A 46,602-nucleotide genomic window follows, 5' to 3' on the forward strand; every position below is an offset into this window, starting at 1 on the left:
GCGCTCGCCCGCTTCCGGTTCAAGTTCCGCACCGCGGTGCTGCTCATGATCCTCGTCGTGCAGATGGTGCCGCTCGAGGCGCTCGTGATCCCGCTGTTCGTGCAGATCCGCGACCTGCAGCTGCTCAACACGCTGCTCGGGCTCATCATCGTGTACGTCGCGCTCGCACTGCCGTTCGGCATCTGGATGCTGCGCGGCTTCGTCGCGGCGGTACCAGTGGAGCTCGAAGAGGCGGCGTTCCTCGACGGCGCCAGCTGGTGGCGGATGTTCCGCTCGATCATGCTCCCGCTCGTGGCCCCCGGCCTCGTCGCGACGAGCGTGTTCAGCTTCATCACGGCCTGGAACGAGTTCATCTTCGCGATGACCCTGCTCGGCGGCTCGACGGAGAACTACACGGTGGCCATCGGCCTCAAGCAGTTCTTCGGCCTGAACTCCAACGACTGGGGTTCGGTCATGGCAGCGTCGACCATCATCACGATCCCGGTCATGATCTTCTTCATCCTCGTGCAGCGTCGCCTCTCCGGCGGACTGGTGTCCGGAGCGGTGAAGGGATGATCGACCCCGACGTCGCGCGGCTCGTCCGGGGCGTCCTCTGGCCGGGCTTCCTCGGCCGGACCGCCCCGGACTGGCTGCTGCGCGAGCTGGACGGCGGCCTCGCGGGCGTCGTGTACTTCGGGCAGAACCTCTCCTCGGACCCGGCGGAGGTCGCGGCGCTGTCGGCCGAACTCCGCGACCACCGGCCCGAGATCCTCATCGGCGTCGACGAGGAGGGCGGCAACGTCTCGCGCCTCGAGGCGCTGACGGGCTCGACCCTGCCCGGGCATGCGCAGCTCGGTGCACTCGACGACGTCGAGACGACGCGCGCGGTGGGTGCGGCACTCGCCGAGCGGCTCCACGCCGCCGGGGCGAACGTCGCCCTCGCGCCCGTCGCCGACGTGAACACCAACCCCGCGAACCCGGTGATCGGGGTGCGCTCGTTCGGCCCCACCGCCGACCTCGTCTCCCGCCACGTCGCCGCGATGGTCGACGGATTACAGGCCGGCGGAGTCGCCGCGTGCGTCAAGCACTACCCCGGCCACGGCGACACGGCGAGCGACTCGCACCTGGATCTGCCCCGCATCGACCTGGACCTGGCGGAGCTCGAAGCCGAGCACCTGCCACCGTTCGACGCAGCGATCGCCGCCGGCGTCGCGAGTGTCATGACCGCCCACATCGTCGTCCCGGCGTTCGGCGACGCCCCGGCCACGCTCAACCCGATCCCCCTCCGCCGGCTGCGCGAGAGCGGCTTCGACGGCGTCATCATCTCCGACGCGCTCGACATGGCCGCCATCCGGTCCACCACCGGCTCAGGACGCGGGGCGGTCCTCGCCCTCGAGGCCGGGGTCGACCTGCTCTGCATCGGCAACCCGTCCAACCTCGGGCCGAAGCAGGGCGCGACGACCGACGAGGACGACTACCTCGAGGTGTTCGAGGCGGTCTGCGCCGCCGTCGCCGACGGTGAGCTCGATCGAGCGATCGTCGAGCGCGCGGCCGCCCGCGTGGCGTGGCTCGCACGGTCCGTCAGCCCTTCGACCGGCTCAGGGACCGGGGCATCAGTCCCCGAGCCCTCCGCGGTCCCTGAGCGGTCCACGGTCCCTGAGCTTGTCGAAGGGCGCTTCTCCGACGCCATCCGCCGGGTCGTCCGCGTCCGGGGCGAGGTCGCGATCGACGCGTCGGCGATCACCCTCGTCGACCTCCGCGACCGACCGACGTTCGCCGTCGCCTCGGCCCACGATCCGTTCGCCGAGTCGCTCGCCGAACGGTTCGACGTCACCCGGCTCGCTGCCGGCCCGAGCCTCCGGACACCGGGCCCAGACGCCGAGGCCCCCGCCTCCGACGAGCTGACCCTCCTGCTCGAGACGATCCCCGCCGACGACGGGGTCGTCCTCCTCGCGGACCGCCTCGGCGACGACACCCCGCAGCGGCTCGCGGTGGACCGCGTCGCGCTGGTCCGCCCGGACGCCGTCGTCGTGAGCGTCGGACTACCGCTCTCCGAGGACGCCGTCCTCCCCCTGCCGGTGATCGACACGCTCGCGGCCTCCCTGGCATCCGCCGACCGGGTCACCGAACTCCTCGCCGCGGCCTCCTCCGCGGCGCCGACGCACCATCTGCACGACCAGCACCACCGGAACGGATCATGAACCACCTCGCAGCACCCGTCCTCGCCATCGATCTCGGGAAGACCTCCTGTCGCGCCCGCATCACGAGCGGATCCGGCGACGACCTGACCATCCTCGCGGAGGCCCGCGGCCACGGTGCACCGGGCCTCGCCGACCACGAGGGTGCGGAGCTGTCCGCCCGCGCGGTCCTCGAGACGGTCGCGCACCTCCCGGCCGACCTCCTCGCCGAGGTGCAGCACGTCGGGATCGGCGCCGCCGGGGTGGAGGCGGCACCGCACGAGGTCGCCGCGTTCACCGCCGAACTGCGTCTGGCGCTCGGAGCGACGATCGCCGTGGTCAACGACGCTCTGGCAGCCCACGCCGGTGCGTTCGCCGGTGGCCCCGGCACGGTGCTCATCGCCGGCACCGGATCCGTCGTGTTCGACGTCGACGCCGACGGCTCCGTGAAGCAGATCGACGGTTGGGGTCCCTGGCTCGGAGACGAGGGCAGTGGTCGGTGGATCGGGCAGCAGGGCCTCGAGGCCTGCATGCGCGCCTTCGACGGCCGCGGCCCCGCCACCACTTTGCTCGCCGACGCCGAGGCACTCATCGGGTCCATCCCCTCGCTCCCCCGCTGGGTCTCCAGCACCGGAGCCCCGGCCCGCCAACTCGGCACCTTCGCGCCCACGGTCATCACGCGCGCCGAGGAGGGCGACGCCGTCGCCGCAGACATCGTCGACGCCGCCTGCGCCCATCTCGCCGTGAGCGCCGCCGCTGCCGGCACGGGTGCCGTGTGCGTCGTCGGCGGGATCGCCTCCCACCCCTACGTCGCCGCACATCTCGCGACGGCCATGCACGAGGTCGGCGTCGACCTCGTCGCACCCCGCGGTGACGCGCTCGACGGAGCCAGACTCGTCGCACTCGACACCGCGATCTCCTACGACGGAAGGGTCGTGCGCGACGATGTCCACGCAGCCTGAGAGCGCCTCGACCGGGGCCGCTGAACCCGAGCGGGAGCGCATCCGCGCGGAGCTCGCCACCCTCTCGACGGAGCAGGTGAACGAGCGACACCCCGACCTCGACGCCCTCTCCACGCGGGAACTCGTCGCCGCGATGAACGAGGACAACCGTTCCGTCCCCGACGCCATCGCGGCCGTCGAACCCGAGATCGCCGAGGCCGTCGAAGCGATCGTCGAGCGCCTCCGCAGGGGCGGACGACTCGTCTACCTGGGCGCCGGGACCGCTGGACGGATGGGCATCCTCGACGCGAGTGAGGCCCCACCCACGTTCGGGACCGACCCCGGCCTCATCGTCGGACTCATCGCGGGTGGTCCGGGCGCCATCCAGCAGGCGGTGGAGAACGCCGAGGACCGCGACGACCTCGGTCGGGCGGATCTGGAATCGCTGTCGATCACCGCGGACGACGCCGTCGTGGGTGTCTCCGCATCCGGTCGCACGCCCTACGTCCTGGGCGCCCTCGAGTACGCGCGCTCGATCGGTGCGATCACCATCGGCCTGTCGTGCAACGCCGGCTCCCCACTCGCCCGGGACGCGGACATCGGCATCGAGGCGGTCGTCGGTCCGGAGCTCCTCACGGGATCGACCCGACTGAAGGCGGGGACGGCACAGAAGCTCGTGCTCAACATGCTGTCGACGATCACGATGGTGCGGCTCGGGAAGACGTACCGGAACCTCATGGTCGACCTCCTCACCACGAACGAGAAGCTCCGGGCGCGGGCGGAACGCACGGTGATGTTGGCGACCGACGTCGACGCCGCCACGGCCGCGAAGACGCTCGCATCCGTGGACGGCTGGGTGAAGGCCGCTATCCTCGTCCTCGTGACCGGCATCGCCGCAGATGAAGCAGTCGCCCGCCTCCGTGGTGGCGACGGCTCCCTCAGCGCGGCCATCGCAGCGCACGCCGTCGAAGACCCGACGGGGGCCGCACCGGATGTCCACTGACGCGCTGCTCGTGCTCCGCCAGGCGATCCCTCGCCTGAGCGCCGCCGAGACGCGCGTCGCCGAGACCATCATCGGCACCCCCTCGCTCGTCGTCGAGTTGACCATCACCGAACTCGCGAAGGCGTGCGGCACCTCGCAGGCGACCGTCGCGCGGTTCTGTCAGACCATCGGGTACACCGGCTACCGGGAGTTCCGGGTGGCCGTCGCGACCTCGACGAGTCGCGAGCAGGCGGAGCGTGACCGGTTCGAGGTCGACGACGCCGACATCGACCCGGACGACTCGGTCGAAACGGTCGTCGCGAAGGTCGCCTACCAGGAGGTGCAGGCGATCGAGCTCACCGCCCGCTCGCTCGACCGCGACGCCCTGGACGCGGTCGTCGACGCACTGCTCACCGCCCCACGGATCGACATCATCGGCTTCGGGTCCTCGAACCTCACGGCACAGGACCTCCACCAGAAGCTCTACCGGATCGGCATGCCGGCCAACACCTTCGTCGACGCCCACCTCGCACTGCCCTCGGCCGCCCTCCTCGGGCCGGGTGGCGTCGCCATCGGCATCTCGCACTCCGGGCTCACGGTCGAGACCGAGCAGGCGATGCAGCTCGCGCGGGCCGCCGGCGCGACGACCGTGTGCATCACCAACTTCCCCGACTCCCCCATCGCCGGCCGCTGCGACCTCGTCCTCGCGACGCAGGCGAGGGAGAGCCGATACCGCTCGGGTGCGATGTCGTCGCGCATCGCCCAGCTCGCGCTCGTCGACCTGCTGTTCATCCGCGTCGCGCAGCGTCGCTACGACGCCGCGGCCGAATCCCTCCGCGTCACCTATGAGTCGATCCAGGACCACCGCATCGACACCTGAGTGCTGAGATCAGGGCAGCAGCGAGACGCCCGTGTGCTCGGCGAGGGCGAGCAGCAGCTCGTCCTGGAACGCCTCGTCGCGGACCGCGCGATGCGGCTCCTCTCGTCGCTGATGGTGCCAGTAGCCGGAGGTGTCCGCGCCACGCCCTTCGGCGAGCGCCACCTGGGTCCGGTGCCCGAGTTCCAGGTCGTCGGGCGCGTTCGGCCCGCCCATCCGCGTCGGCACCCACCCCGGGTCGACCGCATTGCTGAACACCCCGGGACGCACTCGCGCGATGGCCGCCGCGAGGACGGTCACGAGGAGCTTGCTGTCGGAGTAGCTCGCCGTCCTCGTGGAACCCGACCAGTCGAGACCGTCGAGCGTCGCGGTACCGCCGCGGTGCATGCTGCTGCTGAGGAACACGAGTCGCCGCGCGGGGACGAGGGCGCTCAGCAGATAGGGCGCGACCACGTTGACCGGCAGGACGGCCGTTCCGTCGAGGACGCCGGCGTTGTGGATGATCGCGTCCACGGGACCGGCTGCGGCGACCTGCTCCGCGAGCTCCCGGACGCCGTCGAGGGTGGCGAGGTCACCGGTGACGAGGTGCGCGGAAGGTTCGTCGAGCAACCGGACCCCGTCGGCTCGGGCGAGGCTCCGGGCATGGACGAGCACCTCGTGCCCGTGGTCGACCAGCTCGGTCGCGGCGCCGAGCCCCAGGCCGACGGCGGCACCGGTCACCAGGATGCGCGGCATCAGCGACCCCCTGCCCGTCCGGCCTCGCTGGTGTCGGGCTGGTTCGTGACCGCCGCAGCGTCACGCTGCTCCGCCTCCCGCTGGGACGCCGCCCAGTTCGCGAGCAACTGCAGACGCTCGGCGGACGGTGAGCCGGGCTCCGCCGTGTAGACGAGGACCACGTGACCGGGGTCGGCCGTGATCGCGAGCTCCTCGTAGGCGAAGGTCATCTCGCCGACGATCGGATGGTTGAACCGCTTCGTGCCCGTGCCGTGCGTGCGCACGTTGTGCGCTCCCCAGAGCGTGCGGAAGGCGTCGCTCCGGGTCGACAGCTCACCGACGAGGTCGTGCAGTCCCTTGTCGTGCGGGTCCCGGCCGGCCTCGGCACGCATGACCGAGACGCACATCTCGGCGAAGACGTCCCAGTCGGGGTAGAAGTCCCGGGAGGCCGGGTCGAGGAACTGGAACCGTGCGAGGTTCGGGGTGCGCCCGCCGTCGCCGATGACCGGTGAGTAGAACGCGCGCCCGAGCTCGTTGGTCGCGAGCAGGTCCTGGTGGGTGTTGCGGACGAAGGCGATGCCGTCGGTGATCGCGTCGAGCATCCAGTGCAGACTTGGCCGGGTCACGGGGTTCTTGGCCGCCCGGCGACGCGGCCGACCGGAGAGCGGGACACCGTCGGCCGCGCGGGCGAGGTCGAACAGGTGGGTGCGTTCCGCCTCGTCGAGCTGCAGCGCACGGGCGATGGCGTCGAGGACGGTCGACGACGCTCCGGCGATGGACCCGCGCTCCAGTTTCGCGTAGTACTCGACACTGACCCCGGCGAGCGCCGCCACCTCGGAACGTCGCAACCCGGCCACCCGCCGGTTGGGGCCCGCGGTCAAGCCGGCGAGTTCCGGGGTCAGCCGTGCCCGACGCGTCATGAGGAACTCGCGTACGTCTGCTCGATCGTCCATGCCTCCGACGATACGTCCTCGAGGCGAGCCGACAGGTGCTCTCTCGGTACACCTCTCAGGCGGGACTCCCTCCCGCGTCGCCCGGGGCGTTGACTGGTCGCCTGCACCACCCGACAGAAGGAGCACACATGCGCGCAGTCGTCATGCATTCGCCCGGCGACGTCCGGGTCGAGGACCGTCCGGACCCCACCATCGTCGACCCGACCGACGCCGTCATCCGGCTCACGGCGACCTGCATCTGCGGGTCCGACCTGTGGCCGTATCGCGGGGTCGAGCCCGTCGACCACACGAACATGGGGCACGAGTACGTCGGTGTCGTCGAGCAGGTCGGCGAGGACGTGCGGACGATCGCCGTCGGCGACTTCGTCGTGGGCTCCTTCGTGACCTCCGACAACACCTGTGAGATCTGTCAGGCGGGGTACCAGTCGAAGTGCGTGCACGCTGAGTTCGTGTCGGTCGCCGCAGGCACGCAGGCGCAGCTCGCACGCATCCCCCATGCCGACGGCACGCTCGTGGCGACGCCCGGGCAGCCGGACGCGGAGCTCATCCCCTCGCTGCTCGCCGCGTCCGACGTGCTCGGGACGGGCTGGTTCGCCGCGGTCGCCGCCGAGGTGGGGCCGGGGAAGACGGTCGTGGTCGTCGGTGACGGAGCCGTCGGACTCATGGGCGTCCTCGCGGCCCGGGAGCTCGGGGCGGAACGCATCATCGCGATGTCGCGTCACGCCGACCGGCAGGCGCTCGCCCGTGAGTTCGGCGCGACCGACATCGTCGAGGAGCGCGGTGCGGCGGGGGTCGCACGGATCAAGGAACTGACCGGCGGTCTCGGCGCGCACAGCGTCATCGAGGCGGTCGGCACCGAAGAGTCCATGCTGCAGGCGATCCGCTCCACTCGCGGTGGCGGCCACGTCGGCTTCGTCGGCGTCGCCCACGAGGGTGTCTCGCTGCCGCTCGACGAGCTCTTCTTCGCCGAGGTGCACCTGCACGGTGGGCCGGCGCCGGTGCGACGGTTCCTCCCCGAGCTCATCCGGATGATCTGGGAGCGGAGGATCGACCCGGGGAAGGTCTTCGACCTCACGCTGCCACTCGAGGACGCGGCCGAGGGCTACCGAGCCATGGACGAGCGCCGTGCGATCAAGGTGCTGCTGACGCTGTGAGCCCCGCGGCACCGACCACCTCGACGCCGGACGCGTCGGCCGGTTCGTCGACCCTCCCCGCAGCCGGGACGCCCACCCGGATGCCCTGGTTCGCACTGGCGACCCTCGCCGCGATGGGGTTCGTCCTCGTGGCCGCGGAGACGATGCCGGCCGGACTCCTCCCGGTCATCGCCCGGGATCTCGACACGAGCGAGGGCCTGATCGGTCAGTTCATCAGCGTGTGGGCGCTCGGGACCGTGATCCTGACGATCCCGGCGCTCGCGCTCACCCGTGGGCTGCGTCGCGAGCCGCTCCTCCTCGGCGCGATCGTCGGGCTCATCCTCGCGAACACCGCGACCGCGGTCTCGGGGGACGTCGCCGTCGCGCTGGTGTCGCGGTTCGTCGCCGGTGCGTTCTGCGGGGTGATCTGGGGCATGCTCGCCGCCTACGGGCGTCGCATCAGCCCGCCCGACCGGGGAGGCCTCGCACTGTCGATCGTGTCCGTCGGAGCGCCCGCCGGACTGGCGCTCGGGACACCGCTCGGGGCGTGGCTCGGCACCGCGTTCGACTGGCGCTGGGCGTTCGGAGGACTCTCGGCGCTCGCGCTCGTCGTGCTCGTGTCCATCGCGGTGGTGGTGCCCGACGCGCCCGGGCAGCCTCGCTCGGCACGGCTCCCGCTTCGACGGGTGCTCGTCCTGCCCGGTGTCGCGGTGGTCCTCGCGGTGATCGTCGTCTGGATGCTGGCTCACAACACCGTCTACACCTACATCTCGCCGTTCCTTCGGGCCTCAGGGACGGGACTCGGAGCCGATCTCGTGCTGCTCGTCTGCGGCGTCGCGTCCATCGCGGGCATCGGTCTCACGGCGGCGCTCATCGACCGGGCTCCGCGCGCGCTGCTCCACGGGAGCGTCGCGATGTTCGTCGCAGCGGGCGCGCTGCTCCTGATCGGCCACGCGTCGATCGTCGCCGTCCTTATTGCGACTGTCCTGTGGGGCCTGGCGTTCGGCGGCTCCTCCGCCCAGCTGCAGTCAGCGCTCACCCGATCGGGACGCGAGCACTCGGACGTCGCGAACTCCTTCCTGCCCGTCGCGTTCAACCTCGCGATCTTCGCGGGCGGTGTCCTCGGGGCGCTCCTCCTCGGCACCTTCGACGGCCTGATCCTCCCGGTCGTCATGGTCGCCCTCGGGCTCGCTGCGCTGCTGCTCACGATCGTGGGACGCCGGTCGGCCTTCGCCGCGGGGTGACGACGAGGCCGGATGGCCCTGAGCGACCGCGGATTGATCGTGACATGCGCGACGTTGAGAGGACGGTGTCCGCCGGCGCCTAGACTCCCGCGCATGGGTTATGTCGGAAGCGATCTCTGGGAGCTGCGGCAGCTCGTGGGGCATCGGCTCCTCGCGCTCCCGGGTGCGCAGGTGCTCGTGCTGGACAGCGAGGAGAACGCACTCTTCCAGCGGCGGGTCGACACCGGCCTGTGGGAGATCCCGGCCGGTAGCTGCGAGCCCGGCAGCAGCTTCGCGCAGACCGCAGTCATCGAACTCGCCGAAGAGACCGGTCTGTCAGTGGACGAGCGCGACCTCGAGCCGTTCGCCTGTCTCTCAGCTGCCGAGCACCACGTCCTCGACTACCCGAACGGCGATCGAGTCCATGCGTTCGCGATGTGCTTCGTCGCGCGCACGTGGACTGGTTCGCTGCGCGCCGAGGCGGACGAGGTCGTCGAGTTCCGCTGGGCTCCGCTCATTGCCCCGCCCACCCCGATGCACGGTCCTACCGTGGAGGTCCTGCGCCTGTTCGACGCCTACGCCGCGTCGGGAGCATTCCAGGCGGGATGACCTCGGCAGCCCACCGAGAGTGCAGAAGATGTCCGCCCAAGCCGCGTTTGAGAGCGTCTTGTGCGCTCTCGGTGACCGCATCATCGCTCGCGCTCGCTCAGCCGGGCCGGATACGCTGGCGGGCGGGACGAGACGACCGCTCGACCCACGAGGGGATGCCGGATGCTGACTGACGCACTCACCATCGTCCTGGCGGTCGTGTCGGCGCTGCTCCTCGGATTCGCCGCGCGGCGGGTGCTCGACGCCCCGGTCGGATGGCCGCGCAGCATCCTGGTCGGGCTCGTCGTGTTCGTCACCGGCCCACCGTTCGTGAACTGGCTGCTGCAACAGACCGGCCTGGTCCAGCCGGGTGAGTCCGGGGACGCCCGAGCGGCCTTCGCGGCGATCGCCGTCGCCCTCCTCGCGATCGGTTGGATCTTCGCGCTCGGGCTCGGTGTCCTCGTCGCCATCGAGGTCATCATCCCGACCCGGCCGTTGATGAACCCGATCGACGTCGTCCGCTCCGCGATCAAACGGCGGCGACGGACGAGGCGTTACCTGCAGATCCTCGCCATCGCATCACGACACGGTGCCGGCTGGCTCGTGCACGGCCGGTCCCGCGTCCAGCTCGAACTCACCACGAGCGAGCAGCGCGCCAACGCGATCATCGCCACGATCAACGACTCCGGCGTCACCTTCGTGAAGCTCGGACAGGTGCTCTCGACGAGACGCGACCTGGTGCCCGAGCCGTACCTCAGCGCCCTCGCGTCGCTGCAGTCCGAAGCGACCACGCTGCCCTGGCACGAGGTCCAGGTCGTCATCGAGACGGAACTCGGTGCTCCCATCGACACCGTGTTCGCGTCGATCGACTCCGAGCCGCTCGCTGCGGCGTCCGTCGCGCAGGTGCACACCGCCGAGCTGCTCGACGGCACCCCCGTGGTCGTGAAGGTCCAGCGACCGGCCGCGCGGGTGCAGGTCGAGGCCGACGCCGACATCGTCGTCCGCCTCGCCGAGCGCGCTGAGACGCACACCAAGTTCGGGCAGGACCTCCGCCTCGCTTCGGTCGCGCGCGCCTTCACCTCGACGCTGCTCGAGGAGCTCGACTACCGGATCGAAGCCCGCAACGTGGAGATGATCCGCAGCACCTTGAAGCGTCGCGAGGAGCGCGACGAGGGCGTCCGGATCACGGTGCCACGCGTCTACCCGGCGGCCTCGGGTGCCCGCCTGCTCACCATGGACCTCGTGGACGGCTTGCCGCTCAGTCGAGCGCGGGAGCGCATCGCGACCATCCCCAAGGAGGAACGCGAGACCCTCGCGACCGGCCTCATGGAGGTCGTGCTCGAACAGATCCTCGTGCACGGCGTCTTCCACGCCGACCTCCACCCGGGCAACGTCATCCTCCGCGAGGACGGATCGCTCGGGCTGATCGACTTCGGGGCCGTCGGCGTCATCGAGCGCAGCCAGCGGCAGCGGCTCACCGCGGTGATGCTCGCGACCGTCAGCGAGGACGACATCGCGGCGACCGACGCCCTCCTCCTCATCGTCGACCTGCCTGAGGACGCCGACCTCGACGCCCTGCGCCACGACGTGGGCATCGTCATCACGACCGAGCGTCACCGCCCGGGTGGCGACGGCTCGATCTTCAGCCGGCTCCTCGACGTCATCCGGCAGCACCACATCGCGCTCCCCGGCGACCTCGCCGCCGCGTTCCGGAGCTTCGCGACCCTCGAAGGGTGCCTCAAGGCGCTCGACCCCGACTTCGACATGTTCGAACAGGCCCTCCCGATGGTCCCGCGCCTCCTCCGCCGCTCGCAGTCCATCCGGCAAACGGCGGTCACCCTGCAGGCGCAGGCCGCCGTCACCGCCGCGTTGGCCCGTAACCTCCCGCGTCGACTCGACTCGCTGCTGTCCGGACTCGAGGACGGGACGGTCGGCGTGACGCTGAAGGGCTTCGCCGACGAACCGGCGAAGGGACTCGTGGAGGGCGTGACCGCTGAGATCGTCGGAACCCTGATCTCGATCGCCGCCCTCGTGATCGCCGTGGTCCTCGTCGTCACCGGTGCCGGCCCGGTCCTCCCCGGCGGCCTGCGGGTGTTCGATCTCATCGCGGCTTTCATCGGGTTCCTCGGCTTCCTGGGGCTGCTGCGCGTCCTGCGACAGACCGTCGTCCGTCGGGGTCGGTGACCGGAGCACCCCGCTGTTCACCTGACGGCACTACCGTGATCGGGTGAGCGATCCCCGACTGCAGCGACGCCTGGGCACGAGCGCCGCGGTGTTCATCGGCCTGGGCTCGATGATGGGCGCCGGCGTCTTCGCGGTGTTCCAGCCGGCGGCGGAGGTCGCCGGCGCGGGACTCCTCATCGGGCTCGTCATCGCCGCGGTCGTCGCCTGCTGCAACGCGATGTCCTCCGCGCAGCTCGCCGCGCAACTCCCCTCGGCCGGCGGCACCTACCTCTACGGCCGCGAACTCATCGGGCCGTGGTGGGGCTTCGCCGCCGGATGGAGCTTCGTGGTGGGCAAGACGGCGAGCGCCGCAGCCATGGCGGTCGCGTTCGCCGCGTATGCGGCACCGCCCGAGTGGAGTCGTCCGGTCGCCGCGCTCGCGGTCGCCCTCGTGGTCGTGACCAACTGCCTCGGGGTCACCCGCACCGCGACCGCGACCCGGGTGATCGTGGTGGCCGTCCTGCTGGTCCTCGCCGTGGTCGTCGGTTCAGGCGTCGTCGGGCCAGACGCCGGTTGGACGGGACTCGCGTCGCTCGGGTTCGACGCCAGCCCGCTCACCGTGCTGCAGTCGGCGGGGCTGCTGTTCTTCGCCTTCGCCGGGTACGCGCGGATCGCGACCCTGGGCGAGGAGGTCCGCGATCCGGCCAAGACGATCCCGCGCGCCATCGGGATCGCGTTCGCCGTCGCCGTGGTCGTCTACGCGGCCGTCGCGGTCGTGTCGCTCCTCACGCTCGGCCCGGACGGGCTCGCGAACAGTGCGCGACCCCTGGCCGCGGTGGTGGAGACGAACGGGTGGCCGTGGGCTGCGACCCTGGTGCGGCTCGGCGCGGCGGCGGCCTGTCTGGGAGCGTTGCTCGCGGTGTTCGCGGGCATCGGACGCACCGCCTTCGCGATGGCGAGGACCGGCGACCTGCCACGAGCGCTCGACGCGGTTCACCCGCGGTTCGCGACCCCCTACCGTGCGGAGCTGCTCGTCGGCGCGGTCGTCATCGTGCTCGTCCTGCTCGTCGACCTCCGGAGCGCGATCGGGTTCTCCTCGTTCGGCGTCCTGCTCTACTACGTGGTCGCCAACGTCGCGGCGTTCCGCCAGACGCTCGAGCACCGACGGTACCCGCGCGCGGTGAGTGTGTTCGGCGCCGTCGGTTGCGTCGTGCTCATGTTCACGCTGCCGCCGACGTCGGTCATCGTGGGCACGGTGGTCGTGCTCCTCGGGTTCGCCGGGCGGGCGGTGCTGGCACCTCGACAAGCTCGGTGACCGGGGTTGGGCTCGGTGACCGGACCCCGGTCCCTGCCCTTCGACAAGCTCAGGATTCGCTTGTCGAAGGGCCGACCGGCTACAGCTGCGCGGAGAGGCGGAAGATGTTCTCGACGGCCAGTTCGGCGGCGATCGCGTCGCCGGCCTCGACCGCCTCGCGGAGTGCCGGGTAGCCCTGCTCCTTGGCAGCCCAGTCGGTGTTCTCCTCGGTGCGCGTCGCAGAGGACCGGTAGGTGAGGCCGTCGATGATGTCCTTCGTCGCCGCGACGAGTGTGGCGTTCGGGCACGCGGCGATGAACGCGTCGAAGAGCTCCCAGCTGAGTCGCCCGTGCTCGGCGATGTCGCGCTGCTCGACGACCACGATCACCTGGTTGATCGCGCGGACGAGCGCCTTCTTCTGCGTCGCGCCGAGGCCGGGGACGGTGACGCGGACGACACCGCCGAGCATCGCACCCAGCGTCTGCATGACCTCGGTGCGCTGTGCCGGGTCGGGCAGGGCGACGCGGGTGTACCGCTGTGCGGCCATCTCGATGAGGCCGACGCGGGCGAGGTCGTTGAGGGCCTCGCGGATCGGCGTGCGGGAGATCCCGAGCCAGGACTGGAGTTCGCCGTCGTTGAGGTGCTCACCGGGCTCGAGGGTGCCGTCGAAGATGGCCGTGCGGATGCGTTCGACCGCGACCTCGCGGAGTGAACGACGCTCGACGGGCGGGTTGGCTGAGGGCACGGGCATGCGGGATCTCCTTCGTCGGCGAATGCTATGCCATCAGCGTACCGAATATCAGCGGATCCACCCGGGGTTGACGGGAGATTCGACGACACCTGAGGGGCGGGATCGCCGCTCGGACCTCACCGGGTCGCCCTCGATCGGCGGCTAGTCCTGCGGGATGAGCGGGATGATGTCACGGCTCGGCGGCACGACCTCGCCGCTCTTGCTGCCACCGATGACCTTGCCCTCTGTGCGGTCGTAGACGAGGTCGAACTCGGTCTCATCAGTGCGCACCCAGGCGCCGATCCAGCCCGTCGCCGTCTCACCGGCGGGCGTCGCCTGCAGGAGCGAGTAGCCGGCCGCGGCCATCGGCGCCTTCAGCTCCTCGGGCGTTCCGAGACCGAGCGTCACATAGTCGAGGTTGACGGCACGGGTGGTGACGGAGACCCGGTAGGGGAAGACACTGCCGCCGTACTCGTCGCCGGCTTCGAGCCGGACCTGGACGAGCATCGGGCGCAGGCCGTCGGTGGTGCCGGCAGGCGCCGGGAAGTCGTCGACGATCGCGAGGGCGGTCACCTTCGTACCGTCGACGTCGTCGGTGAGCGTCTGCTCCTGGAGCGGCGTGCTCGGCGGCTGCGACACCGACGGCGTCGGCGAAGCGGAGGCGCGGTCAGCGTCCGACGAGGAGCCGGTGGAGCAACCGGCGAGGGCGAGGGCGGCGACCGTGAGAGCCGCGGCCAGGGTCGTTCGACAAGAACTCATGCGCATGACTCAATCCTGTCAGAGCGGGGTGGAGCGACCGATGGGCAGCGCGAACCTTGACGGATCTCGACGATACGGTTCTCAGACCTCGGCGACGGCCGTACGCGCGTGTCGGGATGGAGCGTGTTCCCGAGCATCGAAGGACGCGCGGCATGATCGAGAACGGAACGGAGCGTGGCGTCGTCGAGGGGTTCGAACGGCTCGACGCGCTGCTCGGCCACTGAGTCGCGGAGCTGCCGCACGAAACGGCGGAGACCCGTCAGACAGCGCCACCGAAGTAGACCTCGACCTCCCGGACGGTGCCGTCGACGACGCGAGTCGCCTCCATATTGCGGTACGTCTTCCCTTGCACGACGTACTCGTAGCGGTGGAGGACGATGCCGTCGGTCTCGACGATCTGGAGCGTCACGCCGGGGGTGTCGAAATGGTCGGCGCTCGGGAAGCAGCGTTCGAGCCAGGTCGTTCGGTCGAGGTGGTCGTCCTGCGGGCTCGTGAAGACGAAGTCCGCATGCATGAGCGCCTCGGCGGCAGCCTGATCCTGCTCGCGGAACGCACGCATGAACGCCAGAACCGTGTCGATCGCCGATGAACGCATGCGGTGATCCTACGCGCGGGCCTGGCGCTGCGGTCGGGGAAGGTGTCCGCGTGGGGCCCTTCGACAAGCGCAGGGACCGATTGTCGGTGCCTCGGTCCCTGCGCCTGTCGCGGGGCCCGCGGGAATCTCCCGCTCCGCACCTCGACAACGGCGGAACCTCGTTCCCTGAGCCTGTCGAAGGGCCCACGAGCAACCTCCCCCACCGCACCTCGACAGGCTCCGCGACCGCGTCACCGCCGGTCCCTGAGCTTGTCGAAGGGCCCCCGAGCAAACATCAACTGTCGTATATATACCCAGATCAAGGGCATATTCGGTGACGGTTCGAATGTCAGTGGTCCGTGTTTGGATGGATCCATGACCAGCACCGCACCGAACCCACTCGCCGCCGCCGCGGCGGGGTTCGATGCGGTCTGGCAGGGCGCGCTCGACGCGATCCGCCCAGGCGCCGGTGTCGCGGAGCAGCTCGAGAACATGAACGACGAGGCGATCCTCCGTCTCCTCGACGAGCTCGGTGCCGTGCAGCATGCGGTCGAGGTCCTCGCCGCCCGCGTCGTCGGCGCGATCGCGTTGCGTCCGTCGCCCAGTGGCCGCGACGGCACCCTAGTGCGCGCTGCGGGTTACGCCAACGCGGGCGTCATGGTGTCGGAGCGGTGGCGGGTGGCACGCGCCCGAGGCGCAGCGATCGCGGAGGTCGGTGCCGCCATCACGCAGCCGCGCGGGCTGCTCGGCGAGCTGGAGGAATGCCCGTTCCCCGCGGTCGCCGCGGCGCTCGAACCGGCATCTGAACCCGACGACGACGCCGAACCGATCCACGATCTCGACGCCACCCCAGAACCGGCCGCCGATTTCGTCGCCACCACCGCCCTGGCCGACGGACCCGACGGGTCATCCTCGTCGGCCACCACAGATGGTGACGCGTCCGCTGCCCTCGGCAGCCCACGGGCACCCATCAGCGTCGACGGGGCCGCGGTCATCGTCCGGGAGCTCCGCAACGCGGGCCGCATCTGCAGCAGAGGCGAGCTCGAGGCGGCGTCGGTCATCGCCATCGAGCACGCCGGACACGCGCCCCTGCAGGACGTCACCCGCATCGCGAAACTCGTCCGCACCCGCCTCGACCAAGACGGCCGCGAACCCCGCGACGAACTCCTCCGCCGAGCCGAACGCTGCACCATCCACGAACTCCCCACCGGCATGACCCTCCTCCGCGCCGAACTCGCCCCCGAAAGTGCCGCCTTCATCCGCGCCGGCCTCGACGCCCTGATCACCGCAAGCATCCGCAAACCCCGCTTCATCGACCCCGAGCAGCCGTCCGACACCGACGCCCCAGACGGGTCCGGGAACCCCATGCCCGCCACCACGCTCATCCCCATCGACCGACGCCGCGCCATCGCCCTCACCGAGACCTTCCGCCACCTGGCCGGCTGCAGCAGCGCCGCCACCGAACTCACCCCCGTCACCGTCATCATCCGCACCGACCACGACACCCTCGAAACCGGTCTCGGCACCGCCACCATCGACGGCATCGACGAACCCATCGGAGCTGGCGCCCTCCGCCGCCTCGCCGCCGACGCCAACCTCATCCCCATGATCCTCAGCGGCCCCTCCCAAGTCCTCGACCTCGGCACCAGCACCCGACTGTTCTCACGCGGACAGAAACTCGCCCTCGCCGAACGCGACGGCGGCTGCGCCTGGACCGGCTGCACCCACCCACCCTCCTTCACCGAAGCCCACCACATCACCTGGTGGTCACAAGGCGGACCCACCAACCTCGACAACGGGGTACTCCTCTGCCCCTTCCACCACCACCGCATCCACGACGACCACTGGACCATCACCATCCAAAACGGTGTCCCCTGGTTCATCCCACCCAGCCACATCGACCGACACCAAACCCCCATCCGAGGCGGACGAATCCACCTCGCCGCCTGAACCCGGGGCACCCCTCTGCCTCCCCACCCACCTGCCCTTCGACAAGCTCAGGGACCGAAACGGGAACCACCCTGCCCGGCAAGCCCGGCAGTCGGGTACCCGGTCCCTGAGCCTGTCGAAGGGCCCACGACGAACCGTCATACCTGCCCTTCGACAAGCTCAGGGTCGGAAACGGGGAGCCAGCACACCCAGACAGGCCCAGGGAACGACGCCGTATTCGACAACCCAGCCATCCCGGTCCCTGAGCCTGTCGAAGGGCCCACGACGAACCGTCATACCCGCCCTTCGACAAGCTCAGGGACCGAGACGGGACACCATGACGTCTCGACACGCCCGCCAGCCGAACGCAGGCTCCGCATCCGGGGCGCCGTTCCCTGAGCCTGTCGAAGGGCACACGAACAACCTCCCCACCTGCCCTTCGACAAGCTCAGGGACCGAATCGGGAACCGCCCTGCCTCGGACACGCTCAGCGACCGACGCCGTCCTCGACAACCCGGCCACCCCGGTCCCTGAGCCTGTCGAAGGGCACACGAGCGACCATCTGCCCTTCGACAAGCTCAGGGACCGGGGCGTCAGCTCAGGGACCGGGGCGTCAGCTCGAGGAACTGGGAGCTCAGCTCAGGCGCTCGGGGCCGCCGTCGACTCCCGCACGATGAGCTGCGGCACCGAACGCACCACGCCGACGGAGTCCGCATCGCTCAGCACCTCGAGCAGCGTCGACATGATCGTCCGCCCGAGCTCCGGGAAGTCCTGCCGCATCGTCGTCAGCGGCGGCGCGAAGTGCTCAGCCTCCGGGATGTCATCGAACCCGACGACGCTCACGTCGTCCGGCACCCGCAGGCCCCGCTCCGACAGCGCGTGGATCACGCCGAGCGCCATCTGGTCGTTCGCCGCGAACACGGCCGTGAACAGCCCACCGACCCGTCCACCGGACCGCCCGTCGTCATCGTCTCCGACCCCGAGGTCCGCCACGAGCTCCCGCCCGAGCCGGAACCCGCTCGCCGGCGTCCAGTCGCCCACCAGCGGTTCGCGGGCGACGAGCCCGTGCTCGGACAGCGCATCACGCCACCCCCGCACCCGCTCCAACGCGTCCACCGAATCCGCCGGCCCCGCGAGATGGGCGATGCGGCGATGCCCCAACCCGACGAGGTGGTCGACGAGGATCCGCGCCCCCTGGTACTGGTCGATGGAGACACGGTGGAACCCGTCCCGGTGAGTCGACTCGACCGCGACGAGGGGCACCCCCAGCTCGATCCCGCGCACCGCGTCGAGCGCCCCACGATGCGCGGCGATGAGCACGATCGCCTCGACGTTCTGCCGCAGCAGCAACTCGACGGCCTGCCGCAGCGACGCCGGATCCGACTCCAGCATGCTCGCCATGCTCACGGCATACCGGGCGTCCCGTGCGGCCTCATTGAAGCCGAGCGCCGTACTCGACGGCCCGTAGTCCGGCCCACCGGTCGTGATGAGGCCGATCGTTCGTGAACGGCGGGTGACGAGCGACCGTGCGGCCTGCGAGGGCGTGTACCGCAACTGCGTGATCGCCTGCTCGACCCGCTGCCTCGTCGCCGGTCGCACGTTCGGCAGATCGTTGAGCACCCGGGACACGGTCTGATGCGAGACCCCGGCGAGGCGCGCCACATCGAAGATGGTCGCGACCCGTGCCCGCCCGTCGTCGTTACCCACCAGTGCTGCCGGCTCCCACCTGACGAGGTCCGCACGCCTCTCCCCGAGAAGCGTATCCGTCCGTTCACGGCACGGCTGCGCTCTCCGCGCCACCTCCAGCGGTTCGGCAGGTAGCCCGCATGGGCACCGCTCCCCATCGCCGGTGGACAGCCGACCTCGGTACCGTGATGGACGAGCCGCCGGTCGCGCAGGTGCCGCGTGTTCAGCTGCGCGTCGCGACCGACACCCGAAGAGGAGCACACATGATCATCTGGACCCGTTGGGGCATCGTCGTCTTCCTGATCTTCGGGCTCTCCGTCGGCGCCGGCTTCCTCATCAAGGCGATCGTCTCGCCCGACGGCGGATCGGCGCAGTCCGGGGTGTTCGTCGGCATCGGCTTCCTGCTCGGCGCCGTCGCGTGCTGGGCCTTCGGGAAGTTCGCGCTGGCGAAGCTTGATGCACCGCGGCCGGTCGTCGTGTGGCAGCAGCTCGCGCAGCCGTACGTCAACGAGCACGGCATCACCGTCAAGCAGGAGGCCGTGCCCGTGCGCCACCCGCAGACCGGCGAGCAGCTCTACAGCCGCCCGAGCTCCACGCTCTTCTTCATCCCCGTCCGCTTCTGGGCGTACGTCATCGCCGCGCTGGGCGTCGTCACGATCGTCGTGAACGTGGTGCGCGGCTGACACTCAGCCCTGGCGACCCTTCCACCGCGGGTTCTGCTTGTTGATGACGAACACCCGGCCACGGCGGCGGACGATCTGCGACCCCGGCTTGTCCTTGAGCGACTTGAGTGAAGCGCGGACCTTCATGGCGACCTCCTGGTGATCACGATGCGTGCTACCTTGTTGAGAACGATTCTCAACAGAACGCACTGTAGCACCCATCGACCAGGAGAACCCGCCGTGACCACGCCTCGCATCCCGCTGACCGTGACACTCGTCCTCGGCACCTGTCCGCCGGAGCGTCGCACCGTGGCCCGGCAGGTCGCCGGACGATCCGCGGCGCTCGTCACGATCGAACGGCAGGACGACGCCGAGAGCGTCCACCCTGACATCGACGACGCGATCGACGCCGTCGCGCGTCACCCGCTCGCTCCCCGGCACCTCGTCCTCGATTGCGGGAGCACGATCCGCCCGGTCGACGCGGTCTCCGCCGTCCTCGGGCACCGCGACACGGCCGTCCTGGACGCCGTCGTGACCGTCGTCGACGCAGCCCATCTCCTGCACGACCTCCAGGACGACGAGTACGTCACCCACGACGAGGACGGCGACACGGCGTACACCGCACGGTCGATGATCACCGTGGAGCAGCTCGAGTACGCGGACACCATCGCCGTCGCAGGCCGACGCGGCGTGACGCACGAGCGACTCGCGGTGCTCCTCGCGCTCCTCAGCCACCTGAACCCGACGGCGCTGACGCGGATGGTCGAGCCGGTCGCGGCCCGACCGCGCGCCACACCCGGCACTCCGGCGACTGCGAGCACCCGTGAGCCGCTCGCCCGCTACCGCGACTCCCCGTTCGAACTGGACCGCTTCAGTACCTCCCCCGGGTGGATCGCGATGCTGAACGGCGAGCACCGGCCGTGGGTGGATCACGACCGCGTGACCACCCTGCGGTTCGACAGCCCCCGGCCGATGCACCCGGAACGGCTCCTCGCATGCTTCGACGGACCGATCGAGGCGGGGCGGTTCGGCCAGGTCATCCGTACGGCGGGGTTCCTCGTCCTCGCGACGCGCGCCTCCCGCGTCGGCGTCCTGCAGCACGTCGGCTCGATGATCGATCTGGAACCCACGTCGTTCGAGACGAACGACCCCGGCGCACCGCTCGGTCAGGAGCTCGTCGTCACGGGGATCGACCTCGACGAGGTCGCCATCTCCGCCGCCCTGCACGCTTGCACCCTGACGGACGAGGAACTCCTCGCCGGGCCGGTGGCGTGGGCGCACTACCCCGACGCCTTCACACCATGGAGCACCACCCACGAGCGCTGAGCGGCCGGCCCGTCAACTGCCCGAAACGGTTCGGATCCCGGTCGATTTCATGCAGGTCCGGGCGACTCAGTGGATCCGCGCGCTCACCCACTCCTCGCGGACGAACCGCACGAACTGCTCGACGGCGGGAGACACCGCCCGGGCACGGCTGGTGGCGACACCGATCACCCGGACCGCCTCGTCGTCGAGCGGGACGAGCACGACGCCCTCCATACTCGTGGAATCGGGGAGAACGGCGATCCCGACCCCTGCGCGCACGAGACCACGGAGCGTCGACAGCTCGGACACCTCCATCGCCACCCGGGGCACGACGCCGTGCCTCGCGAAGTACGCGTCCGCGATCTGCCGGAGCCCCGAGTCCGTCGTCATCGCGAGGAACTCCGTCTGCTCGAGGTCGGACGCCGCCAACGACGTCCGATCGGCGAACGCATGCCCGACCGGCACACCCAGCGCGAGCCGCTCGGAGGTGAGCGGACGCCACTCGATGTCCGGATCACGCGGTTCCGGGCTGAGGAAGGCGACGTCGGCCGAGCCGGAGCGGAGCGCGTCCAACACACTGTCGGCCTTCCCGCCGTCGAGGACGAACCGGATGTCCGGCAGCAGCTGGCGGTACTCACTCACGATGCGCGGGATGAGCCAGCCACCGAGGGACGAGACGTAGGCGATGGACACGAGGCCCGCCGAGGGGTCGCGGAGCTCGTCGATCCGCGACTGCGCATTGTCGAGCTCGGTCTGCGCCCGGAGCGCGTGCACGAGGAGGATCTCGCCGTAGCGGTTGAGTTCGAGCCGGCTGCGGTGGCGGTCGAACAACTCGACCCCGGCGTCCGCCTCGAGCCGACCGATCGCCCTCGTGAGCGTCGACTGGGAGATACCGAGCGCCTCAGCGGCGTACGGGACGTGACCGTCTTCGGCGAGCGCCCGAAGGTACGCGAGTTCGTCGATCCTCATGCCCTCATGATGCCGCACCGGCGAGCCCGACTGGGGCGGCACCTCGACAAGCTCGGTGACCGGGGCGCGCTCGGTGACCGGATGAGGCTCGGCGACCGGGCGCGCTAGCGTGGTGCAGTGATCCGCAGACCGCGACCGAGCCAGGCGGCGACCGGCGCCCTCCTCGTCCTGGCCGGACTCGTCTGTCAGGAGCTCGGCGCGTCGATCGCGGTCACGCTGTTCCCGCAGGTCGGTCCGATCGGCATGGTGACGCTGCGCCTCGTGTTCGCCGCGCTCATCCTGCTGGCCGTCGCCCGCCCGGCCCTTCGCGGACACCCGAGGAGCGCCTGGGGATCGGCGGTCGGTTTCGGGCTCGTCCTCGCCGCGATGAACGTCTGCTTCTACCTGGCACTGGACCGCATCCCGCTCGGCCCGGCGGTGACCCTCGAGATCCTCGGCCCGCTGGCACTCAGCGTCATCGCGGGTCGTCGATGGACGAGCGCGCTCTGGGCGGGCGTCGCCCTCGTCGGCGTCCTCCTCCTCGGCGGGGTGCTCCTCCACAGCGGACCGACGGCTGCGCTCGATCCGCTCGGCGTCGTCCTCGCACTCGCCGCCGGCGCCCTCTGGATCGGCTACATCCTGCTGTCGGCGCGGACGGGGTCGGAGTTCCCCGGCCTGAACGGTCTGGCGATCGCCGCCGCCATCGGCGCGCTCGTGACCATCCCACTCGCCGCGACGACCACGGGCATCGCCCTGTTCGATCCCGTCATCCTCCTGCTCGGCCTGGGCGTCGCCGCGCTCTCGTCGGCCGTGCCGTACGCGCTGGAGTTCGTCGCCCTCAGACGCCTCAGCGCCGCGACCTTCTCGATCCTGCTCGCATCCGCGCCGGCCATCGCCGCGATCGCCGGACTCCTCGTGCTCGGTCAGCAGCTCACGACACCGCAGTGGCTCGGCATCGCCTGCGTGGTCGGTGCCGGGATCGGCGCCGTGCTCTCAGCCAGGCGGGGTCGCGCACCCGAGGTGCAGCCGAGCATCGCGCCGAGCTGATCGTCGGGTCAGGACGCGGCGAAGCGGGCGTGCACGCGGGAGGACACCGTGATGTCCTCCGGCTTCAGGTCGAGGGCGGTGTCGCCGGCAGGTGCGGCGGCTCCGCGCATCATCGGCGCCGCGGTCTGGGTCCCCGAGGTGCGAGTCTCGTCACCCAGCATGCCGGGATCGGCCAATGCGACCGGTCGCACCGTGCCCAACCCGAGGCTCCGGGCGTAGGCGGTCGCGCGGTCCACGGCGTCGCGGACGGCGTTGTGCTGGGCCTCGGCCGTGATGCGGTGCTTCGTCGCCTCGGTGAGCGCCCAGGTGACGCCCGTCACCGTCACGCCGTCCTGGACCGCGATCTCCTCGGCCCAGCGGGCCAGCGACTGGAGGTCGGCGAACTTCACCTCGAGCGCGACCGCCGCATGGTGCACGAGCGGCAACTGCTTCCCGTCCTTGTTCCATGGCCGCTCACTCCACACCCGCAGCCGGTCGGCGGACCACCAGGTGACTGCCGACTGCGCGCGGAACTGCTCCGCCGTCTGGCTGAGCGCCCGGTGCAGCGCGGTGGTGTGGGAGACGACGGGCTCACGTTCGGGTCCCTGGAAGCCCGCCGAGATGAGGACGGTCCCACGCTCAGCCGGGTGGTGGTAGTCGAAGCGGCCCTCGACGGTGATGATCGTTTCGCTCATACCCGGCACTCTATCCCGCGACGGCGGCTACGCTCTGGACCATGACGGACGGCGGAACCTGGGCGGATCGACGACGTGGACGCCGGCGGGACGCACACGGTCCGGCGGGACGCGGGCTGCCGCCCGGCGACGTCGAGACGGTCGCGAAGTACCTCAAGGAGCGCGTCTACGCGACCTTCACCGGCCTCGCGATCGTCCTCGTGCTGGCGGCGAACGTGGAGCACCACGACGCGCCGGATGCGCTCTTCTCGCTCGTCATCGGCGTGGTCGGCATCACCCTCGCCGGCCTCGTCGCCGAGATGATCGCACACCTCGCCGCCCACGGGGCGTTCCCCGACGAGCGCGGGTGGCACTCCATGCTCCGGATCGCGTGGGGCTCGCTGCTCACCGTCGCGACCCCCACCATCCTGCTCGTGCTCGCCGTGTTCGACGTCATGGAACTCGAGACCTCCCTCCGCGTGTCCGCGATCGTCTACCTCGTCACCCTCGGGCTCAGCGGGTGGGTCGCCGTCCGGCGCGCGCGGCTGTCCCTCTGGCAGCAGCTCATCGCGCTCGCGGCCCTCGTGCTCCTGGGTGTCCTCGTCATCGGCGTGCAGGTCCTGGCCCACGGCTGAATCGCGGACACGAGCTCGGACCCTGACGGAAATGCCGGAGCGGTCGACGACGTTGAGGAGCACGTGAGCACACCGGAGACCGTCGACGTCGTCGTGATCGGCGCGGGTCAAGCCGGACTGTCGGCCGCGTACCACCTGCATCGGCGCGGATTCGTCCCGCTGGGCGCCACCGAGGGCCCGACCGCGGCACGCACCTTCGTCGTCCTCGACGCGAACGACGCCCCGGGCGGCGCCTGGCAGCACCGATGGCGGTCGCTCACCATGGCGACCGTCAACGGGATCTACGACCTGCCCGGCATGCCGAAGCCCGAGCTCGATCCTGCTTCTCCGAGTGTCGACGTCATCCCGCCGTACTTCGCGGCGTTCGAGCAGCGTTTCGCCCTCGCGGTCCGCCGCCCGGTGCAGGTCCGCGCCGTCCGCCGCGAGGACGACGACCCGCACGGGCGGCTCCTCGTCGAGACCGCGGCGAGCGCCGACTCCTCGGGCGCCGACTCCCCCGCCGCCGTGTTCCGGGCACGGGCGGTCGTGAACGCGACGGGCACCTGGACGAAACCGTTCTGGCCCGCGTACCCGGGACGGGAACGCTTCGCCGGACGCCAGCTGCACGTTGCCGACTACGTCTCCGCTGACGAGTTCCGCGGCCAACGCGTCGTCGTCGTCGGTGCCGGCATCTCGGCCATCCAGCTGCTCGAGGAGATCTCGCGGGTGGCGGAGACGGTGTGGATGACGCGACGCGAACCGGAGTGGGTGGAGGACGACTTCGACACCGCCGCCCGGGTGGAGGCGATCAAGGGCGTCGAAGAACGCGTGCGCCAGGGCCTCCCGCCAGGCAGCGTGATCTCCGTGACGGGGATGCACTGGACACCGTGGGCGCGGGCGGCCGAGGCGCGCGGCGTCCTGGTGCGTCAGCCGATGTTCCGCCGCATCGAGGAGCACGGGGTCGTCCTCGCCGACGGTTCGTTCCTCCCGGTCGACGCCATCCTCTGGGCCACCGGCTTCCGGGCCGCGCTCGACCACCTCGCGCCGCTCGGCATCCGGCTGCCCGGGGGCGGTATCCGGATCGACGGCACCAGGGCGGCCGACGAGCCGCGGGTGCACCTCATCGGGTACGGCCCCTCAGCGTCGACGGTCGGCGCGAACCGGGCCGGGCGGGCGGCGGTCCTGGCGATCCTCGCCGACCTCGACGCCGCCGTCCCGGTTCCTCAGCACTGACCCCGTCACTGCACCGCGACGGGGATCGGCACGGCGGGAGCCCGCTCGGAGCGCACGAAGCCGATCCCGAGGAGGATGCACACCCCGCCGAGGAGCTGCGCGAGCGACAGCTGCTCCCCCAGGAGGATCCAGGCGAACCCGGTCGCCGCGACCACCTCGAGGAGGCCCGCGAAGGAGGCGAGCCGGGAACCGAGCATCTGACTCGCGGTGATGCTCGCCGCATAGGCGACCGCCGTCGACACCACCCCGACGAACAGGAGCGGCACCCACCACACGACGTCGGTGCCGAGCACCGTGACGTCGGCGTCGGAGGTCGTGAAAGGCACGCCGACGAGCCCCGCGAGCCAGAGACTGAGCGCCCCGATGAGCAGACCGATGGCGGCGAACGCCACCGGAGGCAGCCCCTTCGCCGGCCGAGCCGAGATGACGTAGTACGCGGCGCAGCCCACCATCGCGAGGATGGCGAACAGCAGGCCGACCGGGTCGAGCGTCGAACCACCGCTCGGAGCGACGACGAGTACGAGCCCGACGAGCGACACGACGGAGCCGACGAGGACGACCGTCGCGGGACGACGTCTGGTCAGCACCCAAGCGACGGCGACGAGCAGCAGCGGCGCCATGTACTCGACGAGGATCGCGGTACCGACGGCGATGGTCTGCAGCGCCGCGAAGTAGACGAGCTGCGTCGCCGCCACCCCGATGAGGCCCATGCCGAGGAGTCGCCAGCGGCCACGCCAGACCGCGTCCCAGCGACCGCGGAGTGCGATGAGGGCGAACGGGGCGAGCACCAGGCCACCGATCAGGGCGCGGACGGTGACCGCCGCAGCGGGGCTCCACCCCGACGCGAGCACCGGTTTGATGAACGCGCCGGAGGTGCCGAACGCGACCGCGGCGAGCACCGCGACGAGCAGACCGACCGTGGTCGAGGACGTGTGCTTCATGGGGGTCTCCAGCTGCCGCGAGTGGGGCCGGCGGAAGAGGTGGACGCCCGGCTGAGATGAAGCTACTCTCGGAGAGAGTAAGGAGTCAACTTGCATTTTGCCCCTGACACCGAGGATGCGCTGCTCTTCGCCGCGCTGCTCGTGAACACCCGCGCATCGGCGTCCCGGAGCGGCGGCGACGAACTCGCGACACCGCCGCAACTCGTGGAGCTCCTCCGAGTCAGTCGGTACTCGGGTCGGGTCGACGGCGACGAGCCCGAGCGGGCCGCGGTGGCCCAGCTGCGGGAGCGGATACACGCGCTCTGGGCCTCCGACGCGGACGCCCCGGACACCCGCGACCGCGCCGTCGCCGAGATCAACGCGATGCTCCGCGAGTCCGCCGCGCTCCCCCAACTGCGCCGCCACGACGGCTTCGACTGGCACCTCCACGCCACCGAGTTCGACGCCCCGCTCGTCGATCGCGTCCAGACCGAGATCGCCATGGCACTCGTCGACGTTGTCCGGTCCGACGCCTGGGACCGCCTGCGGCTCTGCGCCGCCGACGACTGCGACGGCCTGCTCGTCGACCTGTCCCGCAACGGTTCGAAACGCTACTGCTCCGTCCGCTGCAGCAACCGCGTCAACACGATCGCGTTCCGCGCGAGAGCGCAGTAGCGGACGTCACCAGACCCGGATGACGTCCACTACTGCGATCTCGTCACATCCCAGAGATGGTGCACCGGGTCGTGGATGAAGTAGCGGCCGAGGGTCTCGGTCGTGAAGCGCGCGCCGTCGCTCCGTCGACCCGTCCGCGTGAGCGCCTCGTCCGGCACCCGCTCGAACGCTGCGGCGAGCACCGTCGCGGCCTCCACCAGCTCCGCCGACACCCGCTTCGGATCCTGCTCGCCGTAGCGCTCCTCGAGAGCCGTCGCATCCTGGTCCCAGTTCTCGAACGCGGGATCGTCCTCGTCGAGGACGAGCCGCAGCCGGACGTCGAAGATGCGGAACACGTCGCGCACATGGGCCGCGTACTCGAGCGGCGACCAGGTCTGCGGGTCGGGCCGCTCCCGGACATCGGCGCGCTCCAGCACCGCCGGCCACGCGGCGGCGTTCGCAAGGATCAACCCGGGGAGTTCCCGGAACCCGAACCGCGACGTGTCCATCCCGCACTCGGGACAGGCGCGCTCGAGGACCCAGGTCCAGTTCTTCGTGTCCGGGACGATGGTGTCTTCGTCGGGGGTGTTCGTCGTCATGGGTTCACTCTAGGAAGCGGCATGGCCCAGCGCCCTCGCGAAAGCGTCATCGTGCCGCGATCCGCCGCCACCGTCCGCGACCACCCCGGTCCCTGAGCCGCACCCACGCGGTCCCTGAGCCTGTCGAAGGGCGATGATCCCAGGCCCGGTCACTCCGCTACCCGGCGGGGGCGACCGGCGGGGCGCAGACCATCGCCGAGGCGGCGAGCTGCTCCGCCATCTGCTGCTCGGACCACGGGAGTGCGATCTCGGGCGCCTTCTGCCCGCTCGCCGGTGCCGCCTTCGCACCGATCGACGCGAGCTGCATCGCGAGCGTCTGCGCGAAGCCCGCACCGAGCGTCGAATTGTTGAGCATGACGACGACCGTCAGGCCGGAGGTCGGGTCGGAGAAGGCCGCCGAGAGCGAGCCGGGGATCGCGCCGGCCTGCCCCCGGAGGGGACCGATCTGCAACCCACCCACGCCGAAGCTCTTCCAGGTCGGCTCAGCCTCACCCAGCGAGACAGGGTCCTTCCACTGCTTCTTGTACGTGCTGTCGTTCAGCAGCGAGCCGGACGCGAAGGACTGGGTGAACTTCCGCAGATCGTCGACCGAGGAGACGACGCCACCGGCGGTCCACACCATCGAGGTCGACAGCTCGGTCTCGTCCGTCGGTGCGTCGCACTGGTAGGTGCCGTCCGCGACCCGCGGCGTCAGGTACCCCTTGGGGTGCGACCCCGGCAGCTCCACGGTGGAGGCGTCGGGGAAGCTGGACTTCGACATGCCGAGCGGCGAGAACACGTAGTGGTCGTACAGGGACTGCCACGACTGACCGGTCAGCTCCTCGAGCGCCATGCCGAGCAGGATGTACCCGGTGTCGCTCGAGCCGAAGAGCGCCCCCGGAGCCGTCCGCGTACCGCTCGCGAGGCCGTTCGCGAGGATCTCGGCCATCGACCAGTTGCGGGTCGGGTTGGTGACGAACTGGGCGTTGAGCGCGGGCGTGTAGGTGCCGAGCCCCGACGTGCCGTTGCACAGCTGCTGGTAGGTGATGCCCTCGATGCCCTGGACCTGCGGGAGGGTCTTGTGGACCTGGTCGGTGAGCTTGATCTTGCCCTCGTCGACGAGCTCGAGGAGCACGGTGCAGGTCATCGGGCGTGTGGTGTCGCCGATGCGGTAGACCATGGACGGATCCATCTTGGTCTTGCCACCCGGCTCGGTCGTGCCGACGCCGGCCGTGTAACTCCCGGCCCACGGCGCCCAGACGCCGACGATGGCTCCGGAGGATCCGGACTGGGTGACGGCGGCCTCGACCGCTGCTGTGATGGCGTCGGTCGTGTCGCCGGCGAGCGTGCCGCTGACCTGGTCGGGGAAGTCGGTGTCGGACACCGAGGGGCCCGAGCAGCCGACGAGCACCGTCGCGAGGGTCGCCGCGGTAAGGAGTGCGGCGAGACGCCGTCGCCTCGGAGCTGTTGCAGTCAAGTCATCCCCCTGATGAGCGGTCTGCGGAGCTGCAGACTGTTCCCGATTGTAACCGGGCGCGGCTGGGAGCTGCGGTCGCACGCCGCGCGCCGGTCACTCGGGCGGCGGGCCTGGTGCCGGGACCGGTGATGGTGTTCCCTGGAGAGGTGACCTCGAACGCCTTCCCGCAGACCATCGTCGACGCCGTCCTGGCGCACATGAACGGTGACCATCCCGACGACAACCTGCTCATCGTGCGCGCCTTCCTGGAACCGGCGGCCGAGACCGCCACCATGATCGCGCTGGACGGGACGGGTGGCGAGTGGACCTGGACGGTCGACGGCACCGCCGCGGGTGGTCGGGTGCCCTGGCCCGCCGGCACGATCACCGAGCGCGGCGAGATCCGACGCGAGGTCGTCGCCCTCTACGACGCCGCGTGCGCCCGTCTGGGTGTGGAGCCACGCCCGCACGACTGAGCGACGACGGCCGGACGATCGCTGCGGTCAGGAGACGGACCGTGCCCCGCTCGGCCGGTCAGCCGCGAATCCCCGCCGAGCGGGACCGGCCGACGCGCAGCACCACGAGCACGAGGCCGGCGAGCACGAGGAACCCCGCAGCCCAGAGCGTGTCGCCGGTGCCGACTCCCGTGCGGGCGAGGTCCGACTCCGCGGGACCAGCGGTATCAGCGACCGGTCCAGCGCCGCCGTCGACCGGCGTGACCGGCGGCTCGACAGGCGTGCCCGGGTCCTCAGGAGTGACCGGCCCGGTCTCGTCCTCGAGCGCGACGAAGAACGAGAACTCGGTGGCCGGGCTCGTGGCGACACCGGCGTTCGCCGTGGCCGTCCACCGCTTCTCGCCCACGCCGACGGCCTCGACCGTGCAGCTGAACGTTCCGGTCGGGGTCGAGAAGGTGAGACAGAGGAAGCTCCCCGCCTCGCGCACCTCGATCAACTTCGACGGTTCGGCCTCACCCGTGACGACGACGCGCTCGCCGACGATCCGCTCCCCGGCGGCCGGGGAGATGATCCGGGGGGCCGCGTTGACGAGGTACTCGAAGGCGTGGGCGACGGACACGACGCCGGCCGTCGACGTCTCGACGACGGACACCTCGTGCGTGCCGGGAGCGAACGCGGCGTCGGGGGTGCACGACCATCGGCCTCGATCGGTGGCCGCGGCGGCGCAGACCGTCCGCTCGGCGGCATCGAGCACGACGACCGAGGATCCGGGCGTCGCCCGGCCGGCGAACTCGGGCCGCGCCTCTCCGACCTGCGCGGCTGGTGACGTCACCGACAGCTCGGACGACGGCACCGGGATGAAGGGCGCCTCCCGGTCGAAGTCGATCCCGACGATCGGGACGATCCGCCCGCTCAATGCCGCGAACTCGTCCTGCAGCGCCTCCGCGGCTTCCAGGCCGCCGGGCTTCCCCTCGATGAAGAAGAACGCCTCGACCGGCAGCTCCGGCGTGCTCTCGACGGTCCACGCACCGACCACGACCTCGTTCCACATGGCGTCCAGGTAGTCGTCCGCCGGGAGGAGCGCCCGCATCTCCAACGAGGCGGCGAACCCGTCGAGATCCGCCCCGAAGGCACAGTTGCCGTTCTTCCACTCGAGGCTGTCGAAGTGCCGTGACCAGGCGACGCCGGAGTCGATGCCCTGCTCCACGCACGGGGCACTACTGCCTTCGGGATTGCCGTACTCCACCTCGGCGGTCGAGCGGTCGCAGCTGTCCGGTCGGGTGTTGGTCGCGGCGTCGGAGGGGAACGCGCACCGGAGCCGCATCTGCGACGCCTGCTCGGCCCACGGCTGCAGGATCATTCCGGCCGACGCGGCCGGCCACAGCGTCTCGATACCGAGATCCGCTCGCAGGTAGCTGAACGAGGCGCCGTCGCGGGAGATCTGGAGCGGGGTGGGGAGCACCGTCGAGGTGGTGCGGACGACGACGCCGTTGCAGAAGTAGGCGGCTTCGCCACCGTCGCAGGACATGGCGGTGTCCGCGTAGCGGGCGTTCAGGACGTCCACGATGTTCGCGTCGGCGACCGTGCCGGCGGGCTCCACCGGAACGGACCGGGGCGACTCGGCGAGCGCCGGTGCGGCCGGTGAGGCCAACACGCTCACGAGGGCCAGCGCGGCGGCGGCAGTGGCACGCCGTGCGGCGCGTGCAGGATGCAGGAGCATGAGGGGACCTTTCAACTGGACCGGGTCAGCCTACAACTGGAATACCAGACGCAGAAATCGGACGAATGGTTGAACGGTCGCCGGGACCAAACCGAGAAGCGGCCGACCTCCGAATCACCTCACGCCTCGGATCAGCCCGAGGCTCGACCGAACTCAGGAGGCTTCCATGCTCCACTCACCCAACCGGCTCCTCGCCGCCGTCTTCGGCGCGGTCTACGTGGTCGTCGGACTCCTCGGCGGGATCGTCGCCGGCGGCCTGCCCGTCCTCACCACCGAGGGTGGCCTCCTCCTCGGGATCTTCGAGGTCAACCCGCTGCACAACATCGCGCACGTCCTCATCGGCGCGGCCCTGCTCATCGCCGGGCTCTCGAACGTCGTCGCGGCCAAGACCGTCAACACGGTGGTCGGCGGGTTCTACCTCCTGCTCGGTGTCGTCGGCTTCTTCATCGTGGGTTCCGCGCTGAACATCCTCGCGCTCAACACGGCCGACCACTTCCTCCACCTCGCGAGCGCCGTGGTGCTGCTCGGTGCCGGACTGGCTGCGGACAAGCGCACGCACCGGGTGGCGACGGCCTGACATGTCGGTCTCCGTCGAACGTCAGGACGCCCGGGCGGGCGCCGGCACAGCGGTCCGCTCCGGGACGACGTCGATCTCGAACAGCCTGCTCGCGATGTGCACACTCGGTGCCGGTCTCGTGCTAATCGCGACCGGTGCCGGGTCCTCCCCCGTGGGCGCGATCCCGCTCGTCACCCTGGGCGTCGCCGCACTGCTGTGGTCCGTCGTGGTCCTCGTCCGCGACCGGGTGCCGGGCCTCCGAGCGTCCTTCGCCGGCGCGGTGGGCACGGTCGTCGTCTGGGTGGCGCTGTACGGACTCGCCTCCCTCGGCGTCACGACCGTGCCCCCGTTCCTGCCGACCCTGTCATCCACGGTCCTGCTGCTCGTCGTCGCCGGGGTGCTCGCACGGCGACTCCGGCGGGTCACCCTCGCATCGACGGCGCCGGACGAACTCGAGCTCGACGCCCTAGTGACGCGCGCGAACCGCCGGCCACATCGCGAGCCGAGCACGGGACGGTACGTGCTCACCCTGCTCGCCGGGGCAGCGGTCGTGGCGGCGCTCACGACACCGGCGCTGGCGCAGACCAACGCCGGTGCGTTCGCGGTCCCGCACGGTTCCCTGCACAGCAGCCACTGATTCCCTCCACAGCGACAGATTCACCCTCCCGTTCTCGAGCCCGGCCCGTTACACTTAGGCAACCCTTACCGAGCCAGCCGACGCGGAGTCCGACATGAGCACTGTGATCCCCTTCTCCCAGGCCCTGCGCGAGCGCACGTCATCCGGCCATGCCTCCAGCGAGGGGGCGGACTTCATGAGCGACCTCATGACCGGGAAGGGCTCGAAGGAGGACTACATCGCCCTCGTCGCGCAGCACTTCTTCATCTACGAGGCTCTGGAGGCCGCAGCCGACCGCATGCGCGCCGATGCCGTCGCCGCTCCGTTCATCAGCGACAAGCTGACGCGTCTCCCCGCCATCGTGCAGGACCTCGAGTTCCTCATCGGTCCGGACTGGCGCGAACAGATCACCCCGCTCCCCACCACCGCCCGGTACGTGGCACGGATCAACGAGGTCGGCGCCGTCTGGCCCGGCGGCTTCGTCGCGCACCACTACACCCGGTACCTCGGCGACCTCTCTGGCGGGCAGATCATCCGCACGCTCATGCAGCGCCAGTTCGGCTTCGACACCAACGGCGTCGGCTTCTACCTCTTCGGCGATATCGCGAAACCGCGCGAGTTCAAGGACACCTACCGCGAGCAGCTCGACGCCGTCCCGTGGGACGACGAGGAGCAGGCCCGCGTGATCGACGAGGTCATGGTGGCGTACCGCTTCAACACCGACCTCTTCCGCGACCTCGCGACCGCGAAGGCCGCAGCGACCGCCGTCGCCTGACCCGTCCGTCCATTCGCCCATTCTTGGGCGAATGGGTGTTCATTCGCCCATTCTTGGGCGAACGAACTGCGGGCGGCGAAGCACCCCTCCCGCCGCTCGCAGGCCCGGCGTAGCATCTCGGGCATGGACGTCATCCTCGTACCCGGTTTCTGGCTCGACGCATCCTCCTGGAGCGCGGTCACACCCCCGCTCGAAGCGGCAGGCCATCGGGTCCGACCGCTCACCCTCCCCGGCCTCGAGAGCGTCACTGCCGGCCGCGCCGGCATCGGCCTCCGCGACCACGTCGACGCCGTGGTCGCCGAGATCGACGCCGGCACCGAGCCGGTCGTGCTCGTCGGACATTCCGGCGGTGGCGCCATCATCTCCGCCGCGATCGACGCCCGCCCTGACCGCGTCGTCCGCGCCGTGTACGTCGACTCGGGTCCACTCGCCGACGGCGCGTGCATCAACGAGGAACTCCCCTCGTCGGGCTCCGAGATCCCGTTGCCCGACTGGACGGTGTTCGACGCGGAGGACCTCGTCGACTTGGACGAGGAGCTCCGTGAGCAGTTCCGGGCCAGAGCCGTCCCGCAACCGAAGGGCGTCGCCGTCGACCGACAGCAGCTCTCCGACGACGACCGTCGTCTGTCCGTCCCGGCGACCGTGGTCGCGTGCGAATTCTCCTCGGAGATGCTGCGCGGCCTGATGGAACAGGGCCACCCGTACGTCGCGGAACTGGCACGGCTACAGGACGTCGAGTTCGTCGACCTCCCGACGGGCCACTGGCCGCAGTTCACCAAGCCGGCCGAACTCGGCGCGATCCTGCTCCGGGCCGTCGACCGCACCTGAGGTCACGCCACCCGGCCGCTGATTCAGCGCGGCACGGGCCGCGGAAGTCCGATCAGGACATGGCGAGCGAGAGCGCCAGCACGCCGAACATGGCGACGAAGACCAGTGCGAGGACGGCGTACATCGCGATCTGCACGCCTCGTCCCTTGATGACCGCCTGACCCCTCGGTGCGAGCGAGCCTGAGACCCACTGCTGCGCCGGCGCGATGTAGTCCAGCGTCGGCGCCTCGCCGGGCTGCAGCAGGTAGTCGGCACGGCCGAACTCCCACAGCCAGGCCATCGAGCACGAGACCTGCACGGGACGGTCGGCTGGAACCGTGAACTGCGACGGTCCCCAGGTCGGGCGGTGCTCGAAGCCGTCGATGCGCACGACGAGTGGGATGAACCCCCAGTATCCGGCGAACGGCGGCTTGCTGGCGTTCAGCTCGAGCGTGCGCCAGGCGGTGATCGGACCGGGCTGCGGCCACTGAGCTTGTCCATAGGTCATGAGCGATAATCGTAGTTCTTCGGGTGCAGTCCCGCTCGCACAAACTCTGCCGATCCCTGAGCCCAACCCCGGTCCCTGAGCCCGAACCCGGTCCCTGAGCCCAAACACGGTCCCTGAGCCCAAACACGGTCCCTGAGCCTGTCGAAGGGCAGGTGCGACCGTTGCGACGCCGCCCTTCGACAGGCTCAGGGACCGGACGGCTTCGGCCGAGACCGGAGACGTCACTGCCCCGACATGAACCGCTTCACGTCGGTGTCGACGATGATGTCGCTCGGGCGCAGCGGCCGGGAGAGGTAGAGACCGTCGAGCGTCGAGATACGGCTGAGTGCGACGTAGCTCTGTCCCGGGCTGAACGCGCGGCTGCCCAGGTCCACGATCGCGCGGTCGTAGGTCTTGCCCTGCGACTTGTGGATGGTGACCGCCCACGCGAGCCGCAGCGGGAACTGCGTGAACTCGGCCACGATGTCGCGCTTCAGCTGCTTCGTCACCGAGGAGTAGGAGTACTTGTACTTCTCCCACGTCGCCGGCTCGACCTCGAACTGCTCACCGTCGACCTCGACCCAGACGGTGGAGTCGATCTTCACCACGGTCCCGAGCGTGCCGTTCACCCAGCGACGCTCGCTGTCGTTGCGGAGGAACATGACCTGCGCCCCGACCTTGAGGTCGAGCGCCTCGTCGGCGGGGAACGCCCGCCCGCCGAAGTCGCCCGAGACCTCCGCGTTGGCGGTGAGCGGCTTGCCGTCGAGCTTGGCGAGCGCCGCCTTGTTGATGCGGTCGACGGTGTCGTTGCGGCTCGCGAGGGTGATGACGCCGTCCTCGGGAGGGGTCCTGGCGCCCATGCCGTTCAGTCGGCCGGCCATCTCGGCGGTGACCTGGCCGTGCCGGACGCCGTTGAGGAGGTACTTGAACTCGGCCTCGTGCTGACGGTGGATCTCGGTGAGCTCGACGAGCTGCAGCGGCGTCTCGGACCACACCTTGGCGTCGAAGAACCAGAACGAGCGGTAGGTGTCGGCGATGTACGCCCGTTCCTCGAGGCTGCCCGGCACGGGAGCGAGCTGGTACGGGTCGCCGAAGAGGACGATCTGCACGCCGCCGAACGGCTCGCGCGGCCGCTGCCGGGCCTGCCGGAGGCTCCGGTCCATGGCGTCCATGAGGTCGGCGCTCACCATGGAGACCTCATCGACGACGAGGGTGTCGATGGAGTTGAGCAGCTTGCGGGTCTGATCGTTCTGGTCGATCGTGTGGTCGGCGATGAGCCCGATCGGCAGGCGGAAGAGCGAGTGGATCGTCTGGCCGCCGACGTTCAGCGCGGCGACACCCGTCGGGGCGCAGATGGCCAGCTGCTTCGAGGTGTTCCAGGCGAGGTGGTTGAGGAGCGTCGACTTCCCGGTGCCCGCTCGACCCGTCACGAACAGGTGCTCGCGGGTGCTCTCGATGCGGTCGAAGACGGCTTGCTGCTCGGCGGAGAGGGCTACGCTCATGATGCTTCGGTTCCCTCCCGTTTTCGCCCTCCAATCCTACGCGAGGTGCCCGCCTAGGATGTCAGGATGAGCCATGTCGCGACACGTGGGGAGCTGCGACGCCCGGGAACGGTGCGCGATGCCCTCGTCCGCGCCGTCGTGCTGTGGCTCTGCATCGCGGCGCTGCTCGTCGCGGCCATTCTCTCCGCCTGGTCGGCCGTCGCCCGCGACGTCTACGGCGCCGGTTCCTTCGCGCGCGGGTACCTCGACGCCCTCGCGGACGACGACGCCGCGACCGCGCTCGCGTTGCCCGGGGTCGCCCTGAGCTCCGCCGAACTCGCCGACGCGGGCCTGCCCGCCGAGAGCTCGGACGCCCTGCTCCGGAGCGAGGCGCTCGGCACGATCGAGAACGTGCGCCTCGTCTCCGATGTCACGACCGCATCGGGTGCCCACGAGGTGACCTTCTCGTACCGACTCGCGGGTCAGCCGCACAGCACGGCGTTCTCGATCACGAGCGGCGAGCGCACCTTCGGGCTGTTCCCGTCGTGGCGCTTCGAGACGAGCCCGTTGAGCGTCGTCCAGCTGACCGTCGCACACACGACCGGGTTCCGGGCGAACGGCTTCGAGCTCGACACCCGCCGCGTCGCGGAGGGGACCGAGGGGGCCTTCACCTCCACCATCCCGCTCCTCACCTTCACGCCGGGCAGCGTCGACTTCGACGTCGACACCACCTACCTGGCGGCATCGGTGGAGACGGCGACGACGACCGAGGTCGCGAGCGTCGTCAACGCCGAGGTGACCGCGAGTGCCACCCCGGACTTCGTCGGGGAGGTCCAGACCCAGATCGACGGCTACCTCGACAACTGCGCCACGCAACAGGTCCTCCAGCCCACCGGGTGCCCGTTCGGCATGGTGATCCGCGATCGCGTGGACGACCTACCGGTGTGGTCCATCGCGGCCTACCCCGTGGTGGCGGTCCAGCCGGGCGACACCGGTTGGCAGATGCCGGCGACGGACGGAGCCGCGCACCTCGTCGTCGACGTGAAGTCGCTGTTCGACGGCACGGTCTCGACCCTCGACGAGGACGTCCCGTTCACGCTGTCGGCATTCGTGACGATCCGCGACGACGGCTCCCTCTACATCGACCTCCGCTGAAGCCCGCGAACTGTCACTCCAGCACAGTCCGACACCCCTCACACTGTTCCGGAGTGACAGTTCGCGGACTAGGAGCGGGTGTCGTTGGCCGCCATGCGCGCGAGACGCTCGTTGTACTCGTTGAGCTCCGCGTCGTTCGTGCGGTCCGCGTTGCGATCGAGCCGCTTCTGATCCTTCGCGTCGCTCTTACTCCACGAGATCGCGACGGCGACGGCGAGCGCCAGGGTCGGGATCTCGCCGACGCTCCAGGCGATCCCGCCGCCCGTCTGCTGGTCGAGGAGCGGCGCCTGCCCCCACGTGCGTCCCATCGCCCCGAACCAGTCGGCGAGGAACAGCCCGGTCGAGGAGATGATCGCCAGCCCGAAGAACGCGTGGAACGCCATCGTCGCGAAGAGCAGCAGGAGCCGCATCGGGTACGGCAGGCGGTACGGGACCGGGTCGATGCCGATGAGCGACTGCACGAAGAGGTAGCCGGTGATGAGGAAGTGCACCACCATCCACTCGTGGCCGATGTGGTCCTCCATCGACCAGCGGAACAGCGGCGTGTAGTAGAACACCCAGAGCGATCCGGCGAAGAGCACCGCGGTGACGATCGGGTTCGAGATGATCCCCGCGAACTTCGAGTGCACGGCCAGGAGTACCCACTCCCGGCCTCCTCGGGAGTCGTCCGAGCGCTTCCGCACCGCCCGCGCGAGCAGCGTGACCGGCGCTCCGGGGACGAGGAGCACGGGGACGAGCATGGTGAGGCCCATGTGTCCGAGCATGTGCACGCTGAAGAGGTACGGCTGGTAGACGTTGATGCCGCCGCAGGTGAGGTAGAAGAGCACGAGCAGCCCGAGCACCCAGCTGACGGTGCGCAGGATCGGCCAGGAGTCGCCGCGGCGGTGCAGGCGGACGACGCCCGCGATGTAGAAGAAGATGCCGAACGCACAGGCCAGCAGCCACAGGAGGTCGATGTTCCACTCGGTGAAGTACCGCGCGAAGGTCAGTTCCGGCGGCAGTTCCTCCCCGGTGAGCAGCACCGCGGGTGTCGGCGCGGTCGGCACGGTCTGGTCGACCGGCGGGGCCGTCTTCGCGAGGGCTGCGGCGGCACCGGAGGCGATGCCCATGAACCCGAGCTCGAGGGCGACCAGCCACCAGAAGGTGCCCGTGCGGCCCGCGGGGGTGTCCGCACGTGCAGCGGCGGACCGCTCGATGCGGCCGATGAGCACCCGACGCTGCAGCGCACCGAACAGGCCGAGCGCCAGCAGTGCGAAGACCTTGACGAGGACGAGGATGCCGTACGGGGTGCCCAGGCGGTCGAGCGAGCCGATGCGCAGCTCGGCGCTCACGTATCCGGAGACGGCCACGACGACGAAGGACACGAGTGCCACGGTCGAGTACCGCATGAGCACGGGGGCGAGCCGGCCGTCTTCGAGGGTCTTGCGGATGAAGACCAGCGTGAGCAGACCGCCGAGCCAGATGGCGGCGAACACGAGGTGCAGGCCGAGCGCGGTGACGGCGGCGTTGTGCCCGCTCGCCTCGGCGGAGTGACCCTGCTGGGCCATCGGCAGCAGCGACACGAGGGACAGCCCGAAGACGAACACGAGCACCGTGTGGTTGCGGACGGCGAAGCAGAGCACCGTCACGGCCGCGGCGATGAGGGTCGTCTGCAGCCAGGCCTGGCCCGACTCGATCCCGGTGAAGAAGAGGCTGAGCTTCGCGCCGAACGCGTCGTCGAAGGTGAGCGGCACCTGCGTGACGTTCAGGAAGGTGAAGAAGCCCGTCACGCCGGACGCGACGGTGAAGACCGCAGCCCCGGCTGCGGCGACGTCGAGCGCCGCCCCGTACTCGCGCCGGTCCGGGCTGAGCGCCCAGCAGGCCATGAGCAACGCGCCGATGGTGACGGCGGCGCTCAGGTTGACGAGCAGTTGTGCGATCGGGAGCCCCCACCGCACGACGGCGCCGGGGTCGCCCAGGAGTTGCGCATCCGCTCCACCGCCGAAGGCCAGACCCGCGAGGAGGGTCGCCACAGCCACGAGGAGCAGGAGGGCAGGACCCGCGAGGCGGACGACACGATTCACGCTGCAAGCCTACGCGGCGCTGCTGGGAACCCCGACCGCAGCGGGCTCAGCCGAAACACCGGTCCCTCAGCCGAACCACCGGTCCCTCAGCCGAACCACCGGTCCCTGAGCCTGTCGAAGGGCGCCGCTCACGCACGGACGAGCAGGGTCGAGGAGCCGTCTTCCAGCCGCCGCACCTCGATGCGTTCGCCGATGCGCTGCTTCATCTCCTCGACGTGGCTGACGACGCCGACGACGCGCCCGCCGGCCGAGAGCCGACCGAGCTCGGCCATCACGGTGTCGAGCGTCTCGGGGTCGAGGCTGCCGAACCCTTCGTCGACGAAGAGCGTGCCGAGCTCGACACCGCCGGCCTCGCCCGTCACGACGTCCGCCAGCCCGAGTGCGAGGCAGAGCGAGGCGTAGAACGTCTCGCCACCGGACAGCGACTTCGGATCGCGACGCCGGTCGGTCCGGTGATCGTGGACCGTGAGCGACAACCCGACGCGCTGGCTGCGGGAGGGTCCTTCCTTGACGTCGCTGCGGACGAGCTCGTAGCGCCCGCCTGACATCGACTCCAGGCGCGCGTTCGCCGCCGCCACGACATCCTCGAAGCGGCGCAGCAGGACGTAGGTGCCGAGGGTGACCTTCGTGCTGTTCTCGCTGCCCGTGGCCGACACCACGTCGGCGAGGCGGACGACGGCCGCGGCCTCGCGGACCGCGTCGGCGTTCTCGTCGGCCGCCTCGGCGAGCGCCGTGCAGGCGGCAGCCGCGTTGGTCGCTCGTCGTGCGGAGACGGCGGCCGCCGCGGTCGCGGTGCCTGCCGCCGCCTCGGCGTCGGCCAGTCGTCGGGCCGTCGCTTCGACGTCGGGGGCGGCGGTACCGGCGACACCGGCGATGGCCGGGCTCGCGAGTGCTTCCGCGTTCGCGGTCGTGTGACGCAGGTGGTCGGCCACCCGCGCCTCGGCGCTCGCTCGTTCGACCCCGTTCATGGCTGCGGCCTCTGCGGCCGCGCGGTCGGCGAACCCGGCCCGCTCGAGTGCCGCCTCCAGCTCGACCGCGCGCTCAGCGTCACGCAGGCGCCGGTCTGCGACGGTCGCTCGTGCCGCCGCGAGCAGCGACAGCGAGGAGAGCTCGGCCTCGAGCATCGCGTCGAGCTCGGCGAGTGAAGCCGCTCGACCGGCAAGGACACCGGCCACCTCGGCGCGGGCCTGCTCGTGGGCGCGCTGCGCGGCGGCGAGCCGCTCGGTCAGTGTCGCCCGGGTGGCGGTGCGTTCCGACACCGCGACCACGCCGGCCAGGTGCTCCTCCGCGAGGCGTCCGGCCTCCGCGACCTCGGCGTCCGCCTCCTCGGCGATGACCACGGCCTCCGCGTGCTGCCGCTCGGCCTCCGCAGCGGCCGCATCGACGGCCGCCCGCGCAGCGACCGGGTCGAACCCGGCAGTCGCCGTCGTCGAAGCGTCGGTGGAGCCGGCAGCGGCAACGTCGCCCGGGTCGTCGGCCAGCGCGAGGAACTGCTCGACGAGGCGACGGCGCTCCGCCCGGGCGATGTCCCGGGTGTTCTGCGCCGACTGCATCCTCGCCTCGGCATCGGCCCGAGCGACGGATGCCGCGTCGACCGCGTCCGCGTCGGGGTGGTCTCCGTCGAGCACCGCGGGCGCCGGATGGCTCAGCGAGCCACAGACGCTGCACGGCTCGCCGTCCCGCAAGCCGGTGGCGAGTTCACCCGCCATGCCCTCGATCCTCCGGAGGCGCAGCGACGTCTCGACATCGATCGCCGCCTTCGCGGCCGTGGCGGCCTCGGTGACCTCATCGGCGAGCCCCGCGAGGCGTTCGTCGGCCGCGTCCACCCGATCCAGCACCGTGCGGCGTTCAGCCGCGCGCTCGACGGACCGGGCGGCCCTGGCCGACTCGGTGGCCGCACGCGAGGCGCGCTCCGGTGCCGAGCTGAGCGCTGCCCGGCGGGCGTCCCGTCGCGTCTGTTCCGCTGCGAGCTCGGCGAGCCGTTCGTCGACGGTCGCGAGCTCCTCGGCGAGTGCTGCGAGCGCGAGTTCCCGGTCGGCGTCGGCGGCTTCGAGGACGAGCACGGCCGCCATCGACGCCCGCTCGACGGTGAGGGATTCGCGGCGCGCGGTGACGGACGCGTCGTCGAGTGCGACGATCGCCTCGTCGGCCTGCTCCTCCATCGCGGCGAGCGACGCGATGGCGTCCTCGAGCGCCACCGATGCCGTGGCCGCTCCGGCGAGAGCGGACGCGACGGTGTCCGCCCGAGCCGCTGCCGCGATCCGTTCGGAGAGCCGCGCGACCGGTTCGTCGTCCACCGAGAGCAGCTCACGCTCGGTCAGCAGCTCCGCGCGACGTTCGATGGACGCGAGCAGCGTCTGGGCCGCGGCGTGTTCGGTGCGGACGCCCTCCAGGGCGACCCGCGCCTCGCCAGCGGTCGAGGCGTCGGCTGCGGCGTGGCGCTCGAGGACGGCGACGATGCGGGTGGCGTCACCGACGAGGTCTTCGGAATCGGGTTCGAGCGGGACCGCGAGGGTCGCGATGTCCGGTTCGGGCTCGCCATCCGCGACGTCCAGGTGGAGGTCGGGCTCCGCAGCCGACGGATCACCGGCAGTCGCGGTATCGCCTGGCTCGGCATCGAGCGCTGCGCCGGCGTCCATCCCGGCCGGGGTGTCCGTTCCCTTGCCCGCGACGAGTTCCCGTGCGTCGTCGAGTTCGGCCGCTCCCGCGAACCGGGCGATCGCGCGGCCCAGCGCTTCTCGTGCGCCTTCGATGTCGCGTTGGGCCTGCCGTCGCTGCTCGACGAGGTGCTTGGCGACTCGCTCGTAGTGCTCCGTCCCGAACAGGGACCGGAGCAGTTCGCTGCGCTCCTCACCGCCGGCGGCGAGGAACCTCGCGAACTCGCCCTGCGGGAGGACGATCGTCTGGACGAACTGCTCCCGGGTGAGACCGACGATCCGGCTGATCTCGGGACCGATCTCCTGCGCGCGGGTCGACAGGGTCTCTCCGGCCAGTGCGTCGGGGTCGGTCAGGCGGACGAGGGTGGCGCTCGCCTGCTGCGGGGTGAAGCCGGCACCGCGCTGCTTCGGCCGCTGGTAGGCCGGCGTCCGCCGCACCCGGTACACGCCGGATCCGGTCTCGAAGACGAGTTCCACGAACGGTTCCGTCCCGGGCTGCGCGTGGTGCGAGTGGAGGCGGTCCTTGCTGGCCCCGGTACCGGCGAGTTCGCCGTACAGCCCGAACACGATGGCGTCGATGATCGTGGATTTGCCGGCGCCGGTCGGTCCCTCCAGGAGGAACAGACCAGCCCGCCCGAGTTCGACGAAGTCGATGGTGTGCTCACCGGCATACGGCCCGATGGCCTGCAGCGTGAGTCGGTGCAGGCGCATCAGGCGCTCACCTCCGCAGCGAGTGCGGCCTCGTTCGCCGCCGCGATGAGCTCGCGCTCGCGAGTGGTCGCCGGTGCACCCGTCGCGTACTCGATGAACTCGGCGGTGACCTCGACCGGGTCGGAGACCGCCGTGACGGCTGCGGCGCGCGCCTCCTCGGAGCGGTTCGCCGGCGCGTGCGACCAGACGAGCAGGTGCGGGAAGCGCCGGGTCAGGGTGGCGTACAGCTCCGGTGGCCGGACGTCGTCGGTGACCGTGGCGCGCACCCAGGCGTCGACGGCGTCGTCTCCCGCAGGGCCCTGCAGCTCTGCGAGGGTTCCCGTGACGTCGACGAGCCGACGCGGCACCGGCGCCGGCAGTAGCTCCAGGTGCACGGAGCCGTCGGCGGCGAGGTCGACCAGCACGCTCGACTTCACCTGGTTGCGTTCGGAGAAGGAGTAGGCGAGCGGCGACCCGGAGTACCGCATGCGGTCGGCGCCCGTCGCGGCCCCGACGCGCTGCGCACCGTGGAGGTGGCCGAGCGCGACGTAGTCGAAGTCGTCGAACAGCTGGGCGGGCACCGCATCGACCCCGCCGATCCGGATGTCGCGTTCGCTGTCACTCGCGAGACCACCGATGACGAAGGCATGCGCAGCCACGACCGATCGGACCGCTCCGTTCTGGCGACGCTGCGCGAGATCGGCTCGGACGCGTTCGAGGGCTGCACCCATGACGGCGGCGTGGGACCGCGCGAGCGGCTGGTCGTCCGGGGCGAGCACCCCTCGTGCAGTGTCGGGGTCGAGGTAGGGCAGTGGGTAAAAGGCGACGGTCCCGTGTTCGTCGTCCACCAGGACCGGTTCGCCGACCCGCGCGAGGTCGGCTCGGATGTCGATCCCGTCGCGCAGCATGGCGGCGCCGAAACCGAGCCGGATGGCCGAATCGTGGTTGCCCGGGGCGAGGATGACGCGGGTGCGGCCCGCCAGCCGCCCGAGTGACTCCGACAGGAGCGTCACCGCCTCGACCGGCGGGATGGCTCGGTCGTAGATGTCGCCGGCGACGAGGAGGACGTCGACCTCGTTGTCCACGACCGTCTGCTCGAGGTGCGCCAGGAAGTCGCGTTGGAAGGGGAGCAGGTCGACCCCGTGCAGCGAACGGCCGAGGTGCCAGTCCGAGGTGTGGAGGATCCGCATGACAGCAATGCTAGGCCGAGCCGCCGACACCTCGCCGTACCCCGGACGGCACCCGGACGAACGACAGCAGGGCGCCGCTCTCGCGACGCCCTGCTGTGTGGTCTGGACCGGCGGAGTGTCTCCGCGGTCCGAGTCCGTGCGGGCTGACGCCCGCGACGACTTACTTGACGGAAGCCTTGAGCTTCGAGCCCGCGGTCACCTTGACGCGCTTGCCGGCCGGGATCTGGATCTCGGCGCCGGTCTGCGGGTTGCGGCCCGTGCGAGCGGCGGTGTCGGTCTGCTCGAAGGCGATCCAACCCGGGATCGAGACCTTGCCGCCCGTGGCGACGGTCTCAGCGACGGTGGTGAACAGCGCGTCGACAACGCTGCCGACGGTCGCCTGGCTCTGGCCGGTCGATGCGGCGATGGCGGCGACGAGTTCGGTCTTGTTCAAATTTGCCATTGTGAGGGTCCTCCTCGGACGTTGCTGCAACGTACAGCTGATGTGTTGGTAGCGAAGGTGTCGCTGATACGGCACCAACTGGTCGGTGTGACCGCCTCGAATGTAGCAGCAATCCGCGAGATTTCGCGGATTTCTCCGCTCTACGCGGACAAACGGGTCTGCGTGTCGGTCGTTTCCCAGCTGGGAGGCGTCGGTGTGGCCGCTCAGCGGACGCCGATGACGCTGTGCCCGGCCGCCCGCGAGAGCAACCACGCCTCGATCGTCGGGAAGAGGGTCAGGACGGCTATCGCGAGGAACGCGAACTGATACGGCAGTAACTGACCACCACCGAACGCGTCCTCGAGGGAGAATCCGGTCGTCAGCAAGATCGCCCCGACGGCGACACCGAAGCCGCTCGCGACCTGTTGCAGGGTCGAGTTGAGGGTGTTGGCGCGCGACATCGCAGCGGGTTCGACGTCGGCGAAGGTGATCGTGTTGTACGCCGTGAAGCCGATCGACCGGGCGACCCCGCTGAGGAAGAGCAGCAGTGCCATCAGCACGATCGACGTGCCGGCGGTGAGGAACGCCATCCCGGCCATGCACAGGACTCCGATCAGGTTCGACGACACGAGCACCAGACGGAATCCGAACCGCCGCAACATCCAGGTCGTCGCCGGCTTGATCGCGAGGTTGCCTGCGAAGAGGAAGAGCACCATCGAACCGGCCTGGACGGGCGTCCAGCCGAATGCGTCCTGGAAGAGCAGCGGCAGGAGAAAGGGGACGGCGCTGATCGTGAGCCGGTAGACGCTGCCGCCGGCGTTGGCCAGGCGGAAGGTCTCGATCCGCAGCGAGCGGAGGTCGACGAACGGGTGCGGCGCACGGAACAGGTGTCGGATCGCGAGGGTGAGGAGGACGATGCCCGCGACGAGTGACCCGATGAACCAACGGGCGTCGAACCCGGCTCCGGACACCAGCGACGCCGCCACGAGGAGCGACGCGAGCCCGACGCAGGCGAAGGACAGGCCGAGCCAGTCGAGCGGAGGCACCTCGTCGGCGGCGAAGTCGGGGACGATGCGGAGCGCCACGACGAAGGCGACGACACCGATCGGCACGTTGATGAGGAAGATCCAGTGCCAGGAGGCGTACTGGGTGATGACCCCACCGAGGAACGGCGCGATGATCGGGGCGGCGAGGGCCGGCCAGGTCAGCAGGGCGATTGCCTGGATCAACCGCTCCTTGGGGGTCACCCGGAGCACGGCCAGTCGACCGACCGGCACCATCAACGCTCCGCCGACGCCCTGGAGCACCCGGAAGCCGACGAGCATCGGCAGGCTCGAGCTCAGCGCACACAGCACGGAGGCGATCGTGAACACGGCAATCGCCAGCGCGAAGATGCGCTTGGCGCCGAATCGGTCCGTCAGCCAGCCGCTGACGGGGATGAGGACGGCCACCGTGAGGAGGAATGCGGTTACGGCGAGCCCGACGGCGGTCGACGAGGTCCCGAGGTCGCGGGCGATGCTCGGAGCGGCGGTGGTGAGGATCGTCCCGTCGAGGTTCTCCATGAAGAAGCAGCCGGCGACCAGGAGGGCGATCGCTCGTTGCGTGCGGACGTCCAGCAGCGCCTCCTCGATGGATGTGGGAATCGTTCGATCCTTGCAGCTGTCGCCGACAACGCGAAAGGGCCGCCCGCGATGCGGACGGCCCTTTCGGTGTTGCGATGCTGTGTCAGCGGAATGTGAGCTCCGACTGAGCGGGTGTTACCAGCTCGACTTGCGGACGCCGGGCAGTTCGCCCTTGTGCGCCATGTCGCGGAAGCGAACGCGGCTGATGCCGAACTTCGAGAGGTTGCCTCGCGGGCGACCATCGATCGCGTCGCGGTTGCGGAGGCGAACCGGCGAAGCGTTGCGAGGGAGCTTCTGGAGGCCGAGGCGAGCTGCTTCACGCGACTCGTCGGTCCCGGCGGGGTCGACGAGGGCCTTCTTCAGCTCGGCGCGCTTCGTGGCGTAGCGGTCGACGATAACCTTGCGCTGCTCGTTACGGGCGATCTTGCTCTTCTTAGCCATGTTTAGCGCTCCTCTCGGAATTCAACGTGCTTGCGCACTACGGGGTCGTACTTCTTGAGCACGAGACGGTCAGGGTTGTTGCGACGGTTCTTCTTGGTCACGTACGTGTAACCGGTACCAGCCGTCGAACGGAGCTTGATGATTGGACGGACGTCCTGCTGCTTAGCCATTAGATCTTCACCCCACGAGCGAGAATGTCCTTGACGACGGATTCGATGCCACGGGCGTCGATCACCTTGATGCCCTTGGCGGACACCTTGAGGGTGACGTTACGACGCAGCGAGGGCACGTAGTAGGTCTTCTTCTGCACGTTCGGGTCGAAGCGGCGCTTCGTGCGACGGTGCGAGTGCGAGATGTTGTGACCGAAGCCGGGAACGGCTCCTGTCACCTGGCACACTGCTGCCATAGTAGTTTCTCCTTCATTACCGCAGGGCGACTGCCCTGCCCAAGATCTCTTGTCGGCGTGCGCGATCCCGGTCTGCGTGAGCGGTGGGGATCGTGGACACGATGTGGACATGGAGCGTCCACACCAAGGGTCAAGCGTACGCTGTGACCAGGCGTTTTGCAAATTCGTGTTTCTACCACTGAACGCGCTGTGCGTGTTAACGCACTGCGTGTTAACGCAAAATGGCCACCCAAGAACCTTGGGTGGCCATTTCAACGAAGAAGTCCGGCGGTGTCCTACTCTCCCACA

46 protein-coding genes are annotated in these 46,602 nt (G+C 70.3%); 23 read left to right on the forward strand and 23 right to left on the reverse strand.

The window, feature by feature from the left end; genetic code table 11:
* The 5 genes from IFU11_RS17215 to IFU11_RS17235 all read left to right on the forward strand — a co-directional run.
* The coding region (locus tag IFU11_RS17215) for a carbohydrate ABC transporter permease (RefSeq protein ID WP_192019748.1) at window positions 1-555 on the forward strand (555 nt) is incomplete at its 5' end.
* Window positions 552-2,180, forward strand: coding sequence for a glycoside hydrolase family 3 protein (locus IFU11_RS17220; RefSeq protein ID WP_192019749.1), 1,629 nt, complete (start codon window positions 552-554; stop codon window positions 2,178-2,180). The genes IFU11_RS17215 and IFU11_RS17220, both read left to right, overlap by 4 nt.
* Window positions 2,177-3,118: an N-acetylglucosamine kinase gene (locus tag IFU11_RS17225; RefSeq protein ID WP_192019750.1), complete on the forward strand. Its 942-nt coding sequence runs from the start codon at window positions 2,177-2,179 to the stop codon at window positions 3,116-3,118. The genes IFU11_RS17220 and IFU11_RS17225 overlap by 4 nt, the downstream gene beginning before the upstream one ends.
* Window positions 3,102-4,100: an N-acetylmuramic acid 6-phosphate etherase gene (gene murQ, locus IFU11_RS17230; protein WP_192019751.1), complete on the forward strand. Its 999-nt coding sequence runs from the start codon at window positions 3,102-3,104 to the stop codon at window positions 4,098-4,100. Before IFU11_RS17225 ends, murQ begins: the two co-directional genes overlap by 17 nt.
* Window positions 4,090-4,959: a MurR/RpiR family transcriptional regulator gene (locus tag IFU11_RS17235; RefSeq protein ID WP_137244254.1), complete on the forward strand. Its 870-nt coding sequence runs from the start codon at window positions 4,090-4,092 to the stop codon at window positions 4,957-4,959. Before murQ ends, IFU11_RS17235 begins: the two co-directional genes overlap by 11 nt.
* A gap of 9 nt (window positions 4,960-4,968) precedes the next feature.
* Here the strand turns inward: IFU11_RS17235 and IFU11_RS17240 are convergent, their stop codons facing one another.
* The gene (locus IFU11_RS17240) at window positions 4,969-5,691 is read right to left on the reverse strand and encodes an SDR family NAD(P)-dependent oxidoreductase (RefSeq protein ID WP_192019752.1); all 723 of its coding nucleotides are present in this window, start codon (window positions 5,689-5,691) and stop codon (window positions 4,969-4,971) included.
* On the reverse strand, window positions 5,691-6,623 hold the full coding sequence (locus tag IFU11_RS17245; protein ID WP_192019753.1) for a helix-turn-helix domain-containing protein: 933 nt from the start codon (window positions 6,621-6,623) through the stop codon (window positions 5,691-5,693). The genes IFU11_RS17240 and IFU11_RS17245 overlap by 1 nt, the downstream gene beginning before the upstream one ends.
* A 128-nt stretch (window positions 6,624-6,751) precedes the next feature.
* On the opposite strand from IFU11_RS17245, the gene IFU11_RS17250 reads away from it, so the two are divergent.
* The 5 genes from IFU11_RS17250 to IFU11_RS17270 all read left to right on the forward strand — a co-directional run bounded on the left by IFU11_RS17250 (window position 6,752) and on the right by IFU11_RS17270 (window position 13,045).
* On the forward strand, window positions 6,752-7,777 hold the full coding sequence (locus IFU11_RS17250) for a zinc-dependent alcohol dehydrogenase family protein (RefSeq protein WP_192019754.1): 1,026 nt from the start codon (window positions 6,752-6,754) through the stop codon (window positions 7,775-7,777).
* Window positions 7,774-9,000 (forward strand): MFS transporter, encoded by a 1,227-nt coding sequence (locus IFU11_RS17255; protein WP_371742820.1) that lies wholly within the window; start codon window positions 7,774-7,776, stop codon window positions 8,998-9,000. Before IFU11_RS17250 ends, IFU11_RS17255 begins: the two co-directional genes overlap by 4 nt.
* Before the next feature lie 93 nt (window positions 9,001-9,093).
* On the forward strand, window positions 9,094-9,588 hold the full coding sequence (locus IFU11_RS17260; RefSeq protein ID WP_192019755.1) for an NUDIX domain-containing protein: 495 nt from the start codon (window positions 9,094-9,096) through the stop codon (window positions 9,586-9,588).
* Window positions 9,589-9,750: 162 nt separating this feature from the next.
* Window positions 9,751-11,751, forward strand: a complete 2,001-nt coding sequence (locus tag IFU11_RS17265) for an ABC1 kinase family protein (RefSeq protein WP_192019756.1) — start codon at window positions 9,751-9,753, stop codon at window positions 11,749-11,751.
* 43 nt (window positions 11,752-11,794) lie between these two features.
* A complete protein-coding gene (locus IFU11_RS17270; RefSeq protein WP_192019757.1) occupies window positions 11,795-13,045 on the forward strand; it encodes an APC family permease in 1,251 nt (416 codons plus the stop codon).
* Between the two features lie 79 nt (window positions 13,046-13,124).
* Here the strand turns inward: IFU11_RS17270 and IFU11_RS17275 are convergent, their stop codons facing one another.
* The 3 genes from IFU11_RS17275 to IFU11_RS17285 all read right to left on the reverse strand — a co-directional run bounded on the left by IFU11_RS17275 (window position 13,125) and on the right by IFU11_RS17285 (window position 15,108).
* On the reverse strand, window positions 13,125-13,775 hold the full coding sequence (locus IFU11_RS17275) for a GntR family transcriptional regulator (RefSeq protein WP_137244261.1): 651 nt from the start codon (window positions 13,773-13,775) through the stop codon (window positions 13,125-13,127).
* 141 nt (window positions 13,776-13,916) lie between these two features.
* Window positions 13,917-14,513 carry a hypothetical protein gene (locus IFU11_RS17280; RefSeq protein ID WP_192019758.1) on the reverse strand — a complete coding sequence of 199 codons (597 nt, stop codon included), beginning with the start codon at window positions 14,511-14,513 and terminating at the stop codon, window positions 13,917-13,919.
* Between the two features lie 259 nt (window positions 14,514-14,772).
* The gene (locus tag IFU11_RS17285) at window positions 14,773-15,108 is read right to left on the reverse strand and encodes a nuclear transport factor 2 family protein (RefSeq protein ID WP_192019759.1); all 336 of its coding nucleotides are present in this window, start codon (window positions 15,106-15,108) and stop codon (window positions 14,773-14,775) included.
* 354 nt (window positions 15,109-15,462) lie between these two features.
* Between IFU11_RS17285 and IFU11_RS17290 the strand changes: the two genes are divergently transcribed.
* Window positions 15,463-17,037 (forward strand): HNH endonuclease signature motif containing protein, encoded by a 1,575-nt coding sequence (locus tag IFU11_RS17290; RefSeq protein ID WP_192019760.1) that lies wholly within the window; start codon window positions 15,463-15,465, stop codon window positions 17,035-17,037.
* 618 nt (window positions 17,038-17,655) lie between these two features.
* Here the strand turns inward: IFU11_RS17290 and IFU11_RS17295 are convergent.
* Window positions 17,656-18,723, reverse strand: coding sequence for a LacI family DNA-binding transcriptional regulator (locus IFU11_RS17295; protein WP_192019761.1), 1,068 nt, complete (start codon window positions 18,721-18,723; stop codon window positions 17,656-17,658).
* A 242-nt stretch (window positions 18,724-18,965) separates the two neighbouring features.
* On the opposite strand from IFU11_RS17295, the gene IFU11_RS17300 reads away from it, so the two are divergent.
* Window positions 18,966-19,385 (forward strand): hypothetical protein, encoded by a 420-nt coding sequence (locus IFU11_RS17300; RefSeq protein ID WP_064294781.1) that lies wholly within the window; start codon window positions 18,966-18,968, stop codon window positions 19,383-19,385.
* 3 nt (window positions 19,386-19,388) lie between these two features.
* Here the strand turns inward: IFU11_RS17300 and ykgO are convergent, their stop codons facing one another.
* The gene (ykgO, locus tag IFU11_RS17305) at window positions 19,389-19,511 is read right to left on the reverse strand and encodes a type B 50S ribosomal protein L36 (protein ID WP_079707423.1); all 123 of its coding nucleotides are present in this window, start codon (window positions 19,509-19,511) and stop codon (window positions 19,389-19,391) included.
* Window positions 19,512-19,604: 93 nt separating this feature from the next.
* Here ykgO and IFU11_RS20865 point away from each other — a divergent pair, with 93 nt between their 5' ends.
* Complete coding sequence (locus IFU11_RS20865; protein WP_192019762.1) at window positions 19,605-20,690, forward strand: GTP-binding protein; 1,086 nt, start codon at window positions 19,605-19,607, stop codon at window positions 20,688-20,690.
* Between the two features lie 66 nt (window positions 20,691-20,756).
* Here IFU11_RS20865 and IFU11_RS17315 read toward each other — a convergent pair whose 3' ends face one another.
* Window positions 20,757-21,638, reverse strand: a complete 882-nt coding sequence (locus IFU11_RS17315) for a LysR family transcriptional regulator (protein ID WP_192019763.1) — start codon at window positions 21,636-21,638, stop codon at window positions 20,757-20,759.
* 117 nt (window positions 21,639-21,755) lie between these two features.
* On the opposite strand from IFU11_RS17315, the gene IFU11_RS17320 reads away from it, so the two are divergent.
* Window positions 21,756-22,664: an EamA family transporter gene (locus IFU11_RS17320; protein ID WP_371742823.1), complete on the forward strand. Its 909-nt coding sequence runs from the start codon at window positions 21,756-21,758 to the stop codon at window positions 22,662-22,664.
* An 8-nt stretch (window positions 22,665-22,672) separates the two neighbouring features.
* Here IFU11_RS17320 and IFU11_RS17325 read toward each other — a convergent pair whose 3' ends face one another.
* On the reverse strand, window positions 22,673-23,338 hold the full coding sequence (locus IFU11_RS17325; RefSeq protein WP_086475158.1) for an SIMPL domain-containing protein: 666 nt from the start codon (window positions 23,336-23,338) through the stop codon (window positions 22,673-22,675).
* A 41-nt stretch (window positions 23,339-23,379) separates the two neighbouring features.
* Here IFU11_RS17325 and IFU11_RS17330 point away from each other — a divergent pair, with 41 nt between their 5' ends.
* Window positions 23,380-23,952 carry a hypothetical protein gene (locus IFU11_RS17330; RefSeq protein WP_192019764.1) on the forward strand — a complete coding sequence of 191 codons (573 nt, stop codon included), beginning with the start codon at window positions 23,380-23,382 and terminating at the stop codon, window positions 23,950-23,952.
* A gap of 63 nt (window positions 23,953-24,015) precedes the next feature.
* The gene (locus IFU11_RS17335) at window positions 24,016-25,164 is read left to right on the forward strand and encodes an NAD(P)-binding domain-containing protein (RefSeq protein ID WP_192019765.1); all 1,149 of its coding nucleotides are present in this window, start codon (window positions 24,016-24,018) and stop codon (window positions 25,162-25,164) included.
* A gap of 5 nt (window positions 25,165-25,169) precedes the next feature.
* On the opposite strand, the gene IFU11_RS17340 is transcribed toward IFU11_RS17335, so the two are convergent.
* On the reverse strand, window positions 25,170-26,105 hold the full coding sequence (locus tag IFU11_RS17340; RefSeq protein ID WP_079707429.1) for an EamA family transporter: 936 nt from the start codon (window positions 26,103-26,105) through the stop codon (window positions 25,170-25,172).
* Window positions 26,106-26,195: 90 nt separating this feature from the next.
* Between IFU11_RS17340 and IFU11_RS17345 the strand changes: the two genes are divergently transcribed.
* Window positions 26,196-26,759: a CGNR zinc finger domain-containing protein gene (locus tag IFU11_RS17345; protein WP_192019766.1), complete on the forward strand. Its 564-nt coding sequence runs from the start codon at window positions 26,196-26,198 to the stop codon at window positions 26,757-26,759.
* A 29-nt stretch (window positions 26,760-26,788) separates the two neighbouring features.
* Here the strand turns inward: IFU11_RS17345 and IFU11_RS17350 are convergent, their stop codons facing one another.
* A complete protein-coding gene (locus IFU11_RS17350; protein WP_192019767.1) occupies window positions 26,789-27,337 on the reverse strand; it encodes a DinB family protein in 549 nt (182 codons plus the stop codon).
* A gap of 157 nt (window positions 27,338-27,494) precedes the next feature.
* Window positions 27,495-28,793 carry a serine hydrolase domain-containing protein gene (locus tag IFU11_RS17355; protein WP_161578683.1) on the reverse strand — a complete coding sequence of 433 codons (1,299 nt, stop codon included), beginning with the start codon at window positions 28,791-28,793 and terminating at the stop codon, window positions 27,495-27,497.
* 146 nt (window positions 28,794-28,939) lie between these two features.
* Here IFU11_RS17355 and IFU11_RS17360 point away from each other — a divergent pair, with 146 nt between their 5' ends.
* Window positions 28,940-29,248 (forward strand): DUF2470 domain-containing protein, encoded by a 309-nt coding sequence (locus IFU11_RS17360; protein WP_371742824.1) that lies wholly within the window; start codon window positions 28,940-28,942, stop codon window positions 29,246-29,248.
* A gap of 58 nt (window positions 29,249-29,306) precedes the next feature.
* Here the strand turns inward: IFU11_RS17360 and IFU11_RS17365 are convergent, their stop codons facing one another.
* Entirely contained in the window at window positions 29,307-30,947 is a 1,641-nt protein-coding gene (locus IFU11_RS17365) for an Ig-like domain-containing protein (RefSeq protein ID WP_192019769.1), read from the reverse strand.
* Window positions 30,948-31,113: 166 nt separating this feature from the next.
* Here IFU11_RS17365 and IFU11_RS17370 point away from each other — a divergent pair, with 166 nt between their 5' ends.
* The 4 genes from IFU11_RS17370 to IFU11_RS17385 all read left to right on the forward strand — a co-directional run bounded on the left by IFU11_RS17370 (window position 31,114) and on the right by IFU11_RS17385 (window position 33,722).
* Window positions 31,114-31,524, forward strand: coding sequence for a DUF4383 domain-containing protein (locus tag IFU11_RS17370; RefSeq protein ID WP_192019770.1), 411 nt, complete (start codon window positions 31,114-31,116; stop codon window positions 31,522-31,524).
* A gap of 1 nt (window position 31,525) precedes the next feature.
* Window positions 31,526-32,140 carry a hypothetical protein gene (locus tag IFU11_RS17375; protein ID WP_192019771.1) on the forward strand — a complete coding sequence of 205 codons (615 nt, stop codon included), beginning with the start codon at window positions 31,526-31,528 and terminating at the stop codon, window positions 32,138-32,140.
* Between the two features lie 94 nt (window positions 32,141-32,234).
* Window positions 32,235-32,894, forward strand: a complete 660-nt coding sequence (locus tag IFU11_RS17380; RefSeq protein WP_137244281.1) for a biliverdin-producing heme oxygenase — start codon at window positions 32,235-32,237, stop codon at window positions 32,892-32,894.
* 123 nt (window positions 32,895-33,017) lie between these two features.
* The gene (locus IFU11_RS17385; protein WP_192019772.1) at window positions 33,018-33,722 is read left to right on the forward strand and encodes an alpha/beta fold hydrolase; all 705 of its coding nucleotides are present in this window, start codon (window positions 33,018-33,020) and stop codon (window positions 33,720-33,722) included.
* Window positions 33,723-33,774: 52 nt separating this feature from the next.
* On the opposite strand, the gene IFU11_RS17390 is transcribed toward IFU11_RS17385, so the two are convergent.
* Both IFU11_RS17390 and IFU11_RS17395 read right to left on the reverse strand, forming a co-directional pair.
* Window positions 33,775-34,209 (reverse strand): hypothetical protein, encoded by a 435-nt coding sequence (locus IFU11_RS17390; RefSeq protein ID WP_086475145.1) that lies wholly within the window; start codon window positions 34,207-34,209, stop codon window positions 33,775-33,777.
* A gap of 221 nt (window positions 34,210-34,430) precedes the next feature.
* Complete coding sequence (locus tag IFU11_RS17395; RefSeq protein ID WP_079003639.1) at window positions 34,431-35,690, reverse strand: ATP-dependent DNA helicase; 1,260 nt, start codon at window positions 35,688-35,690, stop codon at window positions 34,431-34,433.
* A 66-nt stretch (window positions 35,691-35,756) separates the two neighbouring features.
* Here IFU11_RS17395 and IFU11_RS17400 point away from each other — a divergent pair, with 66 nt between their 5' ends.
* Window positions 35,757-36,824 carry a hypothetical protein gene (locus IFU11_RS17400; RefSeq protein WP_192019773.1) on the forward strand — a complete coding sequence of 356 codons (1,068 nt, stop codon included), beginning with the start codon at window positions 35,757-35,759 and terminating at the stop codon, window positions 36,822-36,824.
* A 68-nt stretch (window positions 36,825-36,892) separates the two neighbouring features.
* Here IFU11_RS17400 and IFU11_RS17405 read toward each other — a convergent pair whose 3' ends face one another.
* From IFU11_RS17405 to rpmB, 8 genes are all read right to left on the reverse strand, one after another.
* On the reverse strand, window positions 36,893-38,887 hold the full coding sequence (locus IFU11_RS17405; protein ID WP_079707440.1) for a cytochrome c oxidase assembly protein: 1,995 nt from the start codon (window positions 38,885-38,887) through the stop codon (window positions 36,893-36,895).
* 128 nt (window positions 38,888-39,015) lie between these two features.
* Entirely contained in the window at window positions 39,016-42,255 is a 3,240-nt protein-coding gene (locus tag IFU11_RS17410; protein WP_192019774.1) for an AAA family ATPase, read from the reverse strand.
* On the reverse strand, window positions 42,255-43,424 hold the full coding sequence (locus tag IFU11_RS17415) for an exonuclease SbcCD subunit D (protein WP_192019775.1): 1,170 nt from the start codon (window positions 43,422-43,424) through the stop codon (window positions 42,255-42,257). Before IFU11_RS17415 ends, IFU11_RS17410 begins: the two co-directional genes overlap by 1 nt.
* 160 nt (window positions 43,425-43,584) lie before the next feature.
* Entirely contained in the window at window positions 43,585-43,866 is a 282-nt protein-coding gene (locus IFU11_RS17420; RefSeq protein ID WP_064294762.1) for an HU family DNA-binding protein, read from the reverse strand.
* A 203-nt stretch (window positions 43,867-44,069) separates the two neighbouring features.
* The gene (locus IFU11_RS17425; RefSeq protein WP_371742825.1) at window positions 44,070-45,488 is read right to left on the reverse strand and encodes a DHA2 family efflux MFS transporter permease subunit; all 1,419 of its coding nucleotides are present in this window, start codon (window positions 45,486-45,488) and stop codon (window positions 44,070-44,072) included.
* A gap of 114 nt (window positions 45,489-45,602) precedes the next feature.
* The gene (gene rpsN, locus IFU11_RS17430) at window positions 45,603-45,908 is read right to left on the reverse strand and encodes a 30S ribosomal protein S14 (protein ID WP_064294760.1); all 306 of its coding nucleotides are present in this window, start codon (window positions 45,906-45,908) and stop codon (window positions 45,603-45,605) included.
* Between the two features lie 2 nt (window positions 45,909-45,910).
* Complete coding sequence (rpmG, locus tag IFU11_RS17435; protein WP_056010525.1) at window positions 45,911-46,078, reverse strand: 50S ribosomal protein L33; 168 nt, start codon at window positions 46,076-46,078, stop codon at window positions 45,911-45,913.
* Window positions 46,078-46,314, reverse strand: a complete 237-nt coding sequence (gene rpmB / locus IFU11_RS17440) for a 50S ribosomal protein L28 (RefSeq protein ID WP_056010522.1) — start codon at window positions 46,312-46,314, stop codon at window positions 46,078-46,080. Before rpmB ends, rpmG begins: the two co-directional genes overlap by 1 nt.
* Between the last annotated feature and the right edge of the window lie 288 nt (window positions 46,315-46,602).

Source organism: Plantibacter sp. CFBP 8804, from assembly GCF_014841225.1.
GTDB lineage: Bacteria > Actinomycetota > Actinomycetes > Actinomycetales > Microbacteriaceae > Plantibacter > Plantibacter auratus.

Bases quoted from the DNA above. Each gene is read 5' to 3' on its own strand.
- IFU11_RS17220 (WP_192019749.1), top strand. From the start codon at position 552: ATGATCGACCCCGACGTCGCGCGGCTCGTCCGGGGCGTCCTCTGGCCG.
- IFU11_RS17225 (WP_192019750.1), top strand. From the start codon at position 2,177: ATGAACCACCTCGCAGCACCCGTCCTCGCCATCGATCTCGGGAAGACC.
- murQ (WP_192019751.1), top strand. From the start codon at position 3,102: ATGTCCACGCAGCCTGAGAGCGCCTCGACCGGGGCCGCTGAACCCGAG.
- IFU11_RS17235 (WP_137244254.1), top strand. From the start codon at position 4,090: ATGTCCACTGACGCGCTGCTCGTGCTCCGCCAGGCGATCCCTCGCCTG.
- IFU11_RS17240 (WP_192019752.1), bottom strand. From the start codon at position 5,691: ATGCCGCGCATCCTGGTGACCGGTGCCGCCGTCGGCCTGGGGCTCGGC.
- IFU11_RS17245 (WP_192019753.1), bottom strand. From the start codon at position 6,623: ATGGACGATCGAGCAGACGTACGCGAGTTCCTCATGACGCGTCGGGCA.
- IFU11_RS17250 (WP_192019754.1), top strand. From the start codon at position 6,752: ATGCGCGCAGTCGTCATGCATTCGCCCGGCGACGTCCGGGTCGAGGAC.
- IFU11_RS17260 (WP_192019755.1), top strand. From the start codon at position 9,094: ATGGGTTATGTCGGAAGCGATCTCTGGGAGCTGCGGCAGCTCGTGGGG.
- IFU11_RS17265 (WP_192019756.1), top strand. From the start codon at position 9,751: ATGCTGACTGACGCACTCACCATCGTCCTGGCGGTCGTGTCGGCGCTG.
- IFU11_RS17275 (WP_137244261.1), bottom strand. From the start codon at position 13,775: ATGCCCGTGCCCTCAGCCAACCCGCCCGTCGAGCGTCGTTCACTCCGC.
- IFU11_RS17280 (WP_192019758.1), bottom strand. From the start codon at position 14,513: ATGAGTTCTTGTCGAACGACCCTGGCCGCGGCTCTCACGGTCGCCGCC.
- IFU11_RS17285 (WP_192019759.1), bottom strand. From the start codon at position 15,108: ATGCGTTCATCGGCGATCGACACGGTTCTGGCGTTCATGCGTGCGTTC.
- IFU11_RS17290 (WP_192019760.1), top strand. From the start codon at position 15,463: ATGACCAGCACCGCACCGAACCCACTCGCCGCCGCCGCGGCGGGGTTC.
- IFU11_RS17300 (WP_064294781.1), top strand. From the start codon at position 18,966: ATGATCATCTGGACCCGTTGGGGCATCGTCGTCTTCCTGATCTTCGGG.
- ykgO (WP_079707423.1), bottom strand. From the start codon at position 19,511: ATGAAGGTCCGCGCTTCACTCAAGTCGCTCAAGGACAAGCCGGGGTCG.
- IFU11_RS17315 (WP_192019763.1), bottom strand. From the start codon at position 21,638: ATGAGGATCGACGAACTCGCGTACCTTCGGGCGCTCGCCGAAGACGGT.
- IFU11_RS17325 (WP_086475158.1), bottom strand. From the start codon at position 23,338: ATGAGCGAAACGATCATCACCGTCGAGGGCCGCTTCGACTACCACCAC.
- IFU11_RS17330 (WP_192019764.1), top strand. From the start codon at position 23,380: ATGACGGACGGCGGAACCTGGGCGGATCGACGACGTGGACGCCGGCGG.
- IFU11_RS17340 (WP_079707429.1), bottom strand. From the start codon at position 26,105: ATGAAGCACACGTCCTCGACCACGGTCGGTCTGCTCGTCGCGGTGCTC.
- IFU11_RS17350 (WP_192019767.1), bottom strand. From the start codon at position 27,337: ATGACGACGAACACCCCCGACGAAGACACCATCGTCCCGGACACGAAG.
- IFU11_RS17365 (WP_192019769.1), bottom strand. From the start codon at position 30,947: ATGCTCCTGCATCCTGCACGCGCCGCACGGCGTGCCACTGCCGCCGCC.
- IFU11_RS17370 (WP_192019770.1), top strand. From the start codon at position 31,114: ATGCTCCACTCACCCAACCGGCTCCTCGCCGCCGTCTTCGGCGCGGTC.
- IFU11_RS17375 (WP_192019771.1), top strand. From the start codon at position 31,526: ATGTCGGTCTCCGTCGAACGTCAGGACGCCCGGGCGGGCGCCGGCACA.
- IFU11_RS17380 (WP_137244281.1), top strand. From the start codon at position 32,235: ATGAGCACTGTGATCCCCTTCTCCCAGGCCCTGCGCGAGCGCACGTCA.
- IFU11_RS17385 (WP_192019772.1), top strand. From the start codon at position 33,018: ATGGACGTCATCCTCGTACCCGGTTTCTGGCTCGACGCATCCTCCTGG.
- IFU11_RS17390 (WP_086475145.1), bottom strand. From the start codon at position 34,209: ATGACCTATGGACAAGCTCAGTGGCCGCAGCCCGGTCCGATCACCGCC.
- IFU11_RS17395 (WP_079003639.1), bottom strand. From the start codon at position 35,690: ATGAGCGTAGCCCTCTCCGCCGAGCAGCAAGCCGTCTTCGACCGCATC.
- IFU11_RS17400 (WP_192019773.1), top strand. From the start codon at position 35,757: ATGAGCCATGTCGCGACACGTGGGGAGCTGCGACGCCCGGGAACGGTG.
- IFU11_RS17410 (WP_192019774.1), bottom strand. From the start codon at position 42,255: ATGCGCCTGCACCGACTCACGCTGCAGGCCATCGGGCCGTATGCCGGT.
- IFU11_RS17415 (WP_192019775.1), bottom strand. From the start codon at position 43,424: ATGCGGATCCTCCACACCTCGGACTGGCACCTCGGCCGTTCGCTGCAC.
- IFU11_RS17420 (WP_064294762.1), bottom strand. From the start codon at position 43,866: ATGGCAAATTTGAACAAGACCGAACTCGTCGCCGCCATCGCCGCATCG.
- rpsN (WP_064294760.1), bottom strand. From the start codon at position 45,908: ATGGCTAAGAAGAGCAAGATCGCCCGTAACGAGCAGCGCAAGGTTATC.
- rpmG (WP_056010525.1), bottom strand. From the start codon at position 46,078: ATGGCTAAGCAGCAGGACGTCCGTCCAATCATCAAGCTCCGTTCGACG.
- rpmB (WP_056010522.1), bottom strand. From the start codon at position 46,314: ATGGCAGCAGTGTGCCAGGTGACAGGAGCCGTTCCCGGCTTCGGTCAC.